Raw genomic sequence first — 57,671 nt, 5'->3', positions numbered from 1 at the left:
GGCGGCCCTGGGCGCCTTGCTGGCGCTGTGGCTGACCGGCACGCAGTTCGACATCATCGGCCTGATCGGCATCGTGCTGCTGATCGGCATCGTCATGAAGAACGGCATCATGATGGTCGACTTCGCCCTGGAGCTGCAGCGCAACGAGGGCCTGGACCCCACCGCGGCGATCCGCCAGGCGGCGCAGCTGCGCTTCCGGCCCATCCTGATGACCAGCATGGCCTCGCTGTTCGGCGCCGTGCCGCTGGCCCTGGGCACTGGCATCGGCTCGGAGCTGCGCCACCCGCTGGGCATCGCCATCATTGGCGGGCTGCTGCTGAGCCAACTGCTGACGCTGTTCTCGACGCCGGTGATCTTCCTTGCCATGAACGGCCTGGAGCAGCGCCTGGGCGGTGGCCAGCCGAGCGCTGAAGCGCCCGCGCCATGAACCTCTCGGCGCCGTTCATCCAGCGCCCCATCGCCACCACGCTGCTGGCGCTGGGGCTGGCGCTGTTCGGCATCCTGGCGTTCAACCTGCTGCCGGTGGCGCCGCTGCCCGAGGTGGATTTTCCCACCATCAGCGTGCGCGCCAGCCTGCCCGGCGCCGACCCCAGCACCGTCGCCACCTCGGTGGCAACGCCGCTGGAGCGCCAGTTCGGGCAGATATCGGGCATCACCCAGATGACCTCGTCGAGCACCCTGGGCGCCACCCGCATCAACCTGCAGTTCGACCTCAACCGCGACATCGACGGCGCCGCCCGCGACGTGCAGGCGGCCATCAACGCCGCACGCACCAACCTGCCCAGCGACCTGTCGGGCAACCCCACCTACCGCAAGGTCAACCCGGCCGATTCGCCGATTTTGATCATCAGCATGACCTCGGCCACCGCCACCCCGGGGCAGATGTACGACGTGGCCTCCACGGTGCTGCAACAGCGCCTGCTGCAGACCTCGGGGGTGGGCGACGTGATCGTTGGCGGCGGCGCGCTGCCGGCGGTGCGCATCGAGCTCAACCCCGACCGCCTCAACCACTATGGGGTGAGCCTTGAGCAGGTGCGCGGGGTGATCGCCGACGCCAACACCAACCTGCCCAAGGGCACCATCAGCAGCAACGGCGGCAACTACACCCTGGCCGCCAACGACATGCTCTACCAGGCCGGCGGCTACGCGCCGCTGATCGTCAAGCAGAGCAACGGCGACGTGGTGCACATCGCCGACCTGGGCTACGTGCGCGAGGACGTCGAGGACCTGCGCAACTTCGGCCTGTCCAACGGCAAGCCGGCGGTGCTGCTGGTGGTGTTCAAGCAGCCGGGCGCCAACGTGCTCAATACGGTGGACGCGGTGAAGGCCGCGCTGCCGTTGCTGCAGGCCTCGCTGACCAACGGCATCAAGCTCAACCTGTTCATGGACCGCACCACCACCATCCGCTCGTCGCTGCACGACGTGGAGGTCAGCCTGCTGATTTCGGTGCTGCTGGTGACCCTGGTGACCTTCTGTTTCTTCCGCGACTGGCGCAGCACCCTGGTGCCGGCCATCGCCGTGCCGCTGTCGCTGCTGGGCACCTTCGGCGCCATGTATTTCCTGGGCTACAGCCTCAACAACCTGTCGCTGATGGCGCTGACCATTTCCACCGGCTTCGTGGTCGACGACGCCATCGTCGTGGTGGAGAACATCATGCGCCACCTGGAGCAGGGCGCCGACCGCGTGCAGGCGGCGCTGGAGGGCGCGCGCGAGGTGGGCTTCACGGTGCTGACCATCAGCGTGTCGCTGGTGGCGGTGTTCATCCCGCTGCTGCTGATGGGCGGCATTGTCGGGCGGCTGTTCCGCGAGTTTTCCGTGACCCTGTCGGTGGCCATCGTGATTTCCATGCTGGTCTCGCTCACCGTCACCCCCAGCCTGTGCAGCGTGCTGCTGCGCCCGCAACACGCGGGCGGCGAGCAGGCGGGCGAGCACCCGGACTCGCGTTTCCATCGCTTCTACGACCGCACCCTGGGCTGGGTCATCGACCATTCGCTGCTGGCCGGGCTGGTGACGCTGATGGTGGTGGCGCTGGCGGCGCTGCTCTACGTGCTGATCCCCAAGGGCTTCTTCCCCCAGGAAGACACTGGGCGCCTGCAGGGCTCGATACTGGCGGCGCAGAGCGTGTCCTACGCGGCCATGCAGCAGAGCTTCGAGCGCATCAACCGCACGGTGATGAGCAACTCCAACGTGGAAAACGTCGGTGGTTTCGTGGGCGGCAGTGGCGGCGGCAGCGGCGCCATCAACAGCGCGCAGCTGTTCATCACCCTCAAGCCGCTGGGCCAGCGCAGCGTGGGCGCCGACGCGGTGATCGGGCAGATCCGCCACGCCCTGGGCGACATGCCCGGCACGCGCCTGTACCTGCAATCGGCCCAGGACATCACCGTGGGCGGCCGCCAGAGCGGCGCGCAGTACCAGTACACGCTGACCGCCGATGACCAGGCCGACCTGGACCTGTGGGTGCCCAAGGTGCTGGACGTGCTGCGGCCGCTGGCGCAGCTCACCGACCTCAACACCGACCAGCAGGACAACAGCCTGCTGGCCAACCTGCACGTCAACCGCGACAGCGCCGCGCGCCTGGGCGTGAGCCTGTCGGCGGTGGACCAGACCCTGTACGACGCGTTCGGCCAGCGCCAGGTGTCGACCATCTACCGCGCGGCCAACCAGTACCACGTGGTCATGGAGATCGCGCCGCCGTACTGGCGCGACCCCATGGCGCTGAAGGGCATCTACGTGCCGGTGGGCGCGGTGGCCTCCAGCGCCCGCGGCGGTGCGGCGCCGAGCATCGCCAGTTCGGCGCTGGTGCCGCTGGCGGCCATGGCCGACTACAGCATCGACCGCACCGCCATCTCCATCAGCCACCAGGGCACGTTCCCGGCGGTGACCGTGTCGTTCAACCTGGCGCCGGGCACCTCCATCGGCCAGGCCACGGTACTGGTGGATAACGCCGTGGCGCAGCTGCGCATGCCCGCCAGCGTCACCGGCCAGTTCGCCGGCACCGCCCAGGTATTCCAGGCCTCGGTGGCCAGCGAGCCGCTGCTGATCGCCGCCGCGCTGCTGTCGGTGTACATCGTGCTGGGCGTACTCTATGAAAACCTGGTGCACCCGCTGACCATCCTCTCCACGCTGCCGTCGGCCGGGGTGGGCGCGCTGATCGCGCTGCTGGTGACCGGCACCGAGCTGTCGATCATCGCCCTGGTGGGGGTGATCCTGCTGATCGGCATCGTCAAGAAGAACGCCATCATGATGATCGACTTCGCCCTCAGCGAGCGTCGCGCCCAGGGGCTGGACGCCCGCGAGGCCATCCGCCGGGCCTGCCTGATCCGCTTCCGGCCGATCATGATGACCACCCTGGCGGCCATTCTCGGCGCCTTGCCGCTGGTGCTGGGCCATGGCTACGGCTCCGAGCTGCGGCGGCCGCTGGGCATCTCGATCATCGGCGGGCTGCTGTTCAGCCAGGTGCTGACGCTGTACACCACGCCCGTCATCTACCTGTGGCTCGACCGGGCCTCGGCGCGCGTGCGCCGGCACGGCAAGGAGACTTGAATGCGCATGCTCATTGTCACGGCGTTGGTGGCGCTTCTGGCCGGTTGCATGGTCGGGCCCGACTACCAGCGCCCGCAGCAGCCGCTGCCCCAGGGCTTCAAGGAAGGCGCGGCGTTCGAGCGGGCGGCGGCCAACCCCCAGGGGGCGCTGCACAGCCAGTGGTGGCTGGACTACCGCGACCCGCTGCTCAATAAGCTGATTGACCAGGCGGCGGCCGCCAACCAGTCGATCATCGCCGCCGAGGCCGCCTACCGCCTGGCCGACGCCCAGGTGGCGGCCAGCCGCGCCAGCCTGTGGCCGACGGTGGGCGTGGGCTTGTCCGGGACACGGGGCGTGGGCGGCAGCGGTTCCACCGGTAGCACCACCACGGGCACGACCACCGCCAGCACCGGCGTGGTGCAGTCGGTCAGCGCCACCCTGACCGCCAGCTGGACCCCGGACCTGTGGGGCGAGGTGCGCCGCGGCATCGAGTCGAGCAACGCCCTGGCGCAATCCTCCGACGCGCTGCTGGCCGGGGTGCGGTTGTCCATCGCCGCCAGCGTGGCCACCGACTATTTTGCCGTGCGCCAGTTGGACATCGACGTCCGCCTGCTGCAGCAGCAACAGCGCATCGACCAGCAGTTGCAGGACATGACCCAGGCCGAGTTCGTCCAGGGCACCGCCACCAACGACCAGCTGCTGGTGGCCCAGGACCAGCTGACCACGGTGGTGGCCGCGTTGCAGACGTCCCAGCGCTCGCGGGAGCAGTATGAACACGCGCTGGCGGTGTTGGTGGGGCAGGCACCGGCGCAGTTTAGCCTGGCGCCGCTGAACGACTATTCATTCGGGGTGCTGCGACCGCCGCTGACGCTGCCGTCGACCCTGCTGCAACGGCGCCCCGACGTGGTTTCGGCCGAGCGCACGGCGGCCGCCGCCAACGCGCGCATTGGCGTGGCCGAGGCGGCGTTCTATCCCAACCTCACGCTCAGCGCCGAAGGCGGCTACCGCGGCAGCGCCCTGGGCGGGCTGTTCTCGCTGCCCAACCGGGTGTGGCTGCTGGGCCCGGCGCTGGCCGAGACGATCTTCGACGGCGGTGCCCGCCGCGCGTCGGTCAACGAGGCCCAGGCCAGCTACGACCAGGACGCCGCCAACTACCGCGGCGCGGTGCTGACGGCGCTGCAGAACGTGGAAGACAACCTGTCTGCGCTCAACCACCTGCAACAGCAGGCCGACGCCTACCAGCAGATCTTCCAGCGCAACCAGCAGCTGTTCGGCAGCCAGCAGGCCCAGCAGCAGGCCGGCACCGTCAGCCGGCAGAACGTGCTGACCCAGCAGCTGGTGCTGCTGCAGGCCGAGCAGACCCTGCGCGACACCCAGGGCCAGCTGGGGCAGGGCAGCGTGGCGTTGATCCAGAGCCTGGGCGGCGGCTGGCAGGGCGGTGGGCAGTAGGCGGGCGACAAGGTATGCTCGCGGCCAACGAACATGAAACATGGGAATGATTCTTATGGCAGGAAGCAGTCTGCTGGTGTTGCTGGACGATATCGCCGCGGTGCTCGACGACGTGTCGGTGATGACCAAGGTCGCCGCCAAGAAGACCACCGGCGTGCTCGGCGATGACCTGGCACTGAACGCCCAGCAGGTCACCGGCGTGCGCGCCGAGCGCGAGCTGCCGGTGGTGTGGGCGGTGGCCAAGGGCTCGCTGCGCAACAAGGTCATCCTGGTGCCGGCGGCTTTGGCCATCAGCGCCTTCGCGCCGTGGGCGGTGACCCCGCTGTTGATGGTGGGCGGCGCGTACCTGTGCTTCGAGGGCTTCGAGAAAGTCGCCCATCCTTTGCTCCACGGCAAAGGTGAGGACCAAGCCGAACACGCGGCGTTGAGCGCGGCAGCGGCCGACCCGGCCGTTGACCTGGTGGCTTACGAGCAAGAGAAGATCCAGGGCGCGGTGCGCACCGACTTCATCCTGTCGGCGGAAATCATCGCCATCACCCTGGGCATCGTCGCCGACGCGCCGCTGAGCCAGCAGGTGATCGTGATGAGCGGCATCGCCTTCGTCATGACGGTGGGGGTGTACGGGCTGGTGGGGGCCATCGTCAAGCTGGACGACCTGGGGCTGTGGATGACCCAGCGCCAGGGCGGTGTGACCCGCGCGGTGGGCGGCGCCATTTTGCGCGCGGCGCCGTACATGATGAAAACCTTGTCGGTGGTGGGCACCGCGGCGATGTTCCTGGTGGGCGGAGGGATTCTGGTGCATGGGATCGCTCCGTTGCATCACTGGGTCGAGAGTGTGGGTGGTAGCGTGACCATGGCCTTGCTCAATGGTGGGCTGGGTGTGGTGGCGGGTGCGCTGGTGTTGGGTGTGGTCAGCGTCGCCGGCAAAATCTGGAAAGCGGTACGCGGTTAACCTGTAGCCGCTGCCGCCAGGCTGCGCAGGCCCTGGCGTACGCTGGAGATTTCCAATGTGAATGAGGGCCAGCGCCGCCTGCGGCAGCGGCTACAGGGGCTGCGTTTCATGACCATGGGGAATGACATCCCGCCGATTCCTCGTTTGCGGGCCTGAGCAGCAGGGTTCGATACTGGGGCATCCGCCCTGACCGAGCCCTTGCCCCGTGACCGACCTTACCTACCGCTTCGCCCCCGCCTTCCAGGCGCCCACCGGTTCGGCGATTCGCGAGCTGTTCAAGTACCTGTCGCTGCCCGGCATGATCTCGTTCGCCGGCGGCTACCCGGCGACTTCGTTTTTCGACCAACCCAACCTGGCCGCGGCCGCCGAGCGCGCCTTGCGCGACAGCCCCGTGGACTGCCTGCAATACGCCGCCACCGACGGCCTGCCGCTGCTGCGCGAGCAACTGGCGGCGCTGATGGCGAGGCGCGGGGCGCCCGTGGCAGTGGACGAGCTGATGGTGACCACAGGCTCGCAACAAGGCCTGGACCTGCTGATCAAGGTGCTGCTCAGCCCCGGCGAGCGGGTGCTGGTGGAGCGGCCTACCTATCCTGCGGCGCTGCAGGCGTTCCGCCTGGCGGGCCTTGAGGTGGACAGCGCCGCCACCGACGCCCAGGGCCTGGACACCGCGCGCCTCGCCGAGCAGTTAGCGACACAGCCCAAGGGCAGCATCCGCCTGTTGTACTGCGTGCCGACCTTCGCCAACCCCACCGGCGCCTGCCTGCCGCTTGAACGGCGCCTGGCGTTGCTGCAGCTGGCCGCCGAGCACGATTTCCTGATCATCGAGGACGACCCCTACGGCGCCCTGCGCTTTGCCGGCGAAGCAGTGCCCTCGCTGCTGGCGCTGGCCGCGCAGGTGGACGGCGCCGCCGGCCGGGTGGTGCATTTGTCCAGCCTGTCCAAGGTGGTGGCGCCGGGCCTGCGCATCGGCTGGCTGATCGCGCCCGCGCCCATCCGCCAGCGCTGCGTGATCGCCAAGCAGACCGTGGACCTGTGCACCGCGCCGTGGGCGCAGCAGATCGCCGCGCTGTACCTGGCCGATGGCGCGCTGGAACGGGCGCTGCCGGGGCTGGCCCAGGGCTACGGGGACAAATGCGCGCGCATGCTCGCAGGGCTCGAAGGCCTGCAGGACGTATTGGAGGTGTCGCCGCCACAGGGCGGGATGTTCATCTGGGGGCGCTGCCGCAGTGGGGTGGATGCCACGCAGTTGTTGCAGCGGGCTATCGAGCAGCGGGTGATGTTCGTGCCGGGCAGTGCGTTCTTTGCCGAGGGCGCTGATGCCAGCAGCCTGCGCTTGTCGTTCGCCGCGCCGTCGCTTGAGCAGATAGACGAAGGGCTGGTGCGCCTGGGGCGGTCGTTCGGCTGACCGCCCCGGCACCGGTGTCGCTTAGAAGAACACTTTCAGCAGCAGGCTGGCGGTGTTCTGGTTGGTGTCGAAGGCGTGGCTGCTTTCGATGCCGTACTTGTCTTTCCAGTAGTCATACTCGAAACCGACGTACACCTGCTTGGGCTGCCAGTGCAGGGCCTTGCCCAGGTCGTACTTGACCTGCGGGTTGAAGTGCAGGTTGGCGTGGTAGTCGCCTTCCTTGTTGTGGTCGCCGCTGACCACCCAGTCCATGTAGCCGTCGATGAGGATGTCGGAGCTGCCCACTGGAATGGTGTAGGACCAGACCGGGGTGATCTGCCAGATGTTGTTGCCGGCGCGGCCGCCATCCGGAATACGGTTGTAGAAGTTCAGCTGGAAGTAGTCGAAGCCAGGGATGTTCAGGTCAAAGCCCGGGCCGATCAGGTACGACTCCACGTCACCCTCGCCGAACTCGTAGGTGAACGCCAGCAGCACGTCGGAGACCGGGCCGAAGGCGAACTTCTGGTCGAAGATCTTGCCCAGGGACAGGCGCGGGCTGAACTCGCCGTAGGTGCCGAAGTTGCCGTTGCCCGAGTCTTTCTTGCCGTTGTACCAGGTGTTGTCCACGAACAGGAAGTTGTCGCCGTACTTCCAGGCGTCGGCGTGTTCGAACGTGACGGTTTGCTGGATGCCCGGATTCACTTTGAAATCCTGGCCATACAGGTAGGTCAGGCTGTTGCTCTGCCATTGCAGCCAGCCGCCGTCGTCGGCCATGGCCTGGCCACCGGCCAGCATGCCACCGGCCACCATCAGGCTCGAAAGAGTACGTTTCATTGGTTAGCTCCCAGGTTTGATTTCAGTCTGTTTTTCTAAGGTGGCGCTCTGTGGCGGCGCCTTTTTGGTTGCGTTAAAAGTCGTCCAACCGGTCAACTTCCTCTGCGGCGCAACTGAGTTAGCAAGAGCCTTGCCAAGGCCGACGCACAGCCAAAGAAATCCCGTCGGCTGCGGTGAATAGCAGTCGAAAGTGGTTCGATTGGCTGCAAACGGCGACGCGGCAGGGCAGGGGGCCCAGTCTGGTACAAGAGGTCAGCTTTATCGGGGAAAAAATCCCCCCGGTTTTACGCGGGCGCGCAGATTACTGACTCACGCGGCGCGGCTCAAGTGCTCCGTTACAGAGCAGGCCCAGCAAAAGTGGGGCACTCGGTCAGCTTTTCGACCGGCGCCCCCCATGGTCAATGCTGATGCACCGCTCTGGACAGGGCTTCTCGCTCGGCACCACCGAGCACGTTGAACAGCAGGTTGAGCAGCACCGCGCTCAACGTCGCCATGGCGATGCCGCTGTGGGTGATGGGGCCCATCCAGTCCGGCAGCTGGGAGAAGAACTCCGGGCGCACCACCGGGATCAGCCCCATGCCGATGCTCACCGCCACCAGCAGCTGGTTGCGACGGTCACCGATGTCGGCTTCCTGGAGGATCTTGATGCCGGTGGCCGCCACCATGCCGAACATGGCAATGGCCGCACCGCCCAGCACCGCAGGCGGAATGGAAGCCACCAGGAACGCGGCCTTGGGCAACAGGCTGAGGGCGATGAGGAAGCCGCCGGCCACCACCGTCACCGAACGGCAGCGCACGCCGGTCATCTGCACCAGGCCGATGTTCTGGGCGAACGAGGAGTGGGTGAAGGTGTTGAAGAAACCTGCCGCGAACGAGGCGGCGGCGTCGCACAGCAAGCCGCGACGGAGCATGCCGGGGGTGACCTCGCGGTCGGTGATCTTGCCCAGGGCCAGGAACATGCCGGTGGACTCGACGAAGATGATCACCACCACCAGGCACATGGACAGCACCGGCGCCAGGCTGAAGGTGGGCATGCCGAAGTGCAGCGGCGTGACCACTTGCAGCCAGGGCGCGGTGGCCAGGCCCGAGAGGTCGACCATGCCGATCAGGCCCGAGATGAGGTAGCCCAGCAGCATGCCGATGAGCACGGCGATGTTGACCCAGAAGCCGCTCATGAAGCGATGGATCAGCAGGATGGTGGCCAGCACCAGCCCGGCGACGATCAGGTAGATGGGTGAGCCGAACTGCACCGCCTTGGCGCCACCACCGGCCCAGTTCACCGCCACCGGGAACAGCGACAGGCCGATGGAGGTGATGACGGTGCCGGTGACCAGCGGCGGGAAGAACCGCACGATCTTCGACATGAACGGCGCGATGAGCATGCCGAAGAAGCCGGCGGCGATGGTCGCGCCGAAGATGCCCGGCAAGCCCACGCCCTGCATGCCGGCCATGGCCACCATGCTGCCGACCGCGGCGAAGCTGGCGCCCATCATCACCGGCATGCGGATGCCCAGGGCGCCGATGCCCAGTGACTGCACCACGGTGGCCACGCCGGCCACCAGCAGGTCGGCGTTGATCAGGAAGGCGATTTCCTCACGGGAAAGGCCGGCGGCCTGTCCGATGATCAGCGGCACCGCGATGGCGCCTCCATACATCAGCAAAACATGTTGCAAACCCACCAGAATCAGTTGCAGCAACGGCAGGGGCTGTCGTGGTGGCGCAGCAGGGATGCGCGCGTGGATTGACTCGGACATGCAACACCTCAAATCTTGTTTTTATTTTTCGGTTAGCAGTACCCGTAGCAGCTGCCCCGTCGATCGCGTCGCCTGTATCGCGGCCAAGGCCGGCTCCTACCACGAACGGCGTAGGAGCCGACCTTGGTCGCGATGCAGGCGACGCGGTGTCAAGGCAGTCGCTGCTACGAACGATCCATCAGTTGGTTTGCGCTCCGTTGGCGATCCACTGGCCCACCAGGTTGCGCTCTTCCTGGGTCATCTGGGTGATGTTGCCCAACGGCATGATCTGGCTGGCCACGGCCTGCGCCTGGATGCGCGGGGCCAGTTGCTGGATCTGCTGCGGGGTGTCGAACATGATCCCCGCAGGCGCCGTGGAGAACAGCGGGCTGGTCGGCTTGGCCGAATGGCACACCGCGCAGCGCTCCTGGATCACCCCGTGCACCTTGTCGAAGTCCGCGCCATTGCTGGCCTGGGCCGGCTGTTCTGCCGGGGCCGGTGCAGCGGCAGGCGTGGCCGGCATTTCATCGGCGCGTTTGCCACCGATGGCAGTGCCCGGCAGCGGCTGGTACTCGATGGCCGGTGCCTTGGCCACGTCGGCACTGTTGCCCATTTGCATGGGGCCGGTGACGAACGCCAGGCAGATCATGCCCAGGGCGCCGGCAGGCAGGGCCCAGGCGAACTTGTGGCTGTTGTGGCGGGTGTTGAAGTAGTGACGCACGACCACGGCCACCACGGCGATGCCGGCCAGGATCAGCCAGTTGTAGTGGCTGCCGTAGGTGCTGGGGAAGTGGTTGCTGATCATGATGAACAGCACGGGCAGGGTGAAGTAGTTGTTGTGGCGCGAACGCAGCAGGCCCTTGGCCGGCAGGGTCGGGTCGGGCGTGCGGTTCTCGGCGATGGCCGCCACCAGCGCGCGCTGGGCGGGCATGATGATGCGGAAGACGTTGCCGACCATGATGGTGCCGATGATGGCGCCGGTGTGCAGGTACGCGCCGCGGCCGCTGAACACCTGGCTGAAGCCGTAGCAGGCCGCAATGATCAGCACGAACAGCACCAGGCCCAGCAGGCCGGGACGCTTGCCCAGGGGCGAGTCGCACAGTTGGTCGTAGATGAACCAGCTGGCGATCAACGCGCCGACGCCGATGGCGATGCCTTCCGGCCCGCTCAGGGTGCTGCCGGGGGCCAGCAGGTAGAGCACGGGGTTGGAGTAGAACACCACGCACAGCAGCACGATGCCCGACATCCAGGTCCAGTAGGCTTCCCATTTGAACCAGTGCAGGTTGTCCGGCATGGTCGGTGGGGCCAGTTTGTATTTTTCCAGGTGGTAGATGCCACCCCCGTGAATGGCCCACAAGTCACCGCTCAGGCCCTCACGCGGGTTGGCGCGATTGAGGTTGTTCTCCAGCCAGACGAAATAGAAGGATGCGCCGATCCAGGCGATCCCCACGATCATGTGAATCCAGCGCACGCCCAGATTCAGCCACTCCATCAGATGTGCTTGCACAGTTCTAACCTCTTGCCGTACCACTGCGGTGCAATGGCCGGCCTTCTCTTATTGGTGGGGGGCGAGGACCAGCAGCTCGTCCTCATTGAAGAAATGCTCATCGCAGTTATTGCCAGTGCCACTGCGATCAACCACCAGGAAGTCATCCCGCTTTTCGATCGTCAGCACCGGGTGGTGCCAGACGCCGCGATGGTAATTGATGCCCTGCCTGCCATTGGTGATGAAGGCGCGGACCAAGCCTGATACAGGTGCATCGCCAAGTGGCGCGACCACGATCAGAAAGGGGTTGCCCAGCAGCGGCACGAAGGCCTGGCTGCCCAGCGGATGGCGCTCCAGCATGCGCACGGTCAACGGCATGTCCAGCACGTCGGCGCGGAAAATGCTGATGATCGCCTTGTCGTCGGGCGTGGCGGTCTCGACCGTGGCCAGACGATGGAAACGCATGGTCGAGCCGTTGTTGATCATGAAGTGGTCGCTGCCGTCGGTTTCGATCACGTCACCGAAGGGGGCGAAGGCTTCTTTTGTCAGGGGCTCGATCACTAGTGTGCGCATTGTGGGTCTTCTGTCTGTTCAGTGATTAATGTGTAACTGGCCCCTGTGGGAGCTGGCTTGCCAGCGAGCTTTTGACGGCCCAACAGCTCGCTGGCAAGCCAGCTCCCACAAAAGCGCATTCAGGCGCTGCTTACTTGGCTACCTTGCCCAGCACGCGCAAGCGGCTCACGCCACCGTCCGGGAACACGTTCAGGCGGATGTGGGTGATGGGGCCCAGGTCCTTGATCTGCTCCTGGAAGCTGTGCTCCTGGTGCATCTGCAGTTTCTGGCTGGGCAGCAGTTCGCGCCAGAACAGGCTCTGCGTCTCGATCTGGCTGTCGGTGCCACCCTTGACGAAGGCGCCCTGGATCGAGCAGCTGTCGGGGTAGTTGCCCTTGAAGTGCAGGGTGTCGACCACCACTTGCTCGACGGTGCCGGCATGGCCCAGGGCGACGATCACCCAGTCATTGCCCGGCGTGCGGCGGCGTGCGGTTTCCCAGCCGTCGCCCATGTTGATGCCGCGGCCCGGGTTGAGGATGTTGCTCATGCGCCCGAAGTGCTCGTCGGAGCAGGCCAGGGCACGGCCGCCGTTGAGGGCGCTGGCCAGGTCGACCTGTTCGTTGTCGCCTACCGCGGACCAGTCGCGGAACGGCACGCCGTACACGCGCAGGCGCGCCACGCCGCCGTCGGGGTAGATGTTGAAGCGCAGGTGGGTGTAGGCCTGGGCATCGCTGATTTCGTGGTAGTGGTGGCTGTTGCCCTGCAGCTCGACGGCTGGCAGCACTTCGGTCCACTGGGTGGCGTCGGTCGGGTCGCCGTCGGCGACGAAGCAGCCTTCCAGCGAGGCCGAGGGCGGGAAGTTGCCGGTGAAGAACGAGGTGTCGATGTCCACGCCTTTGATCGAACCCGGCACGCCCAGGCGGATCACCGCGCTGTCATAGCCTTCGAAGCGCTTGCGGCGCGATTCCCAGCCGTCCATCCATTTGCCGTTGTCGTCGAACACGCCTTCCTTCCACACCGCTGGGGTGGGCTGGAACAGGCGGTTGACGTCGGCGAACCAGTCGTCGGTGACCGAGATGGCCTTGGTGCCCAGGCGCGCGTCGGCCAGGTTGACGAACTTCTCGAAGGGTACGGCGTATGCTTTCATTTTTTCTTGTCTGCCTTGAATGGGGGCTGGAGGGGGCGAGTTACAGGCCTTGCAAGCGGAACAGGGCAATCTTGTTGATCTGCGCCAGGGCTTCCTTGAACTCGGCCTCGACCGAGTTGTGGATGCGCACTTCGAACGCGGCGAGGATCTGGTGCCGGTTGCTGCCTTTCACTGCCATGATGAAGGGGAACTTGAACTTGGCCTTGTAGGCGTCGTTCAACTCCGTGAAGCGCTGGAACTCTTCGGTGGTGCATTGGTGAATACCGGCGCCAGCCTGTTCGTTGGTGCTGGCTTCGGTCAGTTCGCCCTGGACGGCAGCCTTGCCGGCCAGGTCGGGGTGCGCGTTGATCAGTGCCAGTTGGCTTTCGTGATCGGCGCTCAACAGGATGTCGCTCATGCGCTGGTGCAGGGTTTCGACCTGGTCCAGCTCGGGGCCCTGGCCCAGGTCGTAGGCTTTTTCAGCGACCCATGGCGAGTGTTCGTAGATGTCGGCGAAGGCGGCGACGAAGGCGTCGCGGCCCAGGGCCGATGGCTTCAGGGAGTGGAAGGCGGTCATTGCGCAGCCTCGGGCGTGTAGGGATGGGTTTCATGCCAGTGGCGGGCAATGTCGACGCGGCGGGCGAACCACACCTGCTCGTGGCCCTTCACGTAGTCAATGAAACGCATCAGCGAGGCCAGGCGCGCCGGGCGGCCGATCAGCCGGCAGTGCAGGCCGATGGAGAGCATCTTCGGCGCCTCGGCACCCTCGGCGTACAGCACGTCGAAGGCGTCCTTCAGGTATTCGAAGAAATCGTCGCCTTTGTTGAAGCCCTGCACCTGGGTGAAGCGCATGTCGTTGGTGTCCAGGGTGTAGGGGATCACCAGGTGCGGCTTGCCGGTGGGGTTGTTGCGCTCCCAGTAGGGCAGGTCGTCGTCGTAGGTGTCGGAGTCGTAGAGGAAGCCACCTTCCTCCATCACCAGGCGGCGGGTGTTGGGGCCGGTGCGGCCGGTGTACCAGCCCAGCGGGCGTTCGCCGCTGATTTCGGTGAGGATGCGGATGGCTTCGAGCATGTGCTCGCGTTCCTGGTTCTCATCCATGTACTGGTAGTCGATCCAGCGGTAGCCGTGGCTGCAGATTTCGTGGCCGGCATCGACCATGGCGCGGATCACGTCGGGGTGGCGCTGGGCGGCCATGGCCACGGCGAAGATGGTCAGCGGGATGCCCGCTTCCTTGAACACCTTGAGGGTGCGCCACACGCCGGCACGGCTGCCATACTCGTACAGCGACTCCATGCTCATGTTGCGTTCGCCCTGCAGCGGCTGGGCGGCCACCATTTCGGACAGGAAGGCTTCGGATTCCTTGTCGCCGTGGAGGATGTTGCGCTCGCCACCTTCCTCGTAATTGAGCACGAACGACAGGGCAATGCGCGCATTGCCAGGCCAGCGAGGGTGGGGCGGGTTGGGGCCGTAACCGATCAGGTCGCGTGGGTAATCAGCGCTCACTGCTTGCATCCTTCTTCGCGTCATTAGGGTGGCGGGTGGCCCCGATGAGGTTGGCGACCCGGCGATGGTTTGATTGTATACAACTTTATCCGTGATTTGTAAGCCTGTTTTTTGCCAATCATCGCCTTGGAGGGTCAATTTCTTTCCTTGCAAAATACTTGCCCGACTGGTCAGGTATTCGACTGGGCGGTCACGCAGCGCATGCGTTACCGGGCTTGTCTCCGGTTTTAGGGGGTGGGCTGGGGCTGCCGAAAAAAGGTCGCAAATATTGTGTACAATTTTATTTGAAAGTGTCTTAATGTCGTTGTGTTGGATGCCCAGGGCGCCCTCAAACGGTGCATGGGCCTTCGGATAACCGGATGAAAATGAGGCACGAGACGCAATGGGACGTTTGACTACGCATGTGCTGGACGCCGCCCACGGCTGCCCCGGCAGCTCGATCAAGGTCGAGCTTTATCGCGTCGAGGGCCAGCAGCTGGAGTTGGTGGCCCAGGCACTGACCAACAGTGATGGCCGTTGTGACGCACCGCTGTTACAGGGTGATGACTACCGCAGCGGCGTGTACCAGCTGCAGTTCGCCGCCGGCGACTACTACCGCGCCCGTGGCGTGGCCATGGCCGACCCGGCGTTCCTCGACGTGGTGGTGCTGCGGTTCGGCATCAGCGCCGAGCAGGATCACTACCATGTGCCGTTGCTGCTCTCGCCTTACAGCTATTCGACTTACCGCGGCAGTTGAGCTGCGCGCGCTCCTTCGTTGGTACCTCTTGCCCGCCCACACTGCGGGCTTTTTTTTGCGTCCTCCCCACGCTGCAAGCCGCTTTTGATCTTGATCCCGTGAGGCCCTTGATCTTGATTGTGTGCCCCATAAAGCGCCAGGGCCGACTGGAGGCGTTGGCCAAGCGGTCCCTGGCGTAGCCGGGGAAGACGGAACCGGAGGCGCTTCTATTCCGGGCCGTCGGCCGCTTGGGCGACGCCGGAGGGAGGGGACCCGCAGCGAAGCGTAGGGACCAAGCAGGGGCAAGCCTTTTTTGCTTACTTTTTGTGGCGTTTGACAAAAAGTGAGCCGCCGTAAGGGCGGAAAGGTGATTGTGCATCACCCTAGGTAATGGATATGTTCACGATGGTCTGTATCCCGCTTCGGCGATTTTGAATATATCCATTTTCGCGGTGCGACCACCGACCGTTTCGCCCTTACGGCGAGTAACTTTTTGGCAGTCGCCCCAAAAAGTCACCAAAAAGGGCTTGCCCCTGCTTGGGCCCTCCGCTGCGCTGCGGGTCCCCTCCTTCCGGCGTCGCCCAGGCGGCAAACGGCCCCCGCTATAGAAGCTGGCGGGTTGCCGTTTCCTTCGGCTACGCCGAAGGGCCCTGCGGGCTGCCGCCTGGTCAACGCCTCCAGTCGGCCCGGGCGCTTTACGGGGCATACAATCAAGATCAACAGCCAGATCAAGATCAACGGCCAGATCACAAGCAGATCACAAGCAGATCACAGGCAAACCCCACGCCGCAACGGTGGGGCGGGGGAGCTTTTTTTGCCTGGCGGCAGCACCTTTCGCGCTACTATCGAGTCGATACCTCCACCCACCGAATGGAACTCGTCGAGTCGATTTATGAAAAAAGCAGTAGGTATAGCAGCCGGTGTCATCATTGCCGCCGGCATCGTGGCCACGGCCGGGGCCTGGTACACGGGCACGCGTCTTGAGGGCGTGCTGCAGGACGCCATCGCCCAGGCCAACACGCAGATGGCCCAGTCGGGCCGCAACGCCGACGGCAGCCCGCAGTTCAGCGCCGAGCTGGTGTCGCTGGACCGCCATCTGTTCAGCAGCACCGCCCACTACCGCCTGAACGTGCAACTGCCCCACGCCCAGCCAGCGCATTTCCTCCTGGTGGACCATATCGAGCACGGCCCGCTGCCGCTGTCGCGCCTGCTGACCCTGCGCCTGGCGCCGGTGATGGCCGCCAGCAACACCGAGCTGGAAAACAGCCCCGACTCGGCCAAGTGGTTCGCCATGAACAACGGCCAGATGCCGGTCAAGGGCCGCTCGGTCATCCACTACGGGCTGAGCAGCGAGACCACTTTCGACTTCTTGCCGCTCGAGTCCAAGGAACCGGGCAAAACCCTGAAGTTCTCGGGCCTGACCTTGACCGTCAACGGCACCGCTGATGCCCACAAATATGAGCTGACGGGCAACATGGATAGCCTTTCCGTCGACGTTGCCGGCGAGAACGGCCCGGTGCATGCCGACGCCAAGGGCCTGACCATTTACAGCGGCGGCACCAAGGGCGAGTCCGGGTTCTACCTGGGCCACACCGAGCTCAAGCTGGCCAGCGCCAACGTGCAGACCCCCAACGCCCCGGCCGTGGCGGTGACTGGTTTCAGCGGCAGCGGCCTGATGCAGGAGGTTGAAGGCAAGCTGGCCGCCGAGGCCACCTACGAGATCGCCTCCATCACCGTCGGCAACCAGCCGATTGGTGCGGCGCAGATGGTGTGGAAGCTGAATAATTTCGACATCCCGGCCAGCAAGTCGCTGTATGCGCTGTATGTCGCCAAGATCGCCCCGCAACAACAGGCTGCCGCAGCTGCGGGCGTGCCCTTGGCGCTGAAGCTGAGCGCTGCCGACCAGCAGCAGTTGAACACCGACCTGCTGGCGCTGCTGGCGGCCAAGCCGCACATCGAGTTGGAAAAACTGTCGCTGAAGACCGCCAACGGTGAAAGCCAGGCTAACCTTGTGGTCGACCTGGCGAACCCGGGCACCCTGGACCAGCCGTCCGAAGGCCTGGGCAAGAAGGTGATCGGCCTGCTGGACGCCAACGTCACCCTGTCCAAGCCCATGCTGATGGACCTGGCCAGCGCCCAGGCGCACCTGCAGGGCCAGACCGACAAGGACGCGGTGGCGTTGCAGGCGAAGAACGTCAGCGACTCCATCAGCGGCATGGCGGTGATGAGCCAGCTTGGCAAGGTCGAGGGTGACAACGTCACCAGCCGCCTGCACTACGCCGACGGCATGGTGACCTTCAACGGCCAGAAAATGACCGTGGAACAGTTCGCCGGCTTCATCGGTAGCCTGCTGGGCCAGCAACAGGCGCAACGCTGACATCCCAGGACGCGGCCTGGCGGCCGCTGCTACAGGTGTGCGTAGCAGCGGCCGCGTCGCTTCAGCCTCGGCTGAGCAGCGCCGCCGCCCCCGCCCCCCCGAACAACGCCGCGCTGACGCGGTTGAACCAGCTCTGCCCGCGGCCGCTGCGCAGGTAGCGCGCCGCGCCGTGGGCACCCAGGCCGTAGCCCAGTTTGCACAGCAGGTCGAGCACGGCCCAGGTGGCGATCATGATGCCCAACTGCGCCGCCAACGAGTGTTCGGCGTTGAGGAACTGCGGCAGGAAGGCGGCGAAGAACAGGATGTCCTTGGGGTTGCTGGCGCCCAAGGCGAAGGCACGCCAGAACAGCGCGCCAAAGCGCGGCGCGGGCAGGGTGCCGGGCACCTCGGCAGCGCTGGGCGCGCGGCGCGACTGCTGCCAGCTTTGCCAGGCAAGGTAGAACAGGTACAGCGCGCCGGCGATCTTCAGCGCGCTGAACACCTGCTCCGATGCCATCAGCAACGCGCCCAGGCCCAGCGCCGAAGCGCTGAGCAGGCAGATGGAAGCACTCACCCCACCCAGGAACGCCGGGTAGGAGCGGCGCAGGCCATAGTTCAGGCTGTTGCCGATCATCAGCAGCGACAACGGGCCGGGGATGACGATCACCACCAGCGCCGCGACGCTGAACAACAGCCAGGTTTCCACACTCATTGTTTTTCTCCTTGGATAAGGCCTTCGCACAAATCCGTAGCCGCTGCCGCAGGCTGCGCTGGCCCTCTGCTACGCCGCAAATCTACAGCGTACTCAAGGGCCAGCGCAGCCTGTCGGCAGCGGCTACGGGCGGCGGTGAAGCCGAAATATTACAAGAACACAAACTTGGCGATGAATATCGCACACAGCACCCACAGGCTCACCGAGATCTCGCGGTGCTTGCCGGTGCCCGCCTTCAAGGCCACGTAGGTGATGAAGCCCAGGGCAATGCCGTCCGCCACCGAGAAGGTCAGCGGCATCATGATCAGGGTGACGATGGCCGGAATGCTGTCGGTGGCTTCGTCCCAGTTGATGTGGGCCATGCCGCCCATCATCAGCATGGCCACGTAGATCAGCGCGCCGGCGGTAGCATAAGCCGGAATCATGCCAGCCAGCGGTGCGAAAAACATCGCCGCGACGAACAGCATGCCCACGGTGACCGCCGTTAGCCCGGTGCGGCCACCGGCGGCCACGCCCGCGGCGCTTTCCACGTAGCTGGTCACCGGTGGCACGCCGACCATGGCGCCGAACACGCTGGAGGCGCTGTCGGCCTTCAGGGCGCGCGAGAGGTTTTCGATGCGGCCGTCGGCGTTCACCAGGTTGGCGCGCTGGGCCACCCCCATCAGCGTGCCGGCGGTGTCGAACATGTGGACGAACAGGAAGGCCAGCACCACGCTGATCATGCTGACATTGAACACACCGGCCAGGTCCATGGCCATCCAGGTGGGCGCCAGGCTGGGCGGCAGCGAGAACACCCCGCCATATTGCACGATGCCCAGGCCCCAGCCGATCAGGGTGACGCTGACGATGCTGATGAGGATGGCGCCGAACACCCGGTGGTAGCTGAGCACGGCGATCATCAGGAAGCACAGCGCGGTCAGCAGCGGCCCGGCCTCATGCAGCGAGCCGAGCTTGATCAGCGTGGCGGGGCTGGCGACGATGATGCCCGAGGTCTTCAGGCCGATGACGCCCAGGAACAGCCCGACGCCGGCGCCCATGGCGTGGCGCAGGCTGACCGGGATGCTGTTGAGCAGCCACTCGCGCACCCGCGACAGGGTCAGCACCATGAACAGCACGCCAGAGATGAACACCGCGCCCAGGGCGGTCTGCCAGGAATACCCCATGGTGCCGACCACGGTGTAGGTGAAGAAGGCGTTCAGGCCCATGCCCGGCGCCAGGCCCACTGGCCAGTTGGCGTACAGGCCCATCAGTAGGCAGCCCAACGCGGCCGCGATGCAGGTGGCGACGAACGCCGCGCCGTGGTCGATGCCGGCGTCGGCCATGATGTTGGGGTTGACGAAGATGATGTAGGCCATGGTAATGAAGGTGGTGAGGCCGGCGATCAGTTCGGTGCGCACCGTGGTGCCATGCACACTCAGCTTGAACAGGCGTTCCAGCAGGCCGCGCCGCAGGGGCGGGGCCAGGTCCAGGGGGGCGGCTTCGGATTTATTGCTTTCCACAGCGAGTTACTCCTCAAGGCTTTTGTTGTTTTCCGAAGCCGTGCGCAGCTGCGCGCGGCCCCGTGAGGCAGGTAAAGGTGGTGGTGCCGGCGACCCGTTATTATTTGACCTCTGGGTCAGGAAAGTCGCTCGAGGGGATTATGCGTTTGTATACAAATAATGCAAATAATGTTTTTGATTTTGTGCGCAGTTTATTTGCCGATCGCGCTATATGGCCGCTGCCAGTGGTTGCCAAGTGCCGCTACGCTTGAACTGACACAAGCCCGTGGCCCTGTGTACAATGGGCCTTACTGCCGCAAAACCTTCACCTTCGAGTGCCCATGAACGAACAGCTGCAACCCCTCAAGAAACCCACGCGCGCGGCCAAGGCCGGGCGCCTCGGCACCCAGGACGACATCGTCTACGCCCATATTTTCGAGGCCATTCTCGAACAGCGCCTGGCGCCCGGGACCAAATTGAGCGAGGAAGCGCTGGGCGAGATCTTCGGCGTCAGCCGCACCATCATTCGCCGCGCGCTGTCGCGCCTGGCCCATGAAGGCGTGGTGCTGTTGCGCCCCAACCGCGGCGCGGTGGTGGCCAGCCCCAGCGTGGAAGAGGCGCGGCAGGTGTTCTTCGCCCGCCGCATGGTGGAGCGCGCCATCACCGAGCTTGCGGTGGAGCACGCCACGGCCGAGCAACTGGCCGAACTGCGGCAGATGGTGCTGGATGAGCGCGACAGCTTCTCGCGCGGCGACCGTGGCGCCGGCATTCGCCTGTCGGGGGAATTCCACCTGAAGCTGGCCGAGGCGGCGAAGAACACGCCGCTGATCAGCTTCCAGCGCAGCCTGGTGTCGCAGACCTCGCTGATCATCGCCCAGTACGAAAGCGGCAACCGCTCGCACTGCTCCTACGATGAACACACCCAGCTGATCGACGCCATCGAGGCCCGCGACGCGGCCCTGGCGGTGGACCTGATGATGCACCACATGGACCACATCGACAGCAAGCTGAACCTGGACGAGGAAAGCGCCTCGGACGACCTGCACGCGGTGTTCTCGCACCTGTTGCAGGGCAAGAAGGGTGGTAAATAACGGACGCGGCCTGCGGCCGCTGCTACAGGGGTTGTAGCAGCGGCCGCAGGCCGCGTCCGGGTTTAACGCTGATGCACCTTGCGTCCCGCCGCATAGGTCTGCTGAACCGTCCGGTCATCCCCCAGCGTAGTCAGCACGAACAACGTCTCTTCAATGCTCTTGGACTGCTGGATGCGGTAGCCCAGCAGCGGCGTGGCGTTGTAGTCCAGCACCACGAAGTCGGCGTCGCTGCCCGGCTGCAGGTTGCCTACCTTGTCTTCCAGGCGCAGCGCCCGGGCGCCGCCGAGGGTGGCCAGGTACAGTGACTTGAACGGGCTCAGGCGCGCGCCCTGCAGCTGCATCACCTTGTAGGCTTCATTCAGCGTCTGCAGCAGCGAGAAGCTGGTGCCGCCGCCCACGTCGGTGCCCAGGCCGACGTTGAGCTTGTGCTTCTCGGCCTGGGGCAGGTTGAACAGGCCGCTGCCCAGGAACAGGTTCGAGGTGGGGCAGAAGGCAATCGCCGAGCCGGTCTCGGCCAGGCGCGCGCATTCCTCGTCGCACAGGTGCACGCCGTGGGCGAACACCGAGCGCTCGCCCAGCAGCTGGTAGTGGTCGTACACGTCCAGGTAGCCCTTGCGCTCGGGGAACAGCGCCTTCACCCACTCGATCTCCTTGAGGTTCTCGCTGATGTGGGTCTGCATATAGACGTTCGGGTATTCCTTGAGCAGCTGGCCGGCCACGGTCAGTTGCTCGGGGGTGCTGGTGGGCGCGAAGCGCGGGGTGACCGCGTAGTGCAGGCGGCCCTTGCCGTGCCAGCGCTCGATCAGCGCCTTGCTGTCGGCGTAGCTGCTTTCGGCGGTGTCCACCAGGTAGTCCGGCGCGTTGCGGTCCATCATCACCTTGCCGGCGATCATGCGCAGGTCGAGCTTTTCGGCCGCCTCGAAGAAGGCGTTCACCGACTCGGGGTGCACGCTGCCGAACACCAGCGCGGTGGTGGTGCCGTTGCGCAGCAGTTCCTTGATGAAGATGTCCGCCACTTCGTCGGCATGGGCCTTGTCGGCGAACTGGCTCTCGAACGGGAAGGTGTAGGTGTTCAGCCAGTCCAGCAGCTGCTCGCCGTAGGAGGCGATCATGCCGGTCTGCGGCAGGTGGATGTGGGTGTCGATGAAGCCGGGGGTAATCAGCGCGTCGGGGAAGTGCTCGATGGCAACGTCCGCCGGCAGGCTCGGCAGCAGCGCCTCGGCGTGGCCGACGGCGGCGATCACGCCATTCTCCACCACCAGCAGGCCGTCGGCGAAGTATTCATAGGAGGCGTCGATGCCCACTTCGGCGGGGTCGCCGATGCTGTGCAGGATGGCGGCGCGGTAGGCTTTGCGGGTCAGGCTCATGGGTATCAATGTCTCAGGCTTGGCTGCGTCGCGAGTGCGGCAGCAGTTGGGCAATGGGTTCGGCACCGGCAGTGGCCAGGCCGAAGTTGGCGTTGTAGGTGGCGATGATTTCGGCGGCCACGGACACGGCGATTTCAATCGGCAATTTGCCTTTGACGTCGGCCAGGCCCATAGGGCACCTCATGCGTTGCACAACCTGGGGGTCGAAGCCGCGGTCGCGCAGGCGGTGTTCGAATTTCACCCGCTTGGTCTTCGAGCCGATCAGGCCGAACCAGGTGAAATCGTTGCGCTTGAGGATAGCTGCCGTCAGCTCCAGGTCGAGCTGGTGGTTGTGGGTCATGACGATGCAGTAGCTGCCCGGTGGCAGGTTGTCGACTTCGTCCACCGGTTCTTCGTTGACGATTTTGCGCACCCCCTCGGGGAGGTGCGCGGGGAATTCCTGCTCGCGCGAGTCGATCCAGGTAACGCGGCAGGGCAGGGCGGCCAGCAGTGGCACCAGCGCGCGGCCGACGTGGCCGGCGCCGAACACGGCAATGCGCGCCTGCACCTGGCCCATGGGCTCGAACAGCAGCACGGTGACGCCGCCGCAGCACTGGCCCAGGCTGGCGCCCAGGCTGAAGCGCTCCAGGTGCGTGCCCTGGCGGCCGTTGGCGAGCATCTCGCGGGCGATGTGCATGGCCTTGTATTCCAGGTGCCCGCCACCGATGGTGTCGTACAGCTGGGTGGCGCTGACCACCATCTTCGAGCCGGCATTGCGTGGGGTGGAGCCCTGCTCCTCGATGATGGTGACGAGCACGCAGGGTTCGCCCTGCTGCTGCAGCTCGGCGAGAGCGCTGATCCAGTTATTCATGGTTGAAGATCTCCTTCGACCGTTATGACCTCTTCGCGGGCAGAGCCCGCTCCCACCATTAACCTGTGCATTTCACACCTCTGTGGGAGCGGGCTCTGCCCGCGAAGAGGTCGACGCCGCTTCCTGCGCCTTACGCATCTGCTCGCACCCCCACAACACCCGCTCCGGCGTGGCCGGGGCGTCGATGTTGGGCTGCACCTTGTAATCCGCCAGGCTGGCTACCGCATCTTTGATGGCGCACCAGGCGGCAATGCCGAGCATGAACGGCGGCTCGCCCACGGCCTTGGAATGGAACACCGTGTCTTCCGGGTTCTTGCGGTTTTCCACCAGCTTCACCCGCAGGTCGGCCGGCATGTCGGCCACCGCCGGGATCTTGTAGCTGGCCGGGCCGTTGGTCACCAGCTTGCCCTTGGCGTTCCACACCAGTTCTTCGGTGGTCAGCCAGCCCATGCCCTGGATATAGCCGCCTTCCACCTGGCCAATGTCGATGGCCGGGTTCAGCGAGGCGCCCACGTCGTGCAGGATGTCGGTGCGCAGCATCTTGTACTCGCCAGTCAGGGTGTCCACCACCACCTCCGCGCAGGCGGCGCCGAAGGCGAAGTAGTAGAACGGCCGGCCGCGCGCCTGGCTGCGGTCGTAGAAGATCTTCGGGGTCTTGTAGTAGCCGGTGCTGGACAGCGACACCTGGCCCATCCACGCCTGCACGATCAGGTCGGCGAACGGCATCACCAGTTCGCGCACGCGCACGTGGCCGTTGCGGAATTCGACGTCTTCCTCGCTGACCGCGTACTTGCGCGCGGCAAACTCCACCAGGCGCTGCTTGATGGTCTCGGCAGCGTTCTGCGCCGCCTTGCCGTTCAGGTCGGCGCCGCTGGAGGCTGCCGTCGGCGAGGTGTTGGGCACCTTGTCGGTGTTGGTGGCGGTGATCTGGATGCGGCCGATGTCCACCTGGAACACCTCGGCCACCACCTGCGCGACCTTGGTGTTGAGCCCCTGGCCCATCTCGGTGCCGCCGTGGTTGAGGTGGATGCTGCCGTCGGTGTAGATATGGATCAGCGCGCCTGCCTGGTTGAGGAAGCTGGCGGTGAACGAGATACCGAATTTCACCGGGGTCAACGCCAGGCCTTTCTTCAGCACCGGGCTGTGGGCGTTGAAGCGGCGGATGGATTCGCGGCGCTCCTGGTATTCGCTGCTGGCTTCCAGGTCGGCGGTCATTTCCTCCAGCAGGTTGTGCTCCACCGTCTGGTAGTAGTGGGTGACGTTGCGCTCGGTCTTGCCGTAGTAGTTGGCCTTGCGCACGGCCAGCGGGTCCAGCGCCAGGTGGCGGGCGATGCGGTCCATCACCTCCTCGATGGCGACCATGCCCTGGGGGCCGCCAAAGCCGCGGTAGGCGGTGTTGGAGGCGGTGTTGGTCTTGCAGCGATGGCCGTTGATGGTGGCGTCGCCCAGGTAGTACGAGTTGTCGGCATGGAACATGGCGCGGTCGACGATGGACGCCGACAGGTCCGGCGAGTAGCCGCAGTTGCCGGCCAGGTCCATGTTGATGCCGTGCAGGCGGCCGCTGTCGTCGAAGCCCACGTCGTATTCGACGTAGAAGGGGTGGCGCTTGCCGGTCATGGACATGTCTTCCACCCGCGGCAGGCGCATCTTGGCCGGCTGGCCGGTGAGGTGCGCGATCACCGCGCACAGGCACGCCGGGCTGGCCGCCTGGGTTTCCTTGCCGCCGAAGCCGCCGCCCATGCGGCGCATGTCGACGACGATCTTGTTCATCGACACGTCCAGCACCTCGGCCACCAGCTTCTGCACCTCGGTGGGGTTCTGGGTGGAGCAGTAGACGATCATGCCGCCGTCCTCGGTGGGCATCACCGAGGAAATCTGCGTTTCCAGGTAGAAGTGCTCCTGGCCGCCGATGTGCAGGGTGCCTTGCAGGCGGTGCGGGGCGCTGGCCAGGGCGGTGTCGGCGTCGCCACGCTTGTGGGTGTGGCTGTCGAGCACGTAATGCTGCTTGCGGAAGGCCTCGACCACGTCGAGCACCGGTTCCAGGTCTTCGTATTCGATAATCGCGGCCATGGCGGCCTTGCGCGCGGTCTCCAGGTCGCGGGCGGCCACCGCCACCACCGGTTGGCCGACGAACTCTACCAGGTCGATGGCCAGCAGCGGGTCGCCGGGCAGCAGCGGGCCGATGTCCTTCAGGCCCGGGATGTCTTCGTGGGTAATGGCAATGCGCACGCCTGGGAAGGCGTAGCAGGGCGTGGTGTCGATCTTCACCACCCGCGCGTGGGCGCGGTCCGACAGCCGTGCGTACACGTGCAGCTGGTTGGGAAATTCCAGGCGGTCGTCGATGTACTGCGCCTCGCCGGACACGTGCTTGTCGGCGCTGTCGTGCTTGACGCTGCGGCCAACGCCAGTGGTCAGGCCCTGGGCAAAGCGTTCGGCCAGTTGCGCCTGGGTGAGGGTTTCGCCGTGATGGTTAGACATAAGCGGTCACCCGGGTCTCGATGTAAGGCGATTGCTGCTCGATGAAGTACTTGCGCAGCAGGTTCTGGGCGGCCAGCAGGCGGTATTCCTTGCTGGCGCGGAAGTCCGACAGTGGCGTGAAGTCCTCGGCCAGGGCGGCGCAGGCGGCTTCCAGCGTGGCGTTGTTGAACACCTTGCCCAGCAACGCGGCTTCGCAGGCCTGGGCGCGCTTGGGAATGGCGGCCATGCCACCGAAGGCGGCGCGCACGTCGGTGACCACGCCGTCTTCCAACGCCAGGTTGAAGGCGGCGCACACGGCGGAGATGTCATCGTCCAGGCGTTTCGACACTTTATAGGCGCGGAAGCTGCGCCCGGCCTGGGCGCGGGGCACGATGATCTTCTCGATGAACTCGCTCTCCTGGCGCGCGGTGATGCGGTAGTCGATGAAATAGTCTTCCAGCGCCAGGGTGCGCGTGGCGTTGCCCTTGCGCAGCACGATCTGCGCGCCCAGGGCAATCAGCAGGGGCGGGCTGTCGCCGATGGGCGAGGCGTTGCCGATATTGCCACCCAGGGTGCCCTGGTTGCGGATCTGCAGGCTGGCGAAACGGTGCAGCAGTTCGCCAAAGTCCGGGTATTCGGCGCTCAGTGCGTCGTAGCAGTCGGTGAGCGGCGTGGCAGCGCCGATCTCCAGGCGGTCGTCGAAGTGCTCGATGCGCTTCATCTCGGCGACGTTGCCCACGTAGATCATCACTGGCAGGGTGCGGTGGAACTGCGTCACTTCCAGCGCCAGGTCGGTGCCGCCGGCCAGCAGCCGTGCCTCGGGGTGCGAGCCATACAGGTCGGCCAGGTCGGCGACGGTCAGCGGTACCAGGCAGCGTTTGTCGCCGCTGTTCAGTTCACCCGTCTCGGTGGGGACGATGGCCTTGAGGCGGGCGATGGTCTCGGCCTCGGCGGCGTCGAACTGGTCCGGTGCCTGCTGGCAGCAGGCCTGTTCGGCAGCGGCCAGGATAGGGCGGTAGCCGGTGCAGCGGCAGAGGTTGCCGGCCAGGGCCTCGTGGGCCTTGTGGGAGTCGGGTTCGGCGCTGTTCTTCTGCAGGGCGAACAGCGACATCACGAAGCCCGGGGTGCAGAAGCCGCACTGCGAGCCGTGGCAGTCGACCATGGCCTGCTGCACGCTATGCAATTGGCCCTTGTGCTTGAGGTCTTCGACGCAGATCAGCTGTTTGCCATGCAGCGACGAGACAAACGTGAGGCACGAGTTCAGGCTGCGGTAGCGCAAGGCCTCGCCTTCCAGTTCCGCCACCACCACGGTGCAGGCGCCGCAGTCGCCGCTGGCGCAGCCCTCCTTGGTGCCGGGCTTTTTCAGGTGCGTGCGCAGGTATTCGAGCACGGTGAGGTTGGGGTCCAGGGCGTGTTCACTGCGCAATTCCCTGTTGAGTAGAAACTGGATCACGGAAGGCCTCGCTGACACATTTATTGTTGTTGACCGATAGCATTGAATTTAGCAGTTCTGACTTTTCGGTCAACATTTTTCTGACTCAAAAGTCAGGATTTCGGGCGAATGGAAATCTCGCCTACAGGCAACATTTGATTTATTTGCTTATTCCATGCCAAAAGGCCATGTCGCCCTCTGCGTTTCCAGGGGGCAAGTGCGCTACACTTCGCCGCTTGCCATGTTTGAAGAGTTTGAAGGACAACCATGACGTTCAAGGCGCCGGACAGCCTCTCCGAGCAAATCGCCGATTACCTGGCTGAACGCATCATCCAGGGCGAACTTGCGCCCGGTGAGCGCATTCAGGAACAGAAGGTCACGGCGGCGCTCAATGTCAGCCGCGGCTCGGTGCGCGAAGCGTTGCTGATCCTGGAGCGGCGCCACCTGATCGCCATTCTGCCGCGTCGCGGTGCACACGTGACCGAACTCAGCGCCCATAAGGTGCAGAGCCTGTGCGCCTTGATGAGCGAGATGTACATTCTGCTCGGCAACGCCGTGGCCCTGCGCTGGCAGGGCCCGGCGGAGCTCGAGCCGTTCGTGGCCATCCAGCAGCGCCTCACCGCCAGCCTCGAGCGCCAGGACATCAAGGCCTTCGTCGAGGACAGCTTCAACGTGATGCGCGCTGCCTACCCGTTCGCCGACAACCCGTACCTGCAGGAAACCGTCGAGAACCTGCAGCCGGCCATGAGCCGCACCTATTACCTGGCGCTGGAACAGCGCAAGGCCACCATGGGCGACTACCTGGCGCTGTTCGACAGCCTGCTGGACGCCGTGGTGGCCCGCGACCTGCCGCGCATTCGCACGGTGCTGGGCGACTACACCCAGCGCAGTTGCCAGTTGGTGCTGGCCGCCCTGGCGAACCGCTGACATGCGCCTGAAGTGCATCCGGCTGGCGGGGTTCAAGTCCTTCGTCGACCCCACCACGGTCAACTTCCCCAGCAACATGGCGGCGGTGGTGGGGCCCAACGGGTGCGGCAAGTCCAACATCATCGACGCCGTGCGCTGGGTGATGGGCGAAAGCTCGGCGAAGAACCTGCGCGGCGAGTCGATGACCGACGTCATCTTCAACGGCTCCACCAGCCGCAAGCCGGTGAGCCAGGCCAGCATCGAACTGGTGTTCGACAACAGCGACGGCACCTTGGTGGGCGAATACGCCGCCTACGCGGAAATTTCCATCCGCCGCAAAGTGACCCGCGACAGCCAGAACACCTACTTCCTCAACGGCACCAAGTGCCGCCGCAAGGACATCACCGATATCTTCCTGGGCACCGGCCTGGGCCCGCGCAGCTATTCCATCATCGAGCAGGGCATGATCAGCAAACTGATCGAGGCCAAGCCCGAGGAGCTGCGCAACTTCATCGAGGAAGCCGCGGGCATCTCCAAGTACAAGGAGCGCCGCCGCGAGACCGAAAACCGCATCCGCCGCACCCACGAGAACCTGGAGCGCCTGACCGACCTGCGCGAAGAGCTGGAACGCCAGCTTGAGCGCCTGCACCGCCAGGCCCAGGCCGCCGAGAAGTACCAGGAATACAAGGCCGAGGAGCGCCAGCTCAAGGCGCAGCTGTCGGCCCTGCGCTGGCAGGCACTGAATGAACAGGTGGCCCAGCGCGAAGCGGTCATCGGCACCCAGGAGGTCAGCTTCGAGGCCCTGGTGGCCGAGCAGCGCAACGCCGACGCGGCCATCGAGCGCCTGCGCGACGGCCATCACGACCTGTCCGAGCGTTTCAACCTGGTGCAGGGCCGCTTCTATTCCGTGGGCGGTGACATTGCCCGCGTCGAGCAGAACATCCAGCACGGCCAGCAGCGCCTGCGCCAGTTGCAGGATGACCTGAAGGAAGCCGAGCGTTCGCGCCAGGAAACCGAATCACACCTGGGCCACGACCGTACCTTGCTGGCCACTTTGGGCGAAGAGCTGGACATGCTCGCGCCCGAGCAGGAAATGACCAGCGCCGCCGCCGAAGAGGCCGCCGCTGCCCTGGAAGAGTCCGAAGCCACCATGCACGGCTGGCAGGAGCAGTGGGACAGCTTCAACACCCGCTCCGCCGAGCCGCGCCGCCAGGCTGAGGTGCAGCAGTCGCGCATCCAGCAGTTGGACCAGTCCATGGAGCGCCTGGGCGATCGCCAGCGGCGCCTGGGCGAGGAGCGCGCGCAACTGGCTGCCGACCCTGAGGACGCGGCCATCCTCGAGCTGGGCGAGCAACTGGCCGCCAGCGACATGCTCATCGAAGAGCTGCAGGCCAGCGAGGCCCAGCAGGTGGAGCGCCTGGAGCAGCTGCGCGAGCAACTGCAACAGGCCACCCGCGACCAGCAGCAGGCCCAGGGCGAGCTTCAACGCCTGAACGGTCGCCTGGCCTCCCTGGAAGCCTTGCAACAGGCCGCCCTGGACCCAGGCACCGGCACCGCCGAGTGGCTGCGCGACCAGCAGCTGGACCAGCGCCCGCGCCTGGCCGAAGGCCTGCGCGTGGAAGCCGGCTGGGAGCTGGCGGTGGAGACCGTGCTGGGCGCCGACCTGCAAGCGGTGCTGGTGGATGATTTCAACGGCCTGGCGCTGGGCAGCTTCGAGCAGGGCGACCTGCGCCTGCTCAGCGCCGCGCCGGGCACCCCGGCCTTGCCCGGTAGCCTGCTGGACAAGGTCGACAGCCGCACCGATCTCAGCCCCTGGCTGGGCCAGGTCAAGCCAGTGGAAACCCTGGAGGCAGCGCTGGCCGCCCGCGCGCAGCTGCAGCCCGGGCAGAGCCTGATCAGCCGCGACGGCTACTGGGTAGGCCGGCATTTCCTGCGCGTCAGCCGTGCCAGCGATGCCCAGGGCAGCGTGCTGGCGCGTGGCCAGGAGCTGGAAAACCTGGGCCTGGAGCGCGACGAGCGCGAAGCCGCCCTGGCCAGCCTGGAAGAGCGCCTGGAGCGTCTGCGCGAGCAGCAACTGCTGCAGGAAGAGGCCCGCGAGCAACTGCGCCGCCAGTTGGCCGACGAGGCCCGCCAGCAGGGCGAGCTCAAGGCCCAGCTGTCCGCCGGCCGTGCCAAGGCCGAACAGCTGACCCTGCGCCGCCGTCGGCTCGACGAAGAGCTGGCGGAACTGGCCGAGCAGCGCGCGCTGGAAAGCGAGCAGCTGGGCGAGTCGCGCCTGCAACTGCAGGACGCCCTCGACGCCATGGCCCAGGACACCGAGCAGCGCGAGCTGCTGATGGCCCAGCGCGACAGCCTGCGCGAACGCCTCGACCAGGTGCGCCACGACGCTCGCCAGCACAAGGACCACGCCCACCAGCTGGCCGTGCGCCTGGGCTCCCTGCGCGCCCAGCACGACTCCACCCGCCAGGCCCTGGAGCGCCTGGAGCTGCAGGCCGAGCGCCTGACCGAGAAGCGCGAGCAGCTGTCGCTGAACCTGGAGGAGGGCGAGGCACCGCTGGAAGAGCTGCGCCTCAAGCTCGAAGAGCTGCTGGAACGGCGCATGGCCGTCGACGAGGAAATGCGCCAGGCGAAAATGGCCCTGGAAGACGCCGACAGCGAACTGCGCGACGCCGAGAAGCGCCGCACCCAGGCCGAGCAGCAGTCGCAGATGATCCGCGGCCAGCTGGAGCAGCACCGCATGGAATGGCAGGGCCTGAGCGTGAAGCGCGCCGCCCTGCAGGAACAATTGCACGAGGATGGCTACGACCTGCAAGGCGTCATCGCCACCCTCGACCCCCTGGCCAACGAAAAAGAGGCCGAGGACGAACTGGAGCGCATCAACGCGCGCATCCAGCGGCTGGGCGCCATCAACCTGGCGGCCATCGACGAGTACCAGCAGCAGTCCGAGCGCAAGCGCTACCTGGACGCCCAGAACGATGACCTGGTGGAGGCGCTGGACACCCTGGAAAACGTCATCCGCAAGATCGACAAGGAAACCCGCAACCGCTTCAAGGATACCTTTGATCAGATAAATGGCGGTTTGCAGGCCTTATTCCCAAAAGTTTTCGGTGGCGGCAGCGCTTACTTGGAACTGACAGGCGAAGATCTACTCGATACAGGGGTGACCATCATGGCGCGGCCCCCGGGCAAGAAGAACAGCACCATCCATTTGCTCTCTGGTGGGGAGAAAGCGCTGACGGCCCTGGCCCTGGTGTTCTCCATCTTCCAGTTGAACCCGGCGCCGTTCTGCATGCTCGACGAAGTTGACGCCCCGCTGGATGACGCTAACGTTGGACGCTATGCCCGCTTGGTGAAAGAAATGTCCCAAACGGTTCAATTTATCTACATCACCCACAACAAGATCGCCATGGAAATGGCCGACCAGTTGATGGGCGTGACCATGCACGAGCCCGGTTGCTCGCGCCTGGTGGCGGTGGACGTAGAGGAGGCGATGGCAATGGTCGACGCCTGAAAGCGAGCGAATTTGGACCGCTTGCACTTTAATGGCGTATCTGCTGCGACAGACGGTGTAAAGTTATCTTTGGTCGTGCTAGTTTATTGGACATATTTTCGTACGCGTGGGGAAAACGCCTGTCAGAACATAGAGTTGGCGCCACGTTTTAAAGGGGGTTCAAGCCCTTTATTTTTCAGCATTTTTCATAGAGGCACAGGATTAAATGGAAATCGGTCTGCGCGAGTGGCTGATCGTCATCGGCGTCATTGTCATCGCCGGTATTCTCTTCGATGGCTGGCGCCGCATGCGCGGCGGCAAGGGCAAATTGAAATTCAGGCTCGACCGCAGCTTCTCCAACCTGCCGGACGAAGAGCACAGCGCCGAAGTGCTGGGCCCGTCGCGGGTGCTGGAAGAGCAGCGCGAGCCGTCCCTGGACGAGCATGACCTGCCGTCCATGAGCGCCCCTGCGCGCGAGCCGGTGGCGCCCAAGCGCAACAAGAAACAGGAACGCGAGCGTGAACGTGAGCGCGAGCGTGCGGTGGCCGAATCGGCCCAGGGCGCCCTGCCACTGGAGCCCGAGCAGCCAGCGGCCTTCAGCGCCCGCGACCGCGAGGACGACTTCCCGGACGACAAGGCCCCGGCCTTCAACGCCGCGGGCGCTGCCCCGGTAGAACACCGCGACCAGCCCCAGGCCGAGGAAGTGTTGGTGATCAGCGTGATCTCCCGTTCCGAAGGCGGCTTCAAGGGCCCGGCGCTGCTGCAGAACATCCTTGAAAGCGGCCTGCGCTTTGGTGAAATGGACATCTTCCACCGCCACGAAAGCATGGCCGGCAACGGCGAAGTGCTGTTCTCCATGGCCAACGCCGTGAAGCCGGGCATCTTCGACCTGGACGACATCGACCACTTCAGCACCCGTGCCGTGAGCTTCTTCCTCGGCCTGCCAGGCCCGCGTCATCCCAAGCAGGCCTTCGACGTGATGGTGGCCGCGGCCCGCAAGCTGGCCCACGAACTGGACGGCGAACTGAAGGACGACCAGCGCAGCGTGCTGACCGCCCAGACCATCGAACACTACCGCCAGCGTATTGTCGAATTCGAACGCCGGGCGCTGACCCAGAAGCGTTGAGATCGTTGGCCCTGCCCCTGTAGGAGCCGACCTTGGTCGCGATGGGGTTTCACAACACCATCGCCGAACACCTGAAGAGCAGCCCCGGCTGCTCTTTTGCTTTACACGAGAACACACAAGATGACCGCCGCCAACACCCGGATCCTCGAACTGCGCGCCGAACTGGACCTGCACAACTACCGCTACCACGTGCTCGACGAGCCGAGCATTCCGGACGCCGAATACGACCGGCTGTTCCGCGAACTCAAGGCGCTGGAAGCCGAGCATCCGGAGTTGGTGACCGCCGACTCGCCCACCCAGCGCGTGGGCAACGCGGCGCTGACCGCGTTCAGCCAGGTGCGCCACGAGATCCCCATGCTCAGCCTGGGCAACGCCTTCGAAGAAACCGACATGCGCGAGTTCGACCGCCGGGTGACCGAGGGTTTGGACCTGCCGGTCGGTGACCTGTTCGGCGGCGGCGCGGCGGTGGAATACAGCTGTGAACCCAAGCTCGACGGCCTGGCCGTGAGCCTGTTGTACCAGGACGGCCTGCTGGTGCGCGGCGCAACCCGCGGCGACGGCACCACCGGCGAGGACATCAGCGTCAACGTGCGCACCATCCGCAACGTGCCGCTCAAGCTGCACGGCGAGGGCTGGCCGGCCACCCTGGAAGTGCGCGGTGAAGTGTTCATGTCCAAGGCCGGCTTCGAGCGCCTCAACGAGGCGCAGATGGAGGCGGGCGGCAAGACCTTCGCCAACCCGCGCAACGCCGCCGCCGGCAGCCTGCGCCAGCTGGATTCGAAGATCACCGCCAGCCGCCCGCTGGAATTCTGCTGCTACGGCCTGGGCCAGGTGTCCGAGAACATCGCCGACACCCACATCGGTAACCTGGAGCAGCTGAAAGCCTGGGGCATGCCCATCAGCCGCGAGTTGAAACTGGCCAAGGGCATCGACGAGTGCCTGGCCTACTACCGCGACATCGGCGAGCGCCGCAACGCGCTCACCTACGAAATCGACGGCGTGGTGTTCAAGGTCAACAGCCTGGCCAGCCAGCGCGAGCTGGGCTTCCGCGCCCGTGAGCCACGCTGGGCCATCGCCCATAAATTCCCGGCCATGGAAGAGCTGACCGAACTGCTGGACGTGGAATTCCAGGTGGGGCGTACGGGCGCAGTGACGCCGGTGGCGCGCTTGAAGCCGGTGAAGGTGGCCGGCGTGACCGTGGCCAACGCCACCCTGCACAACATGGATGAAGTAGCGCGCCTGGGCCTGATGATCGGCGACACCGTGATTATCCGCCGCGCCGGTGACGTCATTCCGCAAGTCATGCAGGTGGTCACCGAGCGCCGCCCGGCCGATGCCCGCCCCGTGCACATCCCCGAAACCTGCCCGGTGTGCGGCTCCCACGTGGAGCGCACGCAACTGGTAAAACGCAGCAAGGGCAAGGAAACCGTCAGCGAAGGCGCCGTGTACCGCTGCGTCGGCCGCCTGGCCTGTGGTGCGCAGCTGAAGCAGGCGATCATCCACTTCGTCTCGCGCCGCGCCATGGACATCGACGGCCTGGGCGAGAAAAGCGTCGAGCAACTGGTGGACGAGGGCCTGGTAGGCTCGCCGGCCGATCTCTATACCCTGGGCTTCGAGCAGATCGTCGACCTTGAGGGCTTCGCCGAGGTGTCCAGCAACAAGCTGCTGGACGCCATCGCTGCCAGCAAGCGCCCGACCCTGGCGCGCTTCATCTTCGCCCTGGGCATTCCCGACGTGGGCGAGGAGACCGCCAAGGTGCTGGCGCGCTCGCTGGGTTCGCTGGAGCGCATCATGGTGGCGCTGCCGCAGGTGCTCACCTACCTGCCGGACGTGGGCCTGGAAGTGGCCTACGAAATTCACAGCTTCTTCGAAGACCCGCACAACCGCACGGTCATCGGCCAGCTGCTGGAGCGCGGCCTTGAGCCCCAGGACCAGGGCGACGTGCACGCCGAGTTCGCTGCCAGCACCACCCTGGCCGGGTTGATCGCAAAGCTGGACATCAGCTCCGTGGGCCCAACCGGTGCCGAGAAGCTGGTGGCCAAGCTGGGCAGCCTGGACAAGATCATTGCCGCCGACGGCATCGACCTGCGCCAGGCCCTGGCGGCCAAGCAGGCGGACGCCGTGCGCGAGTACTTCCTGGTGCCGGGCAATGCCGAGCGCGCGCTGGCAGTCGAGCAACAGTTGCAGGCCTTTGGCATGCACTGGGGCAGCGAGAAAAAAGTCATCGAAGGCTTGCCCCTCACCGGCCAGACCTGGGTGCTGACCGGCAGCCTGGAGCGCATGAGCCGCGACGTGGGCAAGGAAAAGCTCGAAAGCCTGGGCGCCAAGGTGGCAGGCTCGGTGTCGGCCAAGACCCACTGCGTGGTAGCGGGGCCGGGCGCGGGCTCCAAGCTGACCAAGGCCAACGAACTGGGCGTGAAGGTGCTTGACGAAGACGCCTTCGTCGCCTTCCTGGAAGGCCACGGCATCACCGCCTGATCATACGATTTCTGTGGGAGCTGGCTTGCCAGCGAGCTTTTCAGGGCCTCAAAAGCTCGCTGGCAAGCCAGCTCCCACAGGGTTACCAATTTATGCAACGATCCCACCGCAGCGCACTCATAAGGAAATGCCAAAACAGCGGGGGTCACCCATGTCACAGCCGGACCAGGACACCATTCAATGGCTCGTGGACCAGTCCATGCTCCATGCCGCCAAGCAACGCGCCCTTCAATACGCCGGCCAGGCCCGCCTGTGGCAAAGGCCCTTCGCCGAAGCCCGGCCGCGGGACGCCTCGGCCATCGCCTCGGTGTGGTTCACCGCCTACCCCGCGTCCATCGTCACCCGTGAGGGCGGCTCGGTGTTGCAGGCCCTGGGCGATGAGACCCTGTGGCACGCGCTGTCGGAAATCGGTATCCAGGGCATCCACAATGGCCCACTGAAACTGTCCGGTGGCCTGCGCGGCCGCGAACGTACCCCCAGCGTCGACGGCAACTTCGACCGCATGAGCTTCGACATCGACCCGGCCTTGGGCACCGAGGCGGAAATGCTCGGCCTGAGCCGCATTGCCGCCGCCCACAATGCCATCGTCATCGACGACGCGATTCCCTCGCACACCGGCAAGGGTGCCGACTTCCGCCTGGCCGAGCGCGCCTACGCCGACTACCCCGGCCTGTACCACATGGTCGAAATCAAGGAAGAGGACTGGCCGCTGCTGCCCGACGTCGAGCCGGGCCGCGATGCGCGCAACCTGCCGCCTGAAACCGTCGACCTGCTCAAGGCCAGGCACTACATCGTCGGCCAATTGCAGCGGGTAATCTTCTTCGAGCCCGGGGTGAAGGAGACCGACTGGAGCGTGACGCCGGTCATTGTCGGCGTCGATGGCAAGGCGCGGCGCTGGGTGTACCTGCACTATTTCAAGGAAGGCCAGCCGTCGCTGAACTGGCTGGACCCCACCTTTACCGCACAGCAGATGATCATCGGCGACGCCCTGCATTCCATCGACGTGATGGGCGCGCGCATCCTGCGCCTGGACGCCAACGGTTTCCTCGGCGTGGAGCGCCGCGCCGAGGGCAACGCCTGGTCCGAAAGCCACCCGCTGTCGGTGAACGGCAACCAGCTGCTGGCCGGCACCATCCGCAAGGCCGGCGGCTTCAGCTTCCAGGAGCTGAACCTGACCATCGATGACATCGCCACCATGTCCAAGGGCGGCGCCGACCTGTCCTATGACTTCATCACCCGCCCGGCCTACCAGCACGCGCTGCTGACCGGCAACACCGAATTCCTGCGGCTGATGCTGCGCCAGGTGCACCACTTCGGCATCGACCCTGCCTCGCTGATCCATGCGCTGCAGAACCATGACGAGCTGACGCTCGAATTGGTCCACTTCTGGACCCTGCACGCCCACGACACCTACCTGTACCAGGGCCAGACCTTCCCGGGCAATATCCTCCGCGAGCACATTCGCGAGGAGATGTACGAGCGCCTGGCGGGCGAGCACGCGCCCTATAACCTGAAGTTCGTCACCAATGGGGTGTCCTGCACCACGGCCAGCATCATCACCGCCGCCCTGGGCATCCGCGACCTGGCGGCCATCACCGCCGAGGACGTGCAGAAGATCAAGCACATCCACCTGCTGCTGGTGATGTACAACGCCATGCAGCCGGGGGTGTTCGCCCTGTCGGGCTGGGACCTGGTGGGCGCCTTGCCGCTGCCGGCCGAGCAGGTCGCGCACCTGATGCAAGACGGCGACACCCGCTGGATTCACCGCGGCGCCTACGACCTGGTGGACCTGGACCCCAGCGCCGAACTGTCCGCCGGCGGCATGCCGCGGCCGCAGACCCTGTATGGCAGTATCACCAGCCAACTGCAGCAGGCCGATTCCTTCGCCACCCAGCTGAAGAAGATTCTCGCGGTACGCCGCGCCTACGACATTGCTGCCAGCCGCCAGATCCTCATCCCGGACGTGCAACACCCCGGCCTGTTGGTGCTGGTACATGAGCTGCCGGCGGGGAAGGGCACGCAGATCACCGCCCTCAATTTCAGTGCCGACAGCCTGGTGGAAACCCTGCACCTGCCGGGCATCGCCCCGGGCCCGGTGGTGGACATCATCAACGAGCGGGTGGAGGGCGACCTTACCGACAGCGGCGAATTCACCATTACCCTCGACCCCTACGAAGGCCTGGCGCTGCGTGTGGTCAGCAGTACCCCGCTGTAGCGTCTACGCTGCCCCCCATCATCCCCGGAGAACGTGCATGTACCGCCTTTTCGAGCAATTGAGCACCCGCATCGCCGCGCCCTTCGTGGGGCAGGACAACCGCCACAGCAAGGTCTGGCACTGTCAGTGCGGCCAGTCGATCTTCTTCCGCAACAGCCAGTGCCTGGCCTGCTCGGCAGCGCTGGGCTACTGGCCGGAGCTGAACCTGCTGTCATCGCTGCAGGCCGGCCCGCAGGCAGGCACCTGGCAGTTGGACGCCGACCTCGACGCCGGCCAGTTCCGCCGCTGCGCCAACCTCGACACCCCGGCCGCCTGCAACTGGCTGGTGCGCGCCGACAGCCCCGAGACCTTCTGCGTGTCGTGCGCGCTGAACCGCACCATTCCCGATCTGTCCGTGGCGGAAAACCCCGAGCGCTGGCGCAAGGTGGAAACCGCCAAGCGGCGCATGGTCTCGCAACTGATCAACCTGGGCCTGGAGGTGGTGCCCAAGGTGGTGGATGACGACACGGGCCTGGCCTTCGACTTCATCGGTATCGACCTGGAAGGCAACGCGCCCATGACCGGCCACGCCAACGGTCTGATCACCCTGGATATAAAGGAGGCCGACGACGCCCACCGGGAAAAGGTGCGGGTGATGATGCGCGAACCGTACCGCACCCTGCTGGGGCACTTCCGTCACGAAGTGGGCCACTACTATTGGGATCGGCTGGTGGCGGGCAGCCACTGGCTGGGCGAATTCCGCAACCTGTTCGGCGACGACAGCCAAAGCTACGTGGATGCCCTGCAACGCCACTACGAACAGGGCGCGCCGCTGGACTGGCAGCAACGCTACGTCAGTGCCTACGCCACCATGCACCCCTGGGAAGACTGGGCAGAAACCTGGGCGCACTACCTGCACATGATGGACGCCGTGGACACCGCCCTGGGCTTCGGCATGAGCGCGCGCGACATGGACCTGGACTACCAGCCATTCCCGCTGGACACCCTGTACGATCCCCAGCACGCCAGCGGGCCCGCATTCCTGGCGTTCGTGAACACCTGGATAGAACTGGCCGGCATGCTCAACGAACTGTCGCGCAGCATGGGCCAGCCGGATTTCTATCCCTTCGTGCTGCCGCAGGCGGTCATCGCCAAGCTGCACTTCGTGCACCTGGTCATCCAGGAAGCCGGGGGCAGGGCGGATGAAGTGTTGCAGGTGTAAACGCGAACCGCGTAGCAGCTGCCGCAGGCTGCGTCCGCCAACCCCGCAAAAAAAAGGGCGCCCCCCAGGGCGCCCTTCTTCATCACATCGCGCTTACTGCAGCGCGGCCTGCCCAACCCCATTGATCGGGATGCGCTTGGCCTTGGCTTCTTCAGGCACCACGCGCAGCAGGTCGATATTGAGCAGCCCATTGGCCAGCCCGGCAGCCTTCACCTCTATATGGTCGGCCAACCGGAACGACAGCTTGAACGCCCGTTGGGCAATACCCTGGTGCAGATAGGTCACGGCCTCGCCGTTGCCTTCGCGCTTGCCGCCACTGACGGTCAATACGCCTTTCTCTACCTGCAACTCAAGGTCCGACTCCTGGAAGCCTGCGGCGGCGACCACGATGCGGTATTGATCATCGCCATGTTTCTCGACGTTGTAGGGCGGGTAGCTGCTACCCGGCTCGTTACGCGCCGCCGACTCGAACAGATCGTTGAAACGGTCGAAGCCCACGGAATGGCGGAACAGTGGGGCGAGGGAAAATGCGGTAGTCATGGTCAATCTCCTGAACAATCAGCAAGGTTTGGTGCGCGACCCGACTTCGGCATCGCGTACAGAACAGATAGGGCTGGCTGATTGGATTTCAAGAAATGGGATGAAAATTTTTTGGCCCCGTTGCAGTGCCGTCGCCAACAGGCGTTGAGGGGGTAAACCCAAGTGTTTGAACCTCTTACGAATTTTTCCTGCAATCAAAGGTTGTATCTTCGCCCAAGACCGGTACAATGGCCCCGCTCGCTGCCAGGCGAGTGTTGTTATGGTGACCCCATCGGTCCCCCCGCAACGATTACCCGTTAACCTGGTCAGGCCCGGAAGGGAGCAGCCACAGCGGGAACATTGTGTGCCGGGGTGTGGCTGGTGGGGTTGCCTCCATTCTCTGCTTTACCTCTCCTTTATATACAATGCTTCACCCTTTCGCCGTGTGGTGATGCGGGGGTGATTTCGTGCGTTCCTTGTATTCGTTCTCTGTTGCCTCGATTTGAAAATCGGTAGTGGCTTCAAGTGCATGTCATGTGATTGCATCAGGGCCACCAGGTGCCAGGCGTTGTTTTTCTGGCGCCCTCGAGATCGAGCGCCGCCCGCGCGGCGCATCGCGACCAAGGTCGGCTCCTACCGTTTGTTTCGGGCCAATAACGCCAGTGCCATCGTGGTGTCCGCCTTGTTGGTTCACTGCAGATCTGCGTTGGTGCGACCAGGCGCAACACCTATCTATAGCGGGGCACGTTGCAACAGATGTAGGAGCCGGCCTTGGCCGCGATGCGCCGCGCGGGCGGCGCTCGATGTCATGAGGCATGAAATCCTCACGGCATGCACCCGGTGGCCTTCATATGGTGGCCCGCGGGGAAGCTTTTGACTTTAAAGACAATTTGCCGAAATTAACCCTTGACCTCCCCCCGAATCTCTCTATAATTCGCCCCACTTCCGGCGCAACCGAAACGGAAAACTCCTTGAAACTCAACGAGTTAACCGAAGTAAGCAGCTCCGAAAGGTTTCGATCTTAACGTCGAAAGCGGTGAAAAAGGCAGTTGACAGCAACGCAAGTTGCTGTAGAATTCGCCTCCCGCTAACGAGAGATCGAAGCGAGCCAAGTGGTTGAAGTTGTTAGAGATTCTCTGAAAAACTTCAAAATAAACGCTTGACAGGCTCTGAGGAAAGCGTAGAATGCGCGCCTCGGTTGAGACGAAAGAATCAACCAACCGCTCTTTAACAATTGAATCAAGCAATTCGTGTGGGTGCTTGTGACTCAGACTGATAGTCAAAAAGATTATCAGCATCATAAGTTACTCCACGAGAAATCATGGTTTAACCAACGATTGCTGAGCCAAGTTTATAGGGTTTTCTCAAAACCCGATTGCAGTATTGAACTGAAGAGTTTGATCATGGCTCAGATTGAACGCTGGCGGCAGGCCTAACACATGCAAGTCGAGCGGATGAGAAGAGCTTGCTCTTCGATTCAGCGGCGGACGGGTGAGTAATGCCTAGGAATCTGCCTGGTAGTGGGGGACAACGTTTCGAAAGGAACGCTAATACCGCATACGTCCTACGGGAGAAAGCAGGGGACCTTCGGGCCTTGCGCTATCAGATGAGCCTAGGTCGGATTAGCTAGTTGGTGAGGTAATGGCTCACCAAGGCGACGATCCGTAACTGGTCTGAGAGGATGATCAGTCACACTGGAACTGAGACACGGTCCAGACTCCTACGGGAGGCAGCAGTGGGGAATATTGGACAATGGGCGAAAGCCTGATCCAGCCATGCCGCGTGTGTGAAGAAGGTCTTCGGATTGTAAAGCACTTTAAGGTGGGAGGAAGGGTTGTAGATTAATACTCTGCAATTTTGACGTTACCGCCAGAATAAGCACCGGCTAACTCTGTGCCAGCAGCCGCGGTAATACAGAGGGTGCAAGCGTTAATCGGAATTACTGGGCGTAAAGCGCGCGTAGGTGGTTTGTTAAGTTGGATGTGAAATCCCCGGGCTCAACCTGGGAACTGCATCCAAAACTGGCAAGCTAGAGTATGGTAGAGGGTAGTGGAATTTCCTGTGTAGCGGTGAAATGCGTAGATATAGGAAGGAACACCAGTGGCGAAGGCGACTACCTGGACTGATACTGACACTGAGGTGCGAAAGCGTGGGGAGCAAACAGGATTAGATACCCTGGTAGTCCACGCCGTAAACGATGTCAACTAGCCGTTGGGGACCTTGAGTCTTTAGTGGCGCAGCTAACGCATTAAGTTGACCGCCTGGGGAGTACGGCCGCAAGGTTAAAACTCAAATGAATTGACGGGGGCCCGCACAAGCGGTGGAGCATGTGGTTTAATTCGAAGCAACGCGAAGAACCTTACCAGGCCTTGACATCCAATGAACTTTCCAGAGATGGATTGGTGCCTTCGGGAGCATTGAGACAGGTGCTGCATGGCTGTCGTCAGCTCGTGTCGTGAGATGTTGGGTTAAGTCCCGTAACGAGCGCAACCCTTGTCCTTAGTTACCAGCACGTTATGGTGGGCACTCTAAGGAGACTGCCGGTGACAAACCGGAGGAAGGTGGGGATGACGTCAAGTCATCATGGCCCTTACGGCCTGGGCTACACACGTGCTACAATGGTCGGTACAGAGGGTTGCCAAGCCGCGAGGTGGAGCTAATCTCACAAAACCGATCGTAGTCCGGATCGCAGTCTGCAACTCGACTGCGTGAAGTCGGAATCGCTAGTAATCGCGAATCAGAATGTCGCGGTGAATACGTTCCCGGGCCTTGTACACACCGCCCGTCACACCATGGGAGTGGGTTGCACCAGAAGTAGCTAGTCTAACCTTCGGGAGGACGGTTACCACGGTGTGATTCATGACTGGGGTGAAGTCGTAACAAGGTAGCCGTAGGGGAACCTGCGGCTGGATCACCTCCTTAATCGACGACATCAGCTGTATCATGAGCTCCCACACGAATTGCTTGATTCATTGAAGAAGACGATATCGGTAACAGCTCTTAACTGGGTCTGTAGCTCAGTTGGTTAGAGCGCACCCCTGATAAGGGTGAGGTCGGCAGTTCGAATCTGCCCAGACCCACCAGTTTCTTGTTGGGGCCATAGCTCAGCTGGGAGAGCGCCTGCCTTGCACGCAGGAGGTCAGCGGTTCGATCCCGCTTGGCTCCACCACCTACCGACAAAGCTTAGAAATGAGCATTCGCATCGAATGTTGATTTCTGAACTTTATCAGAATCGTTCTTTAAAAATTTGGGTATGTGATAGAAAGATAGACTGAACGTTACTTTCACTGGTAACGGATCAGGCTAAGGTAAAATTTGTGACTGCTCTTAGTTGAGCAAGCATGCAAATTTTCGGCGAATGTCGTCTTCATAGTATAACCAGATTGCTTGGGGTTATATGGTCAAGTGAAGAAGCGCATACGGTGGATGCCTTGGCAGTCAGAGGCGATGAAAGACGTGGTAGCCTGCGAAAAGCTTCGGGGAGTCGGCAAACAGACTGTGATCCGGAGATGTCTGAATGGGGGAACCCAGCCATCATAAGATGGTTATCTTGTACTGAATACATAGGTGCAAGAGGCGAACCAGGGGAACTGAAACATCTAAGTACCCTGAGGAAAAGAAATCAACCGAGATTCCCTTAGTAGTGGCGAGCGAACGGGGACCAGCCCTTAAGTGGCTTTGAGATTAGCGGAACGCTCTGGAAAGTGCGGCCATAGTGGGTGATAGCCCTGTACGCGAAAATCTCTTAGTCATGAAATCGAGTAGGACGGAGCACGAGAAACTTTGTCTGAATATGGGGGGACCATCCTCCAAGGCTAAATACTACTGACTGACCGATAGTGAACTAGTACCGTGAGGGAAAGGCGAAAAGAACCCCGGAGAGGGGAGTGAAATAGATCCTGAAACCGTATGCGTACAAGCAGTGGGAGCAGACTTTGTTCTGTGACTGCGTACCTTTTGTATAATGGGTCAGCGACTTATATTCAGTGGCGAGCTTAACCGAATAGGGGAGGCGTAGCGAAAGCGAGTCTTAATAGGGCGTTTAGTCGCTGGGTATAGACCCGAAACCGGGCGATCTATCCATGGGCAGGTTGAAGGTTAGGTAACACTGACTGGAGGACCGAACCGACTACCGTTGAAAAGTTAGCGGATGACCTGTGGATCGGAGTGAAAGGCTAATCAAGCTCGGAGATAGCTGGTTCTCCTCGAAAGCTATTTAGGTAGCGCCTCATGTATCACTGTAGGGGGTAGAGCACTGTTTCGGCTAGGGGGTCATCCCGACTTACCAAACCGATGCAAACTCCGAATACCTACAAGTGCCGAGCATGGGAGACACACGGCGGGTGCTAACGTCCGTCGTGAAAAGGGAAACAACCCAGACCGTCAGCTAAGGTCCCAAAGTCATGGTTAAGTGGGAAACGATGTGGGAAGGCTTAGACAGCTAGGAGGTTGGCTTAGAAGCAGCCACCCTTTAAAGAAAGCGTAATAGCTCACTAGTCGAGTCGGCCTGCGCGGAAGATGTAACGGGGCTAAAACCATGCACCGAAGCTACGGGTATCACCTTTGGGTGATGCGGTAGAGGAGCGTTCTGTAAGCCTGTGAAGGTGAGTTGAGAAGCTTGCTGGAGGTATCAGAAGTGCGAATGCTGACATGAGTAACGACAATGGGTGTGAAAAACACCCACGCCGAAAGACCAAGGTTTCCTGCGCAACGTTAATCGACGCAGGGTTAGTCGGTCCCTAAGGCGAGGCTGAAAAGCGTAGTCGATGGAAAACAGGTTAATATTCCTGTACTTCCGGTTATTGCGATGGAGGGACGGAGAAGGCTAGGCCAGCTTGGCGTTGGTTGTCCAAGTTTAAGGTGGTAGGCTGGGATCTTAGGTAAATCCGGGATCCTAAGGCCGAGAGCTGATGACGAGTTGCCTTTAGGCGACGAAGTGGTTGATGCCATGCTTCCAAGAAAAGCTTCTAAGCTTCAGATAACCGGGAACCGTACCCCAAACCGACACAGGTGGTTGGGTAGAGAATACCAAGGCGCTTGAGAGAACTCGGGTGAAGGAACTAGGCAAAATGGCACCGTAACTTCGGGAGAAGGTGCGCCGGTGAGGGTGAAGGACTTGCTCCGTAAGCCCATGCCGGTCGAAGATACCAGGCCGCTGCGACTGTTTATTAAAAACACAGCACTCTGCAAACACGAAAGTGGACGTATAGGGTGTGACGCCTGCCCGGTGCCGGAAGGTTAATTGATGGGGTTAGCTAACGCGAAGCTCTTGATCGAAGCCCCGGTAAACGGCGGCCGTAACTATAACGGTCCTAAGGTAGCGAAATTCCTTGTCGGGTAAGTTCCGACCTGCACGAATGGCGTAACGATGGCGGCGCTGTCTCCACCCGAGACTCAGTGAAATTGAAATCGCTGTGAAGATGCAGTGTATCCGCGGCTAGACGGAAAGACCCCGTGAACCTTTACTATAGCTTTGCACTGGACTTTGAATTTGCTTGTGTAGGATAGGTGGGAGGCTTTGAAGCGTGGACGCCAGTTCGCGTGGAGCCATCCTTGAAATACCACCCTGGCAACTTTGAGGTTCTAACTCAGGTCCGTTATCCGGATCGAGGACAGTGTATGGTGGGTAGTTTGACTGGGGCGGTCTCCTCCTAAAGAGTAACGGAGGAGTACGAAGGTGCGCTCAGACCGGTCGGAAATCGGTCGTAGAGTATAAAGGCAAAAGCGCGCTTGACTGCGAGACAGACACGTCGAGCAGGTACGAAAGTAGGTCTTAGTGATCCGGTGGTTCTGTATGGAAGGGCCATCGCTCAACGGATAAAAGGTACTCCGGGGATAACAGGCTGATACCGCCCAAGAGTTCATATCGACGGCGGTGTTTGGCACCTCGATGTCGGCTCATCACATCCTGGGGCTGAAGCCGGTCCCAAGGGTATGGCTGTTCGCCATTTAAAGTGGTACGCGAGCTGGGTTTAGAACGTCGTGAGACAGTTCGGTCCCTATCTGCCGTGGACGTTTGAGATTTGAGAGGGGCTGCTCCTAGTACGAGAGGACCGGAGTGGACGAACCTCTGGTGTTCCGGTTGTCACGCCAGTGGCATTGCCGGGTAGCTATGTTCGGAAAAGATAACCGCTGAAAGCATCTAAGCGGGAAACTTGCCTCAAGATGAGATCTCACTGGAACCTTGAGTTCCCTAAAGGGCCGTCGAAGACTACGACGTTGATAGGTTGGGTGTGTAAGCGCTGTGAGGCGTTGAGCTAACCAATACTAATTGCCCGTGAGGCTTGACCATATAACACCCAAGCAATTTGCGTCGAATGACCAGATTGCGGTGTTGTGAAGATGATACGAACCGAAAGTTTGCTGATTCACAAATACCATCACATACCCGATTCGCTGGAATGCCTCCCAAAGGGCATCCTGGCTACAGAATTTCTTGACGACCATAGAGCATTGGAACCACCTGATCCCATCCCGAACTCAGCAGTGAAACGATGCATCGCCGATGGTAGTGTGGGGTTTCCCCATGTGAGAGTAGGTCATCGTCAAGATTAAATTCCGAAACCCCCATCTGCGCAGGCAGGTGGGGGTTTTGTCTTTCTGGCGTGTGCAAAAAATCCCGGACGCGGCCTGCGGCCGCTGCTACGCGGGCGCGTGGGCGCCATGTCAGGTACACCGCACGTAGCAGCGGCCAGGGGCCGCGTCCGAAGCCCCCGCTTAACGACCGGGCACTCTGCAAACCCCGGACGCCGCCTTCGGCAGCTGCTACGGGTGGGTTGTTATTGTGGGCCAATCGCGCAGCACTTCCCCGCGCGCTCGCAATCCTGCTGAAACACCCCCGGCCTGCTCGTCCTGCACCAGCCGTGCGAACACCACCGTGCGCCCAGCCTTCATACCCCAGCCCACAAACCATCCATAGCCATGGGCTTCATCGCTCACCCCATTGGCATCGCGTGGGTACGCCATGCCCGTCTTGCCATGTATTTCCCAACCGTCAGGGCGTTCATCAATCAGCGCCAGCCGCGCAGTCATGTCCATGGCATGGCGGCTCACCGGCAACGTGCGGTTCACCAGCCGTTGCAGGAACGCGGCCTGTTCCACCGGCGAGATTTTAAGCGAGGAGCCGATCCAGGCGCGGTCCAGGCCGTTGGCTTTGCCCGGGTCGCCAGACAGGTCGGCGTTGCCGTAGCGGAACGCGCGGGTGTAGTGGCCGACCTTGGCGGCCCCCAGGGCATGAGTGATGCGCTGGGAGTACCAGACCACCGAGTATTTGATCCAGCGCGCCGGGTCGGTGGGTTGCAGCCAGTTGGCACCACCCCAGTCGGGGTCGCCGGGTTGGTAGTTGAGCAGCGGGGTATGGGCGTCGTGCAGGTAACCGGCATCAAAGCCCATCAGGCTGATGGCGAGCTTGAAGGTGGAGGCGGGGGTGACGCGGGTGGTGCAGTCGCCGGTTTGCTCAAGGACGGCGGAGGTTTTCGCGTCGGTGACCAGGTTGCACAGGGTGCCGGCATGGGCGGGAAGCGAGGTGAGGGCGGCGAGGATCGCCAAGGTCCGTTTGAACATGGAATTTCCGTTTCTGCTGTAGGGCGGATAAAGCAACTCTAGACTCACGTGGCCGCTGCCGCAGGCTGCGTCTAGGGCCGCCACCCCTGCTATGGTAGGCTTTCGACCTTCACTTTCAGAGACTTTGCCGTGGACGCTGAACAACCCCAATCGGCCGCCCTGGTCGTGGTATTCGAGGCGCCGGTGGTGTCCCGGGACTGCGCCGACGCGCTGCGCACCCTCGGCTTTCGCGTTACCTGCCTGCCCATCACCGAAGATAACGTGATGGGCTTGATGAGCAGCCGGCCGGACTATGTGCTGACCATCAACTTCAACCGCTACATCTCCGAAGTCTGCGAACTGCTGAAGGTCACCTACCTGGCGTGGGTCATCGATACGCCGTGTTATCCGCTCTACGACGGCGCCGTCAAACATTCGCACAGTTTCACCTTCGCCTACGACGCGGCCATTGCCCAGCGCTTGAGGGCGCGTGGGGTGCGGCAGATTTACCATTTGCCGGTGGCCGCCAACCCGGGGCGCATCGAGCAGCTCCAGCAACAAGGCGCGGCCGTGGACCTTGTGCACGACATCAGTTTTGTCGCCAACCTGACCAGGACCGAGTACGCCTCGCTGATCCAGCCCAGGTTATCGCCAAGCACCAGCGCTCGCTGCGCGGCGTTGATCCAGTCGTTGGACCAACCCAGCGCAACCTTTACCCTGGCCGAGCACATCGACGAGGCGCTGATTGCCGACGTCAACCGGGAATCCGGCTACGGGCTCACCGGCGAACACTTGCTCAGCCCCGCGGAAAAGCTGGCTTACCTGCTCGCGCGCGAACACTCCTGGCAAGAGCGAATTGGCCTGGTGCGCCAGGTTGAACAGCGTTTCGACCTGCGGGTGTACGGCAACAGCGAATGGGAAGGACAGATTCAGGGATATGCCGGGCACGCGGATCATTTCGAGACGATGCCGAAGATTTTCCAGCAGTCGAAGATCAACCTCAACCTCAGCCGCTCGTTCGTCGAGTACGGGCTGCCAATGCGCATTTTCGATGTGCTGAGTTGCGGCGGTTTCCTGCTGACCAACGACAAGCAGGACCTGGGCAAGCTGTTCACCAACGGCAAGGACCTGGTGATTTTCCGTGACACCCAGGACCTGCTGGAGATCTGCGCCTATTACCTGGAACACGAGGACGAGCGCCAGGCCATTGCGCGGCAGGGCGCGGCGACACTGCGCGAGCAGCATACCTACCTGCTGCGCATGATCGACCTGTTCACCACGGTGCAGGCTGTGCAGGGCGGGCAGCCCATGCCCTTGAGCCGTTGGTACACGTAGGCTCTGTACGAAATGTATCCCAGCTCGCCCATGCTGCGTTGAAAACAGGCTCGGAATGCTCATTTACAACCCGTAAACTCCGCTTCCTCGCCTGTTTTCGCCTTGCCTGGCCTTCGCTGGAACACATTTCATACAGACCCTAGGCTGTCAACGCCCGCCGTGCGGGTGCGGGGCGTCCACCAGCAATGTGGCGCCAAGCAGCCGGATGCGGCTTTCGGAATGGTAGGCGCCATCGTCGTTGTAGCGCAGGTAGGCCCGCCCGCACGCGCTGCATTGCCACACCCCGCATTGGTTGTAGGGGTAATACAGCGGCGCGATGGGCGCGTGCGCTGACCAGTAACTGGTGCCTGCGGGGTGGTATTCGTCAAGCGTGGCCTGGTCGGCGTCGAACTGCGCAAGGGTGCCCACCTGGGTGAACTGGGCTTCGCGCAGGGTTACCGGCCAGCCCTCCCACCCCACCAGGGGTTTGGCGGTACAGCTACAGGGAATGGCAACGGCGGCGGTTTTCTCGGCGAGGGCGAGCAGGGCGGCGTAATCCATTACAGTCGGCATAGGCATCCTTGGCAGGGAAGAAGATTGACTGTGGTGCGCCTCTACACTGCTTGGCGCGGTGCACGAGTGTCAAGCAAGATGCCGGTACTGGCCTCAGCGCCCGAACCGCCGCACCCCGGCCACACAGCCAATCACGCCCATCGTCACCCCCAGCATTCCCCAGCTCACTTGCTCCCCGAGCACCGTCGCTGCCAACGCCAGGCCGAAGAACGGTTGCAGCAACTGCAATTGCCCCACCGTCGCGATGCCACCCTGGGCCAGGCCGCGGTACCAGAACACAAAGCCGATGAACATGCTGAACAACGCCACGTAGCCCAGGCTCAACCAGCCGGCCAGGTGCACGTTGGCGAAGCTGGGCGGCATCAGCAACGCAGTGGCCACGGCCATGAAGGGCAGGGCCAGCACCAGCGCCCAGGAGATCACCTGCCAGCCGCCCAGGCTGCGCGACAGGGCAGCGCCTTCGGCGTAGCCCAGGCCGCAGACCAGCACCGCGCCGAGCATCAGGAGGTCGCCCAGTGGCGCTGCCGCTACCCCCTGGGCCAAGGCGTAGCCGACCACCAGCAGGGCACCGATCACCGAGAACAGCCAGAACGCCGGCCGCGGCCGCTCGCCGCCGCGCAGCACGGCAAACATCGCCGTGGCCATGGGCAGCAGGCCGAGGAAGACGATGGAATGGGCAGAGGTGACATGGCGCAGCGCCAAGGCCGTCAGCAGCGGGAAGCCGACCACCACGCCCAGCGCCACGATGCCCAGCGAGAACAGCTGCCCACGCCCCGGGCGCCGCTCCTTGAACAACAGCAATACGGCCAGGGCCAGCAGCCCCGCCAGCGTGGCGCGGGCAACGGTGAGGAACAACGGGTCGAAATCCAGCACCGCCAGGCGCGTGGCGGGCAGCGAGCCGCTGAAGATCAGCACGCCGATGAAACCGTTGAGCCAGCCGCTGGAGGGCTTGGCGAAGGGGGCGGTGGTGCTGGTGCGTTCCATGGCGTTTCCTGAAGGGAGTGGGGATTGCAGGCGATCCATCCTAGGAGCGAAAATCAGCACAATCAAATGATTGTCATGGATACATCTGCCTATGGCCCGCGCTCGTTACAAGCAACTGGTGGACCGCTTTGCTGCTGACATTCATGCCGGCCGCCTGCTGCCCGGCACGCGCTTGCCTACCCATCGCGAGCTGGCCGGCGAGCATGGCCTGGCGCTGGTGACGGCGACGCGGGTGTACGCCGAGCTGGCGAGCATGGGCCTGGTCAGTGGCGAGACCGGCCGCGGCACCTTCGTGCGCGACACCCAGTTGCCCGCCGGCCACGGCGTGGACCAGGCGCCCGTGGCCGCCGGCATGCTCGACCTCAATTTCAATTACCCCTCCATGCCCGGCCAGGCCGACAGGCTGCGCGCAGCGCTGCGCAACCTCGCTACCGCCGGCGACCTGGAGGCGCTGCTGCGCTACCAGCCCCACGCCGGCCGGCCGCTGGAGCGCGCGGCGATGGCGGGATACCTGCAGGCCCAGGGGCTGGAGGTGAGCGCCGAACAGACGCTGATTGTCACGGGCGCCCAGCACGGCCTGGCCGTGACGGTGATGGGGCTGCTGCAGCCCGGTGACGTGGTGGCAGTGGATGCCTTGACCTACCCGGGGTTCAAAATTGTCGCCGAGGCCCATCGGGTGGAACTGGTGCCGATCCCGGTGAAAGGGCAAGGGCCTGACCTCGAGGCGCTGGATGCGTTGTGCCAGCGCCGTCGTGTGCGGGCGCTGTACTGCATGCCGACCCTGCAGAACCCGCTGGGATGGGTGATGGAAGGCGCGCAGCGTGAACAGCTGGCGGCAGTGGCGCGTCGGCATGATCTGATCGTTATCGAGGACGCTGCCTACGCCTTTCTGGTAGAGGACGCACCGCCACCCTTGGCCACCTTCGCGCCGGAACGGACGGTCTATGTGTCGGGGTTTTCCAAGAGCGTGGCCACTGGCCTGCGCGTGGGCTTCGTGGCGGCGCCGCTGCCGTGGGTGGCGGCCATCGAGCGGATGATCCGCGCCACCCACTGGAACACCCCGGGGGTGATGACGGCCATCGCCTGCCAGTGGCTGAAGGACGGCACGGTCAGTCAATGCGAGGCCTACAAGCGCCAGGACGCACGGGGCCGGCAAGTCCTGGCAGGGCAGGTGCTCAAGGGCATGCCGCTGGTGCGCCACCCTGCGTCCTACTTCATCTGGCTGCCGCTGCCCGAGGAATTGCGCGCCGACCAGGTGGCCGTGGCGCTGTTGCGCGAGCAGGTCGCGGTGTCGACTGCCGAGCTGTTCGCCACCTCGGCGCACGTGCCCCACGCCATCCGGTTGGCGCTGGGCTCGGTGGACATGGGCGCGCTGCGCCATGCCCTGGAGCGCGTACGCCACGTAGTGGGCACTTACTAACCCGTAGCAGCGGCCGCCGGCCGCGTCCTTGGCACCGCGTTGCCGCGGACGCGGCCGGGCGCGTTTGTAGGAAGCGCACTTCAAGGGCTTCGGAAATTTCACGCTTTTGCTTGGGACTCGTCCGGCTTTCTCGCCACGGCGGGGGCTCTACAGTGGTGGCACTGTAAAAGCCACCCGAGACCAGCCCCATGACCGAACACCCAGGCCTGTATATCGAGTACCTGGACGCCGACCCCGAGACACGTGCCCTGTGCCTGCGCTACTGGCGCCTGGACGCCGACAGCGGGCGGTTCGCCGAGACTGTGGCGCGCATCTACCGCGACGAAGGCCTGAGCCAGTCCGAGCTGACGGCCGTGGTGCGGCGCCATTCCCGGGCCTGGTCCACGGTGATGAAATGCGCACGCTGCGCCGAGCCGCTGCTGTTCGCCACCCGCACCGATTTCATTTCCCGCAGCGAGGGGCGGCCGTTTCGCTGCGACGCATGCCAGGCCAGCGAACAGGAACAACTGGCCATCGCCAAGCGCCTGCGCATCGTGCAGGCGTTCGAGCAGGCCATGGCCGAGGGGCGGCCGCTGTCGGCGCTGGCGCCACGCCACTGCCTGTACCTGCTGGCCTTGCTGAAGTACGCCGGCAGCGAGGACCTGTCGCACATCCGCCCCTACTGCCAGGTGCGCCAGGAACGGTTGACGCCCCAGCGCGACATGGACCGGGAGCTGATCAATGACCTGTGGCGCGCGGGGGTGATCGCCGTGGACCCGGCCTCGGACCCGGCCGCCATCGACCTCGACAAGGACCAGAACGCCCGCGTGCACTTCAATGAAGTGCGCTGGTTGCCCACCGTGCCGGGTGTTGCCGGGCCTGCGCTGTACGATTTGCTGGAGCATCACGTCCTGCACCCTGATTTCCTCCTCGCCGGGGCAACGGAGCTGCGCGGCTGCTGCAACGAACTGGCGTTGCTCGAATGCCTGGCGTTCCTGGAGATGGCCTTGGAGGAGTACCGCCTGGGCTACCGCGCCGGCGACAAGACCCGAGCCATGATTGTCACGGCGTTGCGCAGCTACACCGTGGCCCAGGTGTGCAACGTGCTGTACCGGGCAGCTCGGGATGCCGCGGCGTTCTACCAGCGTGGCGGGGTCAGCCGCGACCATGCGGCCAAGACCGTGGTGGGCAGTTTCGAGCGCCTGATGGAGAAAACCATGGCCAATGAATGGATCGTCACGCCGTTCCGGCGCAACTTCAACCTGCCGCAGTCGGTGCTCAGCCGCCTGATCTACAACCGCATGCTGGGCACCGACGACGGCGGCTTCAGCCATAGCACCGAGGCGTTGCTGGGGCCTGCCGCCGTGGCGTCGTGATGGCCTTCAGCGCTGGCGGCTGAACAGCTTGCGCACGAACGCCGCGACGGCCACCACGCCGATGATCACGAACTTCTTCAGCGCCAGCAGCATCAGCCCCAGCTTGGCGAACAAGCCGGCCTTGCTGGCCACGCCGCCCGCCACCAGCGCGGCCAGGCCGTAGGCGGCCAGCTTGTCGGTGGCCGGGCTGTAGTCGGCGTAACGGTTGCCGTCGGTGAAATCGGCGAAGCCCATCACCTGGGGCAGTTCGCGCTTGATGGTCGGCAGGTCGCTCATGGCGGCCACGGCGTTGAGTTCCAGCACGCCTTTGCGCCCCAGCACGCGAATGCTGTAGTTCAGGCTGTTGACGTCGGCGTGCTCGGCCTTCAGTTCCTTGGCCCAGTAGATCTTGTGGCTCTGTTGGTCGTAGTGCGGCGGTTCGGCCCAGCCCACCAGGGTAATGCCGTCGTAGCCTTGCTCGTGGCGCGCCTTGTTGTCGTCCTCGTCCTCGGCCTGCATGTCCTTGAGCAACTGGTTGTAGTCGATCTTGGCCGCGTCATCGTCGGCGATGTGGCCGTCCTCGGTGTAGCTGACGATCACGCCCCAGCCGCCTTCGGACAGCAGGTTGGTGGCCTTCGGCACGATCATGCCCAGGGTCTTGATGCCGGGCGGGTTGCCCCAGCCGATGTTCAGCACGCGCTCGGTGTCGCCGGGGGACAGGTAATAGAAATCGTCGTTGAGCGTCAGGGTGGCGATATCGCCCGGCAGCTGGACAGTGCCGTGCTGGGGCTTGAGCGAAGCCAGCAGTTGTTCGGCGGTCATGGCCGGGTGGGTTTGTGCGGCGGCGGGCGGCGCATCGGCGTAGGCGGGGAGTTGCACGGCGCACAGCAACGCCGCGGCCAGCAGGGGGCGCAGGTATTTCATTGTAGTCCCTTACATTTTGAATCAATTTGTCGAGGATGATACAACAATCCGTAGCAGCTGCCGAAGGCTGCGTCCCCGGTAGCGCGCGGGGAGCTGACGCAGCCTTCGGCAGCTGCTACGGGGTTCCGGTGTAGTGCTGCACCAGTTGGTCGATCTCGCCGGACATCTTCATGCGCAGCAGGGTGCGCAATATCCGTTGCACCGGCACCGCCGGGTCGTTGCGCACGTAGCAGCCCAGCGCCTGCTCCTCGACGAAGGCCACTGGCTTGAGCTGCTGGGCAGGCGGCAATTGCCGGTTGAACCAGTCCAGGGACAGCTTGTTGGTCATGGCGTAGCGGTAGCGGCGCGCCAGCAGCTTCTGCAGCACCTGGTCCTGGCCGCGGGCGTCGTCGCGGACCAGTTGGCCGCTGGCCAGGCGCGCCTGCAGGGCGTCATAGGTGTAGCCCAGCACGGTGCCGATAGGCTGGGCGGGCAGGGTGTCGAGGTTCACGGGCTGGGTATCGTCGGCGCGGGCCACCAGGTAGTCGCGCTGGGTGATCAGCGGCAGGCTCCATATATAGTCGCCCGACAGCCCCGGCAGCCACGACTGGGCGGCGTAGCAGCGCACGTCCACGTCGCCATGCTCCATGGCAGCCTGCAGGCGCAGGCGGGCGATGACGTGGAATTCGGCGGGCGCCCCCACCTGGCGCGCCAGGCTCTGCATCATGTCGTACAGGATGCCCTGGGTGGGGGCGCCATTGGTCACTTGCACCAGGGGCATGGTCCAGCTTTCGGCGATGGAAAAGCGCAGCGGCGCGGGCGCCCCCAGGCATTGGCCGGCAATCAGCAGCAGCGCGGTCAAGGTCAGGCGCATCGGCGTCTCCATGCCGTAAAAACGCGTACAAGCCATCAGCTTAGCCACTATCTGGCCTTCGTCATGCCCGGTGACGCTTGATCGGCAAGCATTGGATGCATTTTTGCCCCTGCTCCGCTACGATTAGCGGTCTTTGGCATTCTAGTTGCGACGGTTTTCGATGAGTTATCAGGTTCTTGCCCGTAAATGGCGTCCGCGCTCCTTCCGCGAAATGGTTGGCCAGACCCATGTGCTCAAGGCTCTGATCAATGCGCTGGACAACCAGCGCCTGCACCACGCCTACCTGTTCACCGGTACCCGCGGCGTGGGCAAGACCACCATCGCCCGTATCATCGCCAAGTGCGTGAACTGCGAGACTGGCATTACCTCCACGCCATGCGGCGAATGTTCGGTGTGCCGCGAGATCGACGAGGGTCGCTTCGTCGACCTGATCGAGATCGACGCCGCCAGCCGCACCAAGGTCGAGGACACCCGCGAGCTGCTCGACAACGTGCAGTACGCCCCGAGCCGCGGGCGCTTCAAGGTCTACCTGATCGACGAAGTGCACATGCTGTCCAGCCACTCGTTCAACGCCTTGCTGAAAACGCTGGAAGAGCCGCCGCCCTACGTCAAGTTCATCCTCGCCACCACCGACCCGCAGAAGCTGCCCGCCACCATCCTGTCGCGCTGCCTGCAGTTCTCCCTGAAGAACATGACCCCGGAGCGGGTGGTCGAGCACCTCAGCCATGTGCTGGGCGCCGAACAGGTGCCGTTCGAGGACGACGCCCTGTGGCTGCTGGGCCGCGCCGCCGATGGCTCCATGCGCGACGCCATGAGCCTCACCGACCAGGCCATTGCCTTCGGTGAAGGCAAGGTGCTGGCCGCTGACGTGCGTGCCATGCTCGGCACCCTGGACCACGGCCAGGTGTACGGCGTGCTGCAGGCGTTGCTCGAAGGCGACGCCCGAGCACTGCTGGAAGCCGTGCGCCACCTGGCCGAACAGGGCCCGGACTGGAACGGCGTGCTGGCGGAAATGCTCAACGTGCTGCACCGCGTGGCCGTGGCCCAGGCGTTGCCGGAGGCCGTGGACAACGGCCACGGCGACCGTGACCGCGTATTGGCGGTGGCCCAGGCGCTGCCGGCCGAGGACGTACAGTTTTATTACCAGATGGGCCTGATTGGCCGTCGTGACCTGCCGCTGGCACCAGACCCACGCAGCGGCTTCGAGATGGTGCTGCTGCGCATGCTGGCCTTCCGCCCGGCGGATACCGGCGATGCCCCCAGGCCGGTGCTAAAGCCGGTGGGGACCAGCCAAGCCACGGCTGAGTCCCCGCAAGCCCCGGCTGCCGCGCCCACCGTGGCGGCCATTGCCGCCCCCGCACCGGCCCCTGTCGCGCCACCGCCCGCACCGGTGGTGGCGCCGCCCGCGCCTGCACCCACCCCTGAGCCACCGGCCCAGCCAGCGCCGGCCGTGGCCGATGTCGACCTGCCGTGGAACGAGCCGGCGCCCATCGAGCCGCCGCCTGCCGCCCAAGTGGAGCCGGACCCGTTGCCGGTGCCCCTGGAAGAACCCCTGCTGGACGTGGTCGCCGAACAGCCGGCGCTCACGCCCATGCCGACGCCGGTGCCCGCCAGCGTGGTGCCGCCGGCCCCGGAAATGGACGTGCCACCCATCGAGTACCTGCCCGCCGGCATGGACCGCGACGACGAGCCGCCGATGGACGAGGACTACTACGCGCCGGACATGGACGCCGGGGGCTACAGCTACCTGGACGAACTGGCCAGCGAGAGCGCGCCCGAGCCGGTTGCCGCCCCCGAGCCGCTGCCAGCCTCCAAGCCGGCCACCGGCCTGGCCCTGCAATGGCTCGAACTGTTCCCCAAGCTGCCGATTTCCGGCATGACCGGCAGCATCGCCGCCAACTGCACCCTGATTGCCGTGGACGGCGACCACTGGCTGCTGCACCTGGACCCGGCCCACAGCGCGCTGTTCAACGCCACCCAGCAGCGCCGCCTGAACGAGGCGCTGAACCAGTACCACGGCCGCACCCTGACGCTGACCATGGAGCTGATCCGCCCCGAGCAGGAAACCCCGGCCCAGGCGGCGTCGCGTCGCCGCGCCGAGCGCCAGGGCGAAGCCGAGGCCTCGATCCATGGCGATCCGTTCATCCAGCAGATGATTCGCCAGTTCGGCGCGGTGGTGCGTGAGGATACTATTGAACCTGTCGACGCTTTGGTCAGCCAAAGCCAGTAACCCGTTAACCACGCGCGGTGCCTCCTGAGCGAGGCGCCGTGCGGCCAACCAAACAACCGATGAGGTGATCCCCATGATGAAAGGTGGCATGGCCGGCCTGATGAAGCAGGCGCAGCAGATGCAGGAAAAAATGGCCAAGATGCAGGAAGAACTGGCCAACGCCGAAGTGACCGGTCAATCCGGCGCCGGCCTGGTGAGCGTGGTGATGACCGGTCGTCACGACGTCAAGCGCATCAGCCTGGATGACAGCCTGATGCAGGAAGACAAGGAAGTGCTGGAAGACCTGATCGCCGCCGCCGTCAACGACGCCGTGCGCAAGATCGAAGCCAACAGCCAGGAAAAAATGGGCGGCATGACCGCTGGCATGCAACTGCCTCCAGGTTTCAAGATGCCGTTCTAAGGCACCTTGCGCTGCACCCCAATGCCAGGCACCCGCCTGGCATTGTTGTTTTATCCTGTAGCAGCGGCCGCCAGGCCGCGTCAGGGGGTAACGTGGTGCCTGGGACGCGGCCTTCGGCCGCTGCTACGGGGAACGTCGGGGGGCGTGGTAGGGTCTGCATCTGTATTGCCCTCTACCAAGGAGCCCCTCGATGTCACAGGACCTCACCCTCAACCAGCGCATCGTGCTGGTTTCGCGCCCCAAGGGCGCCCCCACCCCGGAAAACTTCCGCTTGGAGCGCGTGGCGCTGCCGGACCTTGAAGACGGCCAGGTGCTGCTGCGCACCCTCTATCTGTCGCTGGACCCCTACATGCGTGGGCGCATGAGCGACGCGCCGTCCTACGCCGCGCCGGTGCAGATCGACGAGGTGATGACCGGCGGCGCCGTGAGCGTGGTCGAGCAGTCGCGCCACCCCAAATACCACGTGGGCGACCAGGTGGTGGGCATGACCGGCTGGCAGAGCCACAGCATCTCCAACGGCGACGACCTCATCGTGCTGCCCGCCGGCATCCCTAACCCGTCCCTGGCCCTGGGCGTGCTGGGCATGCCCGGCATGACTGCCTACATGGGGCTGATGCACATCGGCGAGCCCAAGGCCGGTGAAACCCTGGTGGTGGCCGCAGCGTCCGGCGCCGTGGGTTCGGTGGTGGGGCAGGTGGCCAAGCTCAAGGGCTTGAAAGTGGTGGGTGTGGCCGGCGGTGCCGATAAGTGCCGCTACGTGGTGGACGAACTGGGCTTCGATGCCTGCCTGGACCACAAGTCGCGAACCTTCGCCCAGGACCTGGCCGCCACTTGCGACCAGGGCATCGACATCTATTTCGAGAACGTCGGCGGCGCGGTGTTCGACGCGGTGATGCCGCTGCTCAACCCCTGCGCGCGCATTCCGGTGTGTGGCCTGATCGCCCAGTACAACGCCACGGAACTGCCGGCTGGCCCCGACCGCTTGTCGCTGCTGCCACGGCTGCTGCTGACCAAACGCATCCGCATGCAGGGCTTTATCGTCTTCGATGACTTCGGCGACCGCCAGGCCGAATTCACTGCGGCCATGCTGCCCTGGGTGCGGGACGGCAAGGTGCGCTTCCGCGAGGACGTGGTGGACGGCCTGGAGAATGCCCCCGAGGCGT

The 57,671-nt window shown here is 64.1% G+C and carries 39 protein-coding genes, 2 tRNA genes, 3 rRNA genes and 1 other RNA gene (2 of these 45 only partly in view); 26 read left to right on the top strand and 19 right to left on the bottom strand.

All coding sequences use genetic code 11. The features are described from left to right. The 5 genes from RAM80_RS08975 to RAM80_RS08955 all read left to right on the top strand — a co-directional run. On the top strand, window positions 1-427 hold the end of the coding sequence (locus tag RAM80_RS08975; protein ID WP_416425948.1) for an efflux RND transporter permease subunit. It extends 2,648 nt beyond the left edge of the window; only the last 427 of its 3,075 coding nucleotides appear in the window; its start codon lies beyond the left edge, outside the window; it ends in the stop codon at window positions 425-427. Beyond that, window positions 424-3,543: an efflux RND transporter permease subunit gene (locus RAM80_RS08970; RefSeq protein ID WP_416425946.1), complete on the top strand. Its 3,120-nt coding sequence runs from the start codon at window positions 424-426 to the stop codon at window positions 3,541-3,543. The genes RAM80_RS08975 and RAM80_RS08970 overlap by 4 nt, the downstream gene beginning before the upstream one ends. Then, window positions 3,544-4,971 carry an efflux transporter outer membrane subunit gene (locus RAM80_RS08965; RefSeq protein WP_416425944.1) on the top strand — a complete coding sequence of 476 codons (1,428 nt, stop codon included), beginning with the start codon at window positions 3,544-3,546 and terminating at the stop codon, window positions 4,969-4,971. Window positions 4,972-5,026: 55 nt separating this feature from the next. Continuing rightward, on the top strand, window positions 5,027-5,923 hold the full coding sequence (locus RAM80_RS08960; protein ID WP_416425943.1) for a DUF808 domain-containing protein: 897 nt from the start codon (window positions 5,027-5,029) through the stop codon (window positions 5,921-5,923). A gap of 205 nt (window positions 5,924-6,128) precedes the next feature. Beyond that, on the top strand, window positions 6,129-7,328 hold the full coding sequence (locus tag RAM80_RS08955) for a PLP-dependent aminotransferase family protein (RefSeq protein WP_416425941.1): 1,200 nt from the start codon (window positions 6,129-6,131) through the stop codon (window positions 7,326-7,328). A gap of 21 nt (window positions 7,329-7,349) precedes the next feature. Here RAM80_RS08955 and RAM80_RS08950 read toward each other — a convergent pair whose 3' ends face one another. The 7 genes from RAM80_RS08950 to puuE form a co-directional block, all read right to left on the bottom strand. Further along, window positions 7,350-8,141, bottom strand: a complete 792-nt coding sequence (locus tag RAM80_RS08950) for a hypothetical protein (RefSeq protein WP_416425939.1) — start codon at window positions 8,139-8,141, stop codon at window positions 7,350-7,352. A gap of 398 nt (window positions 8,142-8,539) precedes the next feature. Beyond that, on the bottom strand, window positions 8,540-9,895 hold the full coding sequence (locus tag RAM80_RS08945) for a nucleobase:cation symporter-2 family protein (RefSeq protein WP_416425937.1): 1,356 nt from the start codon (window positions 9,893-9,895) through the stop codon (window positions 8,540-8,542). Between the two features lie 178 nt (window positions 9,896-10,073). After that, window positions 10,074-11,381, bottom strand: coding sequence for a urate hydroxylase PuuD (locus tag RAM80_RS08940; RefSeq protein WP_416425935.1), 1,308 nt, complete (start codon window positions 11,379-11,381; stop codon window positions 10,074-10,076). Window positions 11,382-11,429: 48 nt separating this feature from the next. Further along, window positions 11,430-11,933, bottom strand: a complete 504-nt coding sequence (locus tag RAM80_RS08935) for an ureidoglycolate lyase (protein ID WP_416425933.1) — start codon at window positions 11,931-11,933, stop codon at window positions 11,430-11,432. A 130-nt stretch (window positions 11,934-12,063) separates the two neighbouring features. After that, window positions 12,064-13,059 carry an allantoicase gene (gene alc / locus RAM80_RS08930; protein WP_416425931.1) on the bottom strand — a complete coding sequence of 332 codons (996 nt, stop codon included), beginning with the start codon at window positions 13,057-13,059 and terminating at the stop codon, window positions 12,064-12,066. Between the two features lie 40 nt (window positions 13,060-13,099). Continuing rightward, window positions 13,100-13,615: a 2-oxo-4-hydroxy-4-carboxy-5-ureidoimidazoline decarboxylase gene (gene uraD, locus RAM80_RS08925; protein ID WP_416425929.1), complete on the bottom strand. Its 516-nt coding sequence runs from the start codon at window positions 13,613-13,615 to the stop codon at window positions 13,100-13,102. Next, on the bottom strand, window positions 13,612-14,541 hold the full coding sequence (gene puuE / locus RAM80_RS08920; RefSeq protein WP_416425927.1) for an allantoinase PuuE: 930 nt from the start codon (window positions 14,539-14,541) through the stop codon (window positions 13,612-13,614). The genes uraD and puuE overlap by 4 nt, the downstream gene beginning before the upstream one ends. A gap of 382 nt (window positions 14,542-14,923) precedes the next feature. Between puuE and uraH the strand changes: the two genes are divergently transcribed. Continuing rightward, the gene (gene uraH, locus RAM80_RS08915) at window positions 14,924-15,277 is read left to right on the top strand and encodes a hydroxyisourate hydrolase (RefSeq protein WP_416425925.1); all 354 of its coding nucleotides are present in this window, start codon (window positions 14,924-14,926) and stop codon (window positions 15,275-15,277) included. Between the two features lie 871 nt (window positions 15,278-16,148). Further along, a complete protein-coding gene (locus tag RAM80_RS08910; protein ID WP_416425923.1) occupies window positions 16,149-17,633 on the top strand; it encodes a YdgA family protein in 1,485 nt (494 codons plus the stop codon). A gap of 61 nt (window positions 17,634-17,694) precedes the next feature. On the opposite strand, the gene RAM80_RS08905 is transcribed toward RAM80_RS08910, so the two are convergent. After that, on the bottom strand, window positions 17,695-18,324 hold the full coding sequence (locus RAM80_RS08905) for a LysE family translocator (protein ID WP_416425920.1): 630 nt from the start codon (window positions 18,322-18,324) through the stop codon (window positions 17,695-17,697). Between the two features lie 149 nt (window positions 18,325-18,473). Continuing rightward, a complete protein-coding gene (locus tag RAM80_RS08900; RefSeq protein ID WP_416425918.1) occupies window positions 18,474-19,823 on the bottom strand; it encodes an NCS2 family permease in 1,350 nt (449 codons plus the stop codon). Between the two features lie 320 nt (window positions 19,824-20,143). On the opposite strand from RAM80_RS08900, the gene RAM80_RS08895 reads away from it, so the two are divergent. Then, the gene (locus tag RAM80_RS08895; protein ID WP_416425916.1) at window positions 20,144-20,893 is read left to right on the top strand and encodes a GntR family transcriptional regulator; all 750 of its coding nucleotides are present in this window, start codon (window positions 20,144-20,146) and stop codon (window positions 20,891-20,893) included. Between the two features lie 62 nt (window positions 20,894-20,955). Here RAM80_RS08895 and guaD read toward each other — a convergent pair whose 3' ends face one another. From guaD to xdhA, 4 genes are all read right to left on the bottom strand, one after another. Continuing rightward, on the bottom strand, window positions 20,956-22,260 hold the full coding sequence (guaD, locus tag RAM80_RS08890; protein ID WP_416425914.1) for a guanine deaminase: 1,305 nt from the start codon (window positions 22,258-22,260) through the stop codon (window positions 20,956-20,958). 13 nt (window positions 22,261-22,273) lie between these two features. Beyond that, window positions 22,274-23,110, bottom strand: a complete 837-nt coding sequence (gene xdhC / locus RAM80_RS08885; RefSeq protein ID WP_416425912.1) for a xanthine dehydrogenase accessory protein XdhC — start codon at window positions 23,108-23,110, stop codon at window positions 22,274-22,276. 72 nt (window positions 23,111-23,182) lie between these two features. Next, window positions 23,183-25,588 (bottom strand): xanthine dehydrogenase molybdopterin binding subunit, encoded by a 2,406-nt coding sequence (gene xdhB, locus RAM80_RS08880; RefSeq protein ID WP_416425910.1) that lies wholly within the window; start codon window positions 25,586-25,588, stop codon window positions 23,183-23,185. Beyond that, window positions 25,581-27,020: a xanthine dehydrogenase small subunit gene (gene xdhA, locus RAM80_RS08875; RefSeq protein ID WP_416425908.1), complete on the bottom strand. Its 1,440-nt coding sequence runs from the start codon at window positions 27,018-27,020 to the stop codon at window positions 25,581-25,583. The genes xdhB and xdhA overlap by 8 nt, the downstream gene beginning before the upstream one ends. 246 nt (window positions 27,021-27,266) lie before the next feature. Here xdhA and RAM80_RS08870 point away from each other — a divergent pair, with 246 nt between their 5' ends. The 6 genes from RAM80_RS08870 to RAM80_RS08845 all read left to right on the top strand — a co-directional run bounded on the left by RAM80_RS08870 (window position 27,267) and on the right by RAM80_RS08845 (window position 38,415). Further along, on the top strand, window positions 27,267-27,926 hold the full coding sequence (locus RAM80_RS08870; RefSeq protein ID WP_416425906.1) for a GntR family transcriptional regulator: 660 nt from the start codon (window positions 27,267-27,269) through the stop codon (window positions 27,924-27,926). Window position 27,927: 1 nt separating this feature from the next. Next, window positions 27,928-31,416, top strand: a complete 3,489-nt coding sequence (gene smc, locus RAM80_RS08865) for a chromosome segregation protein SMC (protein ID WP_416425904.1) — start codon at window positions 27,928-27,930, stop codon at window positions 31,414-31,416. Between the two features lie 205 nt (window positions 31,417-31,621). After that, entirely contained in the window at window positions 31,622-32,521 is a 900-nt protein-coding gene (gene zipA, locus RAM80_RS08860) for a cell division protein ZipA (RefSeq protein ID WP_416425902.1), read from the top strand. A 120-nt stretch (window positions 32,522-32,641) separates the two neighbouring features. After that, window positions 32,642-34,999 (top strand): NAD-dependent DNA ligase LigA, encoded by a 2,358-nt coding sequence (gene ligA / locus RAM80_RS08855; protein WP_416425900.1) that lies wholly within the window; start codon window positions 32,642-32,644, stop codon window positions 34,997-34,999. 151 nt (window positions 35,000-35,150) lie between these two features. Further along, window positions 35,151-37,214: a maltose alpha-D-glucosyltransferase gene (treS, locus tag RAM80_RS08850; protein WP_416425898.1), complete on the top strand. Its 2,064-nt coding sequence runs from the start codon at window positions 35,151-35,153 to the stop codon at window positions 37,212-37,214. A gap of 37 nt (window positions 37,215-37,251) precedes the next feature. Next, a complete protein-coding gene (locus RAM80_RS08845; RefSeq protein WP_416425897.1) occupies window positions 37,252-38,415 on the top strand; it encodes a zinc-binding metallopeptidase family protein in 1,164 nt (387 codons plus the stop codon). 93 nt (window positions 38,416-38,508) lie between these two features. Here RAM80_RS08845 and RAM80_RS08840 read toward each other — a convergent pair whose 3' ends face one another. Next, complete coding sequence (locus tag RAM80_RS08840; protein WP_416425895.1) at window positions 38,509-38,955, bottom strand: Hsp20 family protein; 447 nt, start codon at window positions 38,953-38,955, stop codon at window positions 38,509-38,511. Window positions 38,956-39,224: 269 nt separating this feature from the next. Between RAM80_RS08840 and ffs the strand changes: the two genes are divergently transcribed. The 6 genes from ffs to rrf all read left to right on the top strand — a co-directional run bounded on the left by ffs (window position 39,225) and on the right by rrf (window position 45,485). Continuing rightward, window positions 39,225-39,321, top strand: an RNA gene (ffs, locus tag RAM80_RS08835) — signal recognition particle sRNA small type. A 998-nt stretch (window positions 39,322-40,319) separates the two neighbouring features. Continuing rightward, window positions 40,320-41,856 (top strand): 16S ribosomal RNA (locus tag RAM80_RS08830). A gap of 84 nt (window positions 41,857-41,940) precedes the next feature. Beyond that, window positions 41,941-42,017 (top strand) — tRNA-Ile (locus RAM80_RS08825). Between the two features lie 10 nt (window positions 42,018-42,027). Beyond that, a tRNA-Ala gene (locus RAM80_RS08820) sits at window positions 42,028-42,103 on the top strand. A 230-nt stretch (window positions 42,104-42,333) separates the two neighbouring features. Further along, window positions 42,334-45,226 (top strand): 23S ribosomal RNA (locus RAM80_RS08815). Between the two features lie 143 nt (window positions 45,227-45,369). Further along, a 5S ribosomal RNA gene (gene rrf, locus RAM80_RS08810) occupies window positions 45,370-45,485 on the top strand. The 16S, 23S and 5S rRNA genes sit together here with 2 tRNA genes alongside, the layout of an rRNA operon. A 214-nt stretch (window positions 45,486-45,699) precedes the next feature. Here rrf and blaOXA read toward each other — a convergent pair. Continuing rightward, on the bottom strand, window positions 45,700-46,497 hold the full coding sequence (blaOXA, locus tag RAM80_RS08805) for a class D beta-lactamase (protein ID WP_416425893.1): 798 nt from the start codon (window positions 46,495-46,497) through the stop codon (window positions 45,700-45,702). Window positions 46,498-46,626: 129 nt separating this feature from the next. On the opposite strand from blaOXA, the gene RAM80_RS08800 reads away from it, so the two are divergent. Beyond that, window positions 46,627-47,811: a CgeB family protein gene (locus RAM80_RS08800; RefSeq protein WP_416425891.1), complete on the top strand. Its 1,185-nt coding sequence runs from the start codon at window positions 46,627-46,629 to the stop codon at window positions 47,809-47,811. Window positions 47,812-47,958: 147 nt separating this feature from the next. Here the strand turns inward: RAM80_RS08800 and RAM80_RS08795 are convergent, their stop codons facing one another. Then, on the bottom strand, window positions 47,959-48,363 hold the full coding sequence (locus RAM80_RS08795) for a hypothetical protein (RefSeq protein ID WP_416425889.1): 405 nt from the start codon (window positions 48,361-48,363) through the stop codon (window positions 47,959-47,961). A 93-nt stretch (window positions 48,364-48,456) separates the two neighbouring features. Further along, a complete protein-coding gene (locus tag RAM80_RS08790) occupies window positions 48,457-49,347 on the bottom strand; it encodes a DMT family transporter (RefSeq protein ID WP_416425887.1) in 891 nt (296 codons plus the stop codon). A gap of 91 nt (window positions 49,348-49,438) precedes the next feature. On the opposite strand from RAM80_RS08790, the gene RAM80_RS08785 reads away from it, so the two are divergent. Continuing rightward, window positions 49,439-50,767: a PLP-dependent aminotransferase family protein gene (locus tag RAM80_RS08785; protein ID WP_416425885.1), complete on the top strand. Its 1,329-nt coding sequence runs from the start codon at window positions 49,439-49,441 to the stop codon at window positions 50,765-50,767. A gap of 188 nt (window positions 50,768-50,955) precedes the next feature. Then, window positions 50,956-52,122, top strand: coding sequence for a hypothetical protein (locus RAM80_RS08780; RefSeq protein ID WP_416425883.1), 1,167 nt, complete (start codon window positions 50,956-50,958; stop codon window positions 52,120-52,122). Window positions 52,123-52,128: 6 nt separating this feature from the next. On the opposite strand, the gene RAM80_RS08775 is transcribed toward RAM80_RS08780, so the two are convergent. Next, a complete protein-coding gene (locus tag RAM80_RS08775) occupies window positions 52,129-53,025 on the bottom strand; it encodes a DUF2167 domain-containing protein (RefSeq protein ID WP_416425881.1) in 897 nt (298 codons plus the stop codon). 115 nt (window positions 53,026-53,140) lie between these two features. Then, window positions 53,141-53,878: a substrate-binding periplasmic protein gene (locus RAM80_RS08770; protein ID WP_416425880.1), complete on the bottom strand. Its 738-nt coding sequence runs from the start codon at window positions 53,876-53,878 to the stop codon at window positions 53,141-53,143. 160 nt (window positions 53,879-54,038) lie between these two features. Between RAM80_RS08770 and dnaX the strand changes: the two genes are divergently transcribed. The 3 genes from dnaX to RAM80_RS08755 form a co-directional block, all read left to right on the top strand. Beyond that, window positions 54,039-56,108 (top strand): DNA polymerase III subunit gamma/tau, encoded by a 2,070-nt coding sequence (gene dnaX / locus RAM80_RS08765; RefSeq protein ID WP_416425878.1) that lies wholly within the window; start codon window positions 54,039-54,041, stop codon window positions 56,106-56,108. A gap of 73 nt (window positions 56,109-56,181) precedes the next feature. Further along, on the top strand, window positions 56,182-56,508 hold the full coding sequence (locus tag RAM80_RS08760; protein WP_027981427.1) for a YbaB/EbfC family nucleoid-associated protein: 327 nt from the start codon (window positions 56,182-56,184) through the stop codon (window positions 56,506-56,508). Window positions 56,509-56,698: 190 nt separating this feature from the next. Continuing rightward, window positions 56,699-57,671, top strand: the 5' portion of a protein-coding gene (locus tag RAM80_RS08755) for an NADP-dependent oxidoreductase (RefSeq protein WP_416425876.1). It continues 62 nt past the right edge of the window; only the first 973 of its 1,035 coding nucleotides appear in the window; the start codon lies at window positions 56,699-56,701; the stop codon falls past the right edge of the window.

Origin of the sequence: Pseudomonas sp. App30, assembly GCF_047947025.1 — a bacterium.
In the GTDB taxonomy this organism is placed as follows: Bacteria; Pseudomonadota; Gammaproteobacteria; order Pseudomonadales; family Pseudomonadaceae; genus Aquipseudomonas.
This window is presented reverse-complemented; position numbering and strand designations above follow the sequence as displayed.

What these genes read in the sequence shown, in the direction of transcription:
- RAM80_RS08970 (WP_416425946.1), top strand. Translation starts at nt 424, where the DNA reads ATGAACCTCTCGGCGCCGTTCATCCAGCGCCCCATCGCCACCACGCTG.
- RAM80_RS08965 (WP_416425944.1), top strand. Translation starts at nt 3,544, where the DNA reads ATGCGCATGCTCATTGTCACGGCGTTGGTGGCGCTTCTGGCCGGTTGC.
- RAM80_RS08960 (WP_416425943.1), top strand. Translation starts at nt 5,027, where the DNA reads ATGGCAGGAAGCAGTCTGCTGGTGTTGCTGGACGATATCGCCGCGGTG.
- RAM80_RS08950 (WP_416425939.1), bottom strand. Translation starts at nt 8,141, where the DNA reads ATGAAACGTACTCTTTCGAGCCTGATGGTGGCCGGTGGCATGCTGGCC.
- RAM80_RS08945 (WP_416425937.1), bottom strand. Translation starts at nt 9,895, where the DNA reads ATGTCCGAGTCAATCCACGCGCGCATCCCTGCTGCGCCACCACGACAG.
- RAM80_RS08935 (WP_416425933.1), bottom strand. Translation starts at nt 11,933, where the DNA reads ATGCGCACACTAGTGATCGAGCCCCTGACAAAAGAAGCCTTCGCCCCC.
- alc (WP_416425931.1), bottom strand. Translation starts at nt 13,059, where the DNA reads ATGAAAGCATACGCCGTACCCTTCGAGAAGTTCGTCAACCTGGCCGAC.
- uraD (WP_416425929.1), bottom strand. Translation starts at nt 13,615, where the DNA reads ATGACCGCCTTCCACTCCCTGAAGCCATCGGCCCTGGGCCGCGACGCC.
- uraH (WP_416425925.1), top strand. Translation starts at nt 14,924, where the DNA reads ATGGGACGTTTGACTACGCATGTGCTGGACGCCGCCCACGGCTGCCCC.
- RAM80_RS08910 (WP_416425923.1), top strand. Translation starts at nt 16,149, where the DNA reads ATGAAAAAAGCAGTAGGTATAGCAGCCGGTGTCATCATTGCCGCCGGC.
- RAM80_RS08905 (WP_416425920.1), bottom strand. Translation starts at nt 18,324, where the DNA reads ATGAGTGTGGAAACCTGGCTGTTGTTCAGCGTCGCGGCGCTGGTGGTG.
- RAM80_RS08895 (WP_416425916.1), top strand. Translation starts at nt 20,144, where the DNA reads ATGAACGAACAGCTGCAACCCCTCAAGAAACCCACGCGCGCGGCCAAG.
- guaD (WP_416425914.1), bottom strand. Translation starts at nt 22,260, where the DNA reads ATGAGCCTGACCCGCAAAGCCTACCGCGCCGCCATCCTGCACAGCATC.
- xdhC (WP_416425912.1), bottom strand. Translation starts at nt 23,110, where the DNA reads ATGAATAACTGGATCAGCGCTCTCGCCGAGCTGCAGCAGCAGGGCGAA.
- xdhB (WP_416425910.1), bottom strand. Translation starts at nt 25,588, where the DNA reads ATGTCTAACCATCACGGCGAAACCCTCACCCAGGCGCAACTGGCCGAA.
- RAM80_RS08870 (WP_416425906.1), top strand. Translation starts at nt 27,267, where the DNA reads ATGACGTTCAAGGCGCCGGACAGCCTCTCCGAGCAAATCGCCGATTAC.
- smc (WP_416425904.1), top strand. Translation starts at nt 27,928, where the DNA reads ATGCGCCTGAAGTGCATCCGGCTGGCGGGGTTCAAGTCCTTCGTCGAC.
- zipA (WP_416425902.1), top strand. Translation starts at nt 31,622, where the DNA reads ATGGAAATCGGTCTGCGCGAGTGGCTGATCGTCATCGGCGTCATTGTC.
- ligA (WP_416425900.1), top strand. Translation starts at nt 32,642, where the DNA reads ATGACCGCCGCCAACACCCGGATCCTCGAACTGCGCGCCGAACTGGAC.
- treS (WP_416425898.1), top strand. Translation starts at nt 35,151, where the DNA reads ATGTCACAGCCGGACCAGGACACCATTCAATGGCTCGTGGACCAGTCC.
- RAM80_RS08845 (WP_416425897.1), top strand. Translation starts at nt 37,252, where the DNA reads ATGTACCGCCTTTTCGAGCAATTGAGCACCCGCATCGCCGCGCCCTTC.
- RAM80_RS08840 (WP_416425895.1), bottom strand. Translation starts at nt 38,955, where the DNA reads ATGACTACCGCATTTTCCCTCGCCCCACTGTTCCGCCATTCCGTGGGC.
- blaOXA (WP_416425893.1), bottom strand. Translation starts at nt 46,497, where the DNA reads ATGTTCAAACGGACCTTGGCGATCCTCGCCGCCCTCACCTCGCTTCCC.
- RAM80_RS08795 (WP_416425889.1), bottom strand. Translation starts at nt 48,363, where the DNA reads ATGCCGACTGTAATGGATTACGCCGCCCTGCTCGCCCTCGCCGAGAAA.
- RAM80_RS08790 (WP_416425887.1), bottom strand. Translation starts at nt 49,347, where the DNA reads ATGGAACGCACCAGCACCACCGCCCCCTTCGCCAAGCCCTCCAGCGGC.
- RAM80_RS08785 (WP_416425885.1), top strand. Translation starts at nt 49,439, where the DNA reads ATGGCCCGCGCTCGTTACAAGCAACTGGTGGACCGCTTTGCTGCTGAC.
- RAM80_RS08780 (WP_416425883.1), top strand. Translation starts at nt 50,956, where the DNA reads ATGACCGAACACCCAGGCCTGTATATCGAGTACCTGGACGCCGACCCC.
- RAM80_RS08775 (WP_416425881.1), bottom strand. Translation starts at nt 53,025, where the DNA reads ATGAAATACCTGCGCCCCCTGCTGGCCGCGGCGTTGCTGTGCGCCGTG.
- RAM80_RS08770 (WP_416425880.1), bottom strand. Translation starts at nt 53,878, where the DNA reads ATGCGCCTGACCTTGACCGCGCTGCTGCTGATTGCCGGCCAATGCCTG.
- dnaX (WP_416425878.1), top strand. Translation starts at nt 54,039, where the DNA reads ATGAGTTATCAGGTTCTTGCCCGTAAATGGCGTCCGCGCTCCTTCCGC.
- RAM80_RS08760 (WP_027981427.1), top strand. Translation starts at nt 56,182, where the DNA reads ATGATGAAAGGTGGCATGGCCGGCCTGATGAAGCAGGCGCAGCAGATG.